Source organism: Pseudomonas sp. HMSC076A11 (genome assembly GCF_001810205.1).
In the GTDB taxonomy this organism is placed as follows: domain Bacteria; phylum Pseudomonadota; class Gammaproteobacteria; order Pseudomonadales; family Pseudomonadaceae; genus Pseudomonas; species Pseudomonas aeruginosa.
Genome location: NZ_KV800309.1, coordinates 88,178 through 131,188, shown reverse-complemented (window position 1 = coordinate 131,188; position 43,011 = coordinate 88,178). Strand labels below are relative to the sequence as shown.

At 66.6% G+C, this 43,011-nt stretch carries 43 protein-coding genes; 31 read left to right on the top strand and 12 right to left on the bottom strand.

Annotated elements, in window-relative coordinates; all coding sequences use genetic code 11:
• Positions 1-46 precede the first annotated feature (46 nt).
• Complete coding sequence (locus tag HMPREF2716_RS15650; protein ID WP_070621952.1) at positions 47-1,867, bottom strand: acyl-CoA dehydrogenase C-terminal domain-containing protein; 1,821 nt, start codon at positions 1,865-1,867, stop codon at positions 47-49.
• Positions 1,868-1,997: 130 nt separating this feature from the next.
• On the opposite strand from HMPREF2716_RS15650, the gene HMPREF2716_RS15645 reads away from it, so the two are divergent.
• The 3 genes from HMPREF2716_RS15645 to HMPREF2716_RS15635 all read left to right on the top strand — a co-directional run bounded on the left by HMPREF2716_RS15645 (position 1,998) and on the right by HMPREF2716_RS15635 (position 4,439).
• Positions 1,998-2,447, top strand: a complete 450-nt coding sequence (locus tag HMPREF2716_RS15645; protein ID WP_003123092.1) for a MarR family winged helix-turn-helix transcriptional regulator — start codon at positions 1,998-2,000, stop codon at positions 2,445-2,447.
• Between the two features lie 73 nt (positions 2,448-2,520).
• Positions 2,521-3,720, top strand: coding sequence for an MFS transporter (locus HMPREF2716_RS15640; protein WP_014603139.1), 1,200 nt, complete (start codon positions 2,521-2,523; stop codon positions 3,718-3,720).
• Positions 3,721-3,884: 164 nt separating this feature from the next.
• Entirely contained in the window at positions 3,885-4,439 is a 555-nt protein-coding gene (locus HMPREF2716_RS15635; RefSeq protein ID WP_003082631.1) for a glutathione peroxidase, read from the top strand.
• A gap of 58 nt (positions 4,440-4,497) precedes the next feature.
• On the opposite strand, the gene HMPREF2716_RS15630 is transcribed toward HMPREF2716_RS15635, so the two are convergent.
• The 3 genes from HMPREF2716_RS15630 to HMPREF2716_RS15620 all read right to left on the bottom strand — a co-directional run bounded on the left by HMPREF2716_RS15630 (position 4,498) and on the right by HMPREF2716_RS15620 (position 7,272).
• The gene (locus HMPREF2716_RS15630) at positions 4,498-5,772 is read right to left on the bottom strand and encodes an outer membrane protein transport protein (protein ID WP_003082638.1); all 1,275 of its coding nucleotides are present in this window, start codon (positions 5,770-5,772) and stop codon (positions 4,498-4,500) included.
• Between the two features lie 205 nt (positions 5,773-5,977).
• Entirely contained in the window at positions 5,978-6,457 is a 480-nt protein-coding gene (locus HMPREF2716_RS15625) for a hypothetical protein (RefSeq protein WP_003082640.1), read from the bottom strand.
• A gap of 221 nt (positions 6,458-6,678) precedes the next feature.
• On the bottom strand, positions 6,679-7,272 hold the full coding sequence (locus HMPREF2716_RS15620; protein ID WP_003082643.1) for a TetR family transcriptional regulator: 594 nt from the start codon (positions 7,270-7,272) through the stop codon (positions 6,679-6,681).
• Between the two features lie 111 nt (positions 7,273-7,383).
• Here HMPREF2716_RS15620 and HMPREF2716_RS15615 point away from each other — a divergent pair, with 111 nt between their 5' ends.
• A complete protein-coding gene (locus HMPREF2716_RS15615; RefSeq protein WP_043494727.1) occupies positions 7,384-8,223 on the top strand; it encodes an alpha/beta hydrolase family protein in 840 nt (279 codons plus the stop codon).
• A gap of 21 nt (positions 8,224-8,244) precedes the next feature.
• Here the strand turns inward: HMPREF2716_RS15615 and HMPREF2716_RS15610 are convergent, their stop codons facing one another.
• Both HMPREF2716_RS15610 and HMPREF2716_RS15605 read right to left on the bottom strand, forming a co-directional pair.
• The gene (locus tag HMPREF2716_RS15610; protein WP_003109274.1) at positions 8,245-9,099 is read right to left on the bottom strand and encodes a sulfurtransferase; all 855 of its coding nucleotides are present in this window, start codon (positions 9,097-9,099) and stop codon (positions 8,245-8,247) included.
• Between the two features lie 300 nt (positions 9,100-9,399).
• Entirely contained in the window at positions 9,400-10,461 is a 1,062-nt protein-coding gene (locus HMPREF2716_RS15605) for an SMP-30/gluconolactonase/LRE family protein (RefSeq protein ID WP_003082649.1), read from the bottom strand.
• A gap of 140 nt (positions 10,462-10,601) precedes the next feature.
• Between HMPREF2716_RS15605 and rnd the strand changes: the two genes are divergently transcribed.
• The 3 genes from rnd (at position 10,602) to HMPREF2716_RS15590 (ending at position 13,203) form a co-directional block, all read left to right on the top strand.
• Positions 10,602-11,726 (top strand): ribonuclease D, encoded by a 1,125-nt coding sequence (gene rnd, locus HMPREF2716_RS15600; protein WP_003145300.1) that lies wholly within the window; start codon positions 10,602-10,604, stop codon positions 11,724-11,726.
• The gene (locus HMPREF2716_RS15595) at positions 11,723-12,016 is read left to right on the top strand and encodes a YcgL domain-containing protein (protein ID WP_003082651.1); all 294 of its coding nucleotides are present in this window, start codon (positions 11,723-11,725) and stop codon (positions 12,014-12,016) included. Before rnd ends, HMPREF2716_RS15595 begins: the two co-directional genes overlap by 4 nt.
• A gap of 254 nt (positions 12,017-12,270) precedes the next feature.
• Positions 12,271-13,203: a D-2-hydroxyacid dehydrogenase gene (locus tag HMPREF2716_RS15590; RefSeq protein ID WP_043492145.1), complete on the top strand. Its 933-nt coding sequence runs from the start codon at positions 12,271-12,273 to the stop codon at positions 13,201-13,203.
• An 11-nt stretch (positions 13,204-13,214) separates the two neighbouring features.
• Here HMPREF2716_RS15590 and aitP read toward each other — a convergent pair whose 3' ends face one another.
• A complete protein-coding gene (aitP, locus tag HMPREF2716_RS15585) occupies positions 13,215-14,183 on the bottom strand; it encodes a CDF family iron/cobalt efflux transporter AitP (RefSeq protein ID WP_019725985.1) in 969 nt (322 codons plus the stop codon).
• A gap of 67 nt (positions 14,184-14,250) precedes the next feature.
• On the opposite strand from aitP, the gene HMPREF2716_RS15580 reads away from it, so the two are divergent.
• The 5 genes from HMPREF2716_RS15580 to hxuC all read left to right on the top strand — a co-directional run bounded on the left by HMPREF2716_RS15580 (position 14,251) and on the right by hxuC (position 19,392).
• Positions 14,251-14,526: a metal/formaldehyde-sensitive transcriptional repressor gene (locus HMPREF2716_RS15580; RefSeq protein WP_003082658.1), complete on the top strand. Its 276-nt coding sequence runs from the start codon at positions 14,251-14,253 to the stop codon at positions 14,524-14,526.
• A gap of 76 nt (positions 14,527-14,602) precedes the next feature.
• Positions 14,603-15,052 carry a YcgN family cysteine cluster protein gene (locus tag HMPREF2716_RS15575; protein WP_003082662.1) on the top strand — a complete coding sequence of 150 codons (450 nt, stop codon included), beginning with the start codon at positions 14,603-14,605 and terminating at the stop codon, positions 15,050-15,052.
• Positions 15,053-15,200: 148 nt separating this feature from the next.
• Positions 15,201-15,728, top strand: a complete 528-nt coding sequence (locus tag HMPREF2716_RS15570; RefSeq protein ID WP_003082669.1) for an RNA polymerase sigma factor — start codon at positions 15,201-15,203, stop codon at positions 15,726-15,728.
• Positions 15,725-16,708 (top strand): FecR family protein, encoded by a 984-nt coding sequence (locus HMPREF2716_RS15565; RefSeq protein ID WP_023081863.1) that lies wholly within the window; start codon positions 15,725-15,727, stop codon positions 16,706-16,708. Before HMPREF2716_RS15570 ends, HMPREF2716_RS15565 begins: the two co-directional genes overlap by 4 nt.
• A 128-nt stretch (positions 16,709-16,836) precedes the next feature.
• Entirely contained in the window at positions 16,837-19,392 is a 2,556-nt protein-coding gene (gene hxuC / locus HMPREF2716_RS15560) for a heme receptor HxuC (RefSeq protein WP_003112363.1), read from the top strand.
• A 6-nt stretch (positions 19,393-19,398) separates the two neighbouring features.
• Here the strand turns inward: hxuC and lepB are convergent, their stop codons facing one another.
• Both lepB and HMPREF2716_RS15550 read right to left on the bottom strand, forming a co-directional pair.
• The gene (gene lepB / locus HMPREF2716_RS15555) at positions 19,399-19,938 is read right to left on the bottom strand and encodes a signal peptidase I (protein ID WP_003082673.1); all 540 of its coding nucleotides are present in this window, start codon (positions 19,936-19,938) and stop codon (positions 19,399-19,401) included.
• A 76-nt stretch (positions 19,939-20,014) separates the two neighbouring features.
• On the bottom strand, positions 20,015-22,066 hold the full coding sequence (locus tag HMPREF2716_RS15550; RefSeq protein ID WP_003112365.1) for a S9 family peptidase: 2,052 nt from the start codon (positions 22,064-22,066) through the stop codon (positions 20,015-20,017).
• 148 nt (positions 22,067-22,214) lie between these two features.
• Here HMPREF2716_RS15550 and HMPREF2716_RS15545 point away from each other — a divergent pair, with 148 nt between their 5' ends.
• The 4 genes from HMPREF2716_RS15545 to HMPREF2716_RS15530 all read left to right on the top strand — a co-directional run bounded on the left by HMPREF2716_RS15545 (position 22,215) and on the right by HMPREF2716_RS15530 (position 24,541).
• Entirely contained in the window at positions 22,215-22,688 is a 474-nt protein-coding gene (locus HMPREF2716_RS15545) for a hypothetical protein (protein WP_003086834.1), read from the top strand.
• 63 nt (positions 22,689-22,751) lie between these two features.
• Positions 22,752-23,213, top strand: coding sequence for an HIT family protein (locus tag HMPREF2716_RS15540; RefSeq protein ID WP_003082677.1), 462 nt, complete (start codon positions 22,752-22,754; stop codon positions 23,211-23,213).
• Positions 23,214-23,216: 3 nt separating this feature from the next.
• Positions 23,217-23,990, top strand: a complete 774-nt coding sequence (locus HMPREF2716_RS15535; protein ID WP_003082680.1) for a class II glutamine amidotransferase — start codon at positions 23,217-23,219, stop codon at positions 23,988-23,990.
• 26 nt (positions 23,991-24,016) lie between these two features.
• A complete protein-coding gene (locus tag HMPREF2716_RS15530) occupies positions 24,017-24,541 on the top strand; it encodes a DUF2937 family protein (protein WP_003082681.1) in 525 nt (174 codons plus the stop codon).
• Between the two features lie 8 nt (positions 24,542-24,549).
• Here the strand turns inward: HMPREF2716_RS15530 and HMPREF2716_RS15525 are convergent, their stop codons facing one another.
• On the bottom strand, positions 24,550-25,410 hold the full coding sequence (locus HMPREF2716_RS15525) for a LysR substrate-binding domain-containing protein (protein WP_003082684.1): 861 nt from the start codon (positions 25,408-25,410) through the stop codon (positions 24,550-24,552).
• A gap of 167 nt (positions 25,411-25,577) precedes the next feature.
• On the opposite strand from HMPREF2716_RS15525, the gene phnW reads away from it, so the two are divergent.
• The gene (phnW, locus tag HMPREF2716_RS15520; protein ID WP_003086851.1) at positions 25,578-26,693 is read left to right on the top strand and encodes a 2-aminoethylphosphonate--pyruvate transaminase; all 1,116 of its coding nucleotides are present in this window, start codon (positions 25,578-25,580) and stop codon (positions 26,691-26,693) included.
• A gap of 35 nt (positions 26,694-26,728) precedes the next feature.
• A complete protein-coding gene (gene phnX, locus HMPREF2716_RS15515) occupies positions 26,729-27,556 on the top strand; it encodes a phosphonoacetaldehyde hydrolase (RefSeq protein WP_003100114.1) in 828 nt (275 codons plus the stop codon).
• Between the two features lie 50 nt (positions 27,557-27,606).
• On the opposite strand, the gene HMPREF2716_RS15510 is transcribed toward phnX, so the two are convergent.
• Positions 27,607-28,518 carry a LysR family transcriptional regulator gene (locus tag HMPREF2716_RS15510; RefSeq protein ID WP_070621951.1) on the bottom strand — a complete coding sequence of 304 codons (912 nt, stop codon included), beginning with the start codon at positions 28,516-28,518 and terminating at the stop codon, positions 27,607-27,609.
• A 107-nt stretch (positions 28,519-28,625) separates the two neighbouring features.
• On the opposite strand from HMPREF2716_RS15510, the gene HMPREF2716_RS15505 reads away from it, so the two are divergent.
• Positions 28,626-29,984, top strand: a complete 1,359-nt coding sequence (locus HMPREF2716_RS15505; RefSeq protein WP_003082692.1) for an MDR family MFS transporter — start codon at positions 28,626-28,628, stop codon at positions 29,982-29,984.
• A 13-nt stretch (positions 29,985-29,997) separates the two neighbouring features.
• The gene (locus HMPREF2716_RS15500; protein WP_003082694.1) at positions 29,998-30,384 is read left to right on the top strand and encodes a DUF4440 domain-containing protein; all 387 of its coding nucleotides are present in this window, start codon (positions 29,998-30,000) and stop codon (positions 30,382-30,384) included.
• Between the two features lie 7 nt (positions 30,385-30,391).
• Here the strand turns inward: HMPREF2716_RS15500 and HMPREF2716_RS15495 are convergent, their stop codons facing one another.
• Positions 30,392-31,006, bottom strand: a complete 615-nt coding sequence (locus tag HMPREF2716_RS15495; RefSeq protein ID WP_003082696.1) for a TetR/AcrR family transcriptional regulator — start codon at positions 31,004-31,006, stop codon at positions 30,392-30,394.
• A gap of 157 nt (positions 31,007-31,163) precedes the next feature.
• On the opposite strand from HMPREF2716_RS15495, the gene HMPREF2716_RS15490 reads away from it, so the two are divergent.
• The 11 genes from HMPREF2716_RS15490 to HMPREF2716_RS15440 all read left to right on the top strand — a co-directional run.
• Entirely contained in the window at positions 31,164-32,705 is a 1,542-nt protein-coding gene (locus tag HMPREF2716_RS15490) for an MFS transporter (protein WP_003082699.1), read from the top strand.
• Between the two features lie 626 nt (positions 32,706-33,331).
• On the top strand, positions 33,332-34,327 hold the full coding sequence (gene cyoA, locus HMPREF2716_RS15485) for a ubiquinol oxidase subunit II (RefSeq protein ID WP_003082702.1): 996 nt from the start codon (positions 33,332-33,334) through the stop codon (positions 34,325-34,327).
• A 6-nt stretch (positions 34,328-34,333) separates the two neighbouring features.
• Positions 34,334-36,310: a cytochrome o ubiquinol oxidase subunit I gene (gene cyoB, locus HMPREF2716_RS15480; RefSeq protein WP_003082705.1), complete on the top strand. Its 1,977-nt coding sequence runs from the start codon at positions 34,334-34,336 to the stop codon at positions 36,308-36,310.
• A gap of 3 nt (positions 36,311-36,313) precedes the next feature.
• Positions 36,314-36,943 (top strand): cytochrome o ubiquinol oxidase subunit III, encoded by a 630-nt coding sequence (cyoC, locus tag HMPREF2716_RS15475; RefSeq protein WP_003086858.1) that lies wholly within the window; start codon positions 36,314-36,316, stop codon positions 36,941-36,943.
• On the top strand, positions 36,943-37,278 hold the full coding sequence (gene cyoD, locus HMPREF2716_RS15470; protein WP_003109258.1) for a cytochrome o ubiquinol oxidase subunit IV: 336 nt from the start codon (positions 36,943-36,945) through the stop codon (positions 37,276-37,278). The genes cyoC and cyoD overlap by 1 nt, the downstream gene beginning before the upstream one ends.
• Before the next feature lie 10 nt (positions 37,279-37,288).
• Positions 37,289-38,179, top strand: a complete 891-nt coding sequence (gene cyoE, locus HMPREF2716_RS15465) for a heme o synthase (RefSeq protein ID WP_003082726.1) — start codon at positions 37,289-37,291, stop codon at positions 38,177-38,179.
• Positions 38,180-38,418: 239 nt separating this feature from the next.
• On the top strand, positions 38,419-40,617 hold the full coding sequence (locus HMPREF2716_RS15460; RefSeq protein ID WP_070621950.1) for a TonB-dependent receptor: 2,199 nt from the start codon (positions 38,419-38,421) through the stop codon (positions 40,615-40,617).
• Between the two features lie 128 nt (positions 40,618-40,745).
• Positions 40,746-41,078, top strand: coding sequence for an ElaB/YgaM/YqjD family protein (locus tag HMPREF2716_RS15455; protein WP_003082731.1), 333 nt, complete (start codon positions 40,746-40,748; stop codon positions 41,076-41,078).
• Positions 41,079-41,137: 59 nt separating this feature from the next.
• Complete coding sequence (locus HMPREF2716_RS15450; protein ID WP_003123080.1) at positions 41,138-41,650, top strand: hypothetical protein; 513 nt, start codon at positions 41,138-41,140, stop codon at positions 41,648-41,650.
• A 266-nt stretch (positions 41,651-41,916) separates the two neighbouring features.
• Positions 41,917-42,324, top strand: a complete 408-nt coding sequence (locus tag HMPREF2716_RS15445; RefSeq protein ID WP_003082737.1) for a YybH family protein — start codon at positions 41,917-41,919, stop codon at positions 42,322-42,324.
• Positions 42,321-43,011, top strand: a 691-nt coding sequence (locus HMPREF2716_RS15440) for a pyridoxal-phosphate dependent enzyme (RefSeq protein WP_141762313.1), incomplete at its 3' end; no start/stop codon positions are given. The genes HMPREF2716_RS15445 and HMPREF2716_RS15440, both read left to right, overlap by 4 nt.

The window sequence follows — 43,011 nt, the reverse complement described above, 5'->3', positions numbered from 1 at the left end:
CGCCAGCGGAGACTGAGGCTCCGCTGGCGCGCTGCGGGTGGTCGCCTCAGTCGAAGGCGAAGTGCTCGCTCTTCAGGTCCATGATCGAACCCGTCGGCTTCGCCATTGCCGCCGCGTGGCCCTTGGCGCGCGGAAGCAGGCGGGCGAAGTAGAACTCGCTGGTGGCGATCTTGGCCTTGTAGAAGTCCGCCGACTCGCTGCCGCCCTGGCGCAGTCGCCGGCGCGCAGCGGCTTCCTGGAGGGCCCAGGAATAGGCCAGCGTGGCGTAGCCGGAGAACATCAGATAGTCGTGGCTGGCGGTGCTCACCAGATCGCGTTGCTTGCGCGCGGTGAGGGCAATGCGCAGGGTCAGCAGGTTCCATTGGGCGCAGAGCTTGAGCAGCACCAGGGCGCGGCCGCGCATGCGCGGCTCGTTCTTCAGCAGGTCGACGGCGAACCGGGCCACGCCCCTGGTGAAGTCGCGCACGGCCTTGCCCTGGGTCATCAGCAGGACCTTGCGGCCTAGCAGGTCGAGGGCCTGGATGCCGGTGGTGCCTTCGTAGAGGGTGGCGATCCGCGCGTCGCGGACGATCTGCTCCATGCCGTGTTCGCGGATATAGCCGTGGCCGCCGAACACCTGCATGCCGAGGTTGGCGCTTTCCAGGCCGAGTTCGGTCAGGCAGCCCTTGAGGATCGGCGTGAGGAAGCCGAGCTTGTCGTCCCAGCGTTCGTATTCGGCGTCGTCGTTGCTGAGGATGCCCTGGATCATCCGGTCGGCGTACTGGGTGGCCAGGTAGACCAGCGCCCGGCCGCCTTCGGCGATGGCTTTCTGGGTCAGCAGCATGCGCCGCACGTCACCGTGGTGCATCAGGCTGTCGGCGACCTGGTCGGGTTCCTTGGTCCCGGAGAGCGCGCGCATGGAGCGGCGTTCGCGGGCGTAGGCGAGGGCGCCCTGGTAGGCCAGCTCGGCGGTGGCCACGCCCTGGATGGCGGTGCCGATGCGGGCGCTGTTCATGAAGGTGAACATGCATTCCAGGCCCTTGTTCGGCGGTCCGATGAGGAAGCCGGTGGCGCCGTCGAAGTTCATCACGCAGGGGGCCGAGGCCTTGATCCCCATCTTCTTCTCCAGCGCGCCGCAACTCACGCCGTTGCGCGGGCCGAGCGCGCCGCCTTCGCCGGGAAGGAACTTGGGCACGATGAACAGGGAAATGCCGCGGGTGCCCTTCGGTGCGTCCGGCAGGCGGGCGAGGACGATGTGGACGATGTTCTCGGTCAGGTCGTGTTCGCCGGAAGAGATGAATATCTTCGTCCCGCTGATGGCGTAGCTACCGTCGGGGTTGGCCTCGGCGCGGGTCTTCACCTGGCCGAGATCGGTGCCGCACTGCGGCTCGGTGAGGCACATGGTGCCGCCCCAGCGGCCCTCGGTGAGCGGAACCAGGTAGGTCTGCTTCTGTTCCTCGGTGCCGTGCTGCATCAGGGTGTTCATCGCGCCGAGGGAGAGGCCGGGATACATGGAGAACGGCCAGTTGGCGGTGCCCATCATCTCCTGCTTGAGCGCGCCGAGGCTCATCGGCAGGCCCTGGCCACCGTACTCCACCGGGTGCGAGAGGCCCTGCCAGCCGCCGGCGACATAGGCCTCGTAGGCTTCCTTGTAGCCCTTCGGCGTCCGTACTTCGCCGTTCTCCAGGTGGCAGCCTTCCTCGTCGCCGCTGTGGTAGAGCGGGGCGATCACTTCCTCGCAGAGCTTCGCGCATTCGCCGAGGATCGCATCGACCATGTCCGGCGTGGCTTCGGCTCCGTTGACCAGGTTGCGGTAATGCTCGGGGAAATCGAAGACTTCGTTGAGCAGGAAGCGCGTGTCGCGCAGCGGGGCTTTGTAAACGGGCATGGCTACCTCGGCGATGGATGGAGGGCGCCGGGTGCTCCCGGTCGCCGCTGACAGCGCGAGTTATAGGCCAGCGCCCGGCGTCCGGCCTTGGCAGGGGCAACAGACGGCGTTGGCAGTTCGGACAATCCGCTTGACCGTCGAGAAGTACGGGTATATACACGCATCCATGCTACCGACCCAATGCCTCTGTACCAAACTGCGTCGCGCCGCCCGCAGCGTTTCCCGCTTCTACGACGAGGCGCTGGCCGATACCGGCCTCAAGGTGGCGCAGTTTTCCCTGCTGCGGCACCTGCGGCGCCTGGACCGGCCGAGCATTTCCGAACTCGCCGAAGCCATGGGACTCGACCGCAGCACCCTCGGTCGCAACCTGCGGGTGCTGGAAGGCGACGGCCTGCTGCGCCTGACCGGTGGCGAGGACCAGCGCAACCGCCTGGTCGAGCTGACGCCTGCCGGGCTGGATGCCCTGGAGCGCGGAACGCCGGCCTGGGAAGATGCGCAGCGGCGTCTCGCCGGGCGCCTTGGCGAGGAGCGCAGCGGCGCCTTGGCGGCGTTGCTGGCGGAACTGGAGCGACTGGACTGACAACCGACGAAGCCTCTCGCCGAGGCGCTTCGTTCACGATAAAGCGGGTATATACCCGTAGATGGAGCGACCCATGCCGCGTGCCGCCTTCTGGATCCTGCTGTCCGGAGCCCTGATCCTCGCCCTGTCCCTCGGCGTGCGACATGGCTTCGGCCTGTTCCTCGCGCCGATGAGCGCCGACTTCGGCTGGGGCCGCGAAGTCTTCGCCTTCGCCATCGCCTTGCAGAACCTGGTCTGGGGCCTGGCCCAGCCGTTCACCGGGGCGCTCGCCGACCGCTACGGCGCGGCGCGGGCGGTGCTGGTGGGGGGCCTGCTGTACGCCCTCGGTCTGGTCCTGATGGGACTCTCGCAGTCGGCCACCGGGCTGTCGCTGAGCGCCGGCCTGCTGATCGGCCTGGGCCTTTCCGGCACCTCGTTCTCGGTGATCCTCGGCGCCGTCGGCCGCGCAGTGCCGGCGGAGCAGCGCAGCATGGCGATGGGTATCTCCAGCGCGGCCGGCTCCTTCGGCCAGTTCGCCATGCTGCCCGGTACCCTCGGCCTGATCGGCTGGCTGGGCTGGTCCTCGGCCCTGCTCGCCCTGGGCCTGCTGGTGGCGCTGATCGTGCCGCTGGCCGGGCTGATGAAGGATCGCCCGTTGCCGCTGCAGGGCCACGAACAGAGCCTCGGCGAAGCGCTGCGCGAGGCCTGCGCGCATTCCGGGTTCTGGCTGCTGGCGCTGGGCTTCTTCGTCTGCGGCTTCCAGGTGGTGTTCATCGGCGTACACCTGCCGGCCTACCTGGTCGACCAGCACCTGCCGGCGCAGGTCGGCACCACGGTGCTGGCGCTGGTCGGGCTGTTCAACGTGTTCGGCACCTACATCGCCGGCTGGCTCGGCGGGCGCTGGTCGAAGCCGCGCCTGCTGACCGCGCTGTACCTGGTGCGCGGGGTAGTGATCGTGCTGTTCCTCTGGCTGCCGCTGAGCGTCTACAGCGCCTACGCCTTCGGCGTGGCCATGGGGCTGCTGTGGCTGTCCACGGTGCCCCTGACCAACGGCACCGTGGCGACCCTGTTCGGCGTGCGCAACCTGTCGATGCTCGGCGGCATCGTGTTCCTCTTCCACCAGTTGGGCGCCTTCCTCGGCGGCTGGCTGGGCGGGGTGGTCTACGACCGCACCGGCAGCTACGACCTGGTCTGGCAGTTGTCGATCCTGCTAAGCCTGCTCGCGGCGCTGCTCAACTGGCCGGTGCGCGAGCGTCCGGTGGCGCGCCTGCAGGTGGCCGGAGGCGCGGCGTGAAACTGGCCTGGCTGCTCGCCGCCGGGGCGCTGCTGGGACTCGCCTGGTGGGGCTGGCAGCGTGGCGGACTGGCGCTGCTGGAACTGGGCATGGGCGCATGCTGATAGGTGGCGATAGGCGCGGGGAAGGGTAAGCTGGGACATTCGTCGCCAAGGAGCCATTCCATGAAACCTCGCGTGCTGTTGTCCGTCCTGGCGCTCGCCGGGCTGCCGCTGAGCGGCTGGGCCGCCGATTGCCCGGAACTGTTGCAGGGCCAGTTGACCAAGCTGCGTTCCAAGGAAAGCATCGATCTTTGCCAGCGTTACGCCGGCAAGCCGCTGGTGGTGGTCAACACTGCCAGCCACTGTGGCTTCACCCCGCAGTTCAAGGGGCTCGAGGCGCTCTACCAGCGTTACAAGGGGCAGGGCCTGGAAGTGCTCGGGGTACCTTCCGACGACTTCAAGCAGGAAGCCGCGGATACCGCCGAGACCGCGAAGATCTGCTATGGCAACTACGGCGTGACCTTCGCCATGACCCAGCCGCAGCACGTGCGCGGCGACGAGGCGATCCCGCTGTTCCGCCAGTTGGCCGAGCAGAGCGGCCAGGCGCCGCGCTGGAATTTCTACAAGTACGTGGTGGATCGCCAGGGCAGGGTGGTCGCGCAGTTCTCCAGCAAGACCACCCCGGACGATCCGCAGCTCCAGGCCGCCATCGAGAAGGCCATCGCCAGCCAGCCCTGAGGGGCGGCCAGGCATGAAAAAGCCGGGCATTGCCCGGCTTCTTCGTTGGCGCGTGCGATCAGAAACGATAGGTGACCTGGGCGGTCAGGCCATGCGCGCTGTTGTCGTACTTGGCGCTGTAGGCCGGCTGCAGGGCGCTGCCTTCCTGGTTGACGCCGGCGGTGGTTTCCCACAGGTAGGCGTAGGCCACGTCGACGGTCAGGTCCTGGTTCGGCGACCAGCCGGCACCGACGGTGAAGACCTTGCGGTCGCCCACCGGGATGCGTACGTTGCGGTCCTCGTTGGAGGTCGGCGACGGCTCGTAGGCAAAGCCGGTGCGCAGCACCCACTCCGGGGTGGCCTGGTAGGAGGTACCTACCGAGAAGGACCAGGTGTCGCGCCAGTTCAGGTCTTCGCCGATGGTGTTGAAGCCCAGGGCCTGGCCGAGCGCCGGTACGCCGCTGTTGCGCACCTCGATCTTCTCCAGGCGGCTCCAGCGGGTCCAGACGGCGCCCAGGTAGCCCGTCCACTTGTCGTCGAACTTGTGGGTGATGGAGGTATCCACCGATTCCGGCAGGGTGATGTCCAGCTTGGCATCGTACTTGCCGTTCAGGCCCAGGGCACCCGGAGCGTTCTTCACTTCGGTGTTGCCGCCCAGGTGGTACTTGACCTTGGAGTGGTAGGTCAGGCCCCAGGTGGTGTCGTCGGTCAGGTCGACCATCACGCCGACGTTGTAGCCGATGGCGGTGTCGTCGCCCTTGATGTTGATCTTGGTATCGCCGTTGCTGCCGAGCAGGCCATTGGTGGCCAGGGTGTTCTTCAACTGGCCGTCGATGCGGTTGAAGGTCGGACCGAAGCCGACGGAAACCTTGTCGTTGATCTTCCAGGCGATGGTCGGCTGCACGGTGATCACCTGCACCTTGCTATAGGAGCCGTGGGAGCTGCCCATGAAGCCGTTTTCGTAATCGTTGATGATGCCGTAGGGCACGTAGATGCCCAGGCCGAAAGTGAAATCTTCGTTGATCGGCGTGGAGAAGTAGCCGAACGGTACGGCGGCCAGCGGTACCGAGTCGCCCTTGTTGCTGCCCTGGGCGGTGCTGTGGGCCTGGCTGATGTCGTCCTTGGCCTTGACGATGGCCAGACCGCCGCTGACTTCGGTGCGTTTCAGCTTGGACAGGCCGGCCGGGTTGCCGTAGATGGTGCTGGCATCGAGCGCGGACGAGGCGCGGCCGGCGTAGGCGGTGCCGGCGCCGCTGGCGCTCTGTTCGTTGATGGCGATGCCGTTGGCGAGGGTGTAGGTGGAGACAGCGCTAATGGTCAGTGCGAGAGAGGTTTTAAACCATATTGTTTTCATTGTTGGAGCAACTCCTGTGTATAACGGCGCGCAAACTACCAAGATTCCCAGACCGGCGCCAGTGTTCCGAAGTTCCGCAGGGTGCGGAACAGAGCGGTTGGCTCCGGTGCCAGTGAAGCGAAGGTAGCGCAACCGTTCGTGTCTGTATGTAAAAAATTTTCTGACCGGTTGGTCTGTTTCGGACGCGAGATTTTTCCATTCGCCGTCAGGCGACCTGGCTGAGGCTGCCGATGCAGCGTTGCCAGGCGTCGATGAACTCGTGCAGGCGACCGTGCGGCTGGAATACCTGGCGCCACACGCGAGCCTGGGCGAGGTGGTCGTGCTGGTCGGGCAGTGGCAGTCGCGCGGCTTCCACCAGCGACCAGGCGATGGCCGTGCTGTAGCGCAGGTTCACCGTCAGTTCCAGGTGCGGCGCGGCGAGGAAGGCATGCTGGCTGGCCAGGCCGCGGACCCGGCTGGCGCGCTCCGGGTCCAGCGCCAGGTACTGGTCCCAGAGCTGCTGGTGGCGTTCGCTGGCGATCCGGTACAGGCCGTGGCCACGGCGGTCGTCGAGGGCGCTCCCCAGCGCCGACTGGCAGGCCGCCGCGCCCAGCAGCAGCGCTTCGGCGGCGGGGCTGTGGCAGGACAGGTAGTCCAGGGTCGGGCGTATCACGTGCTGGCAAAGATCGTTGGCGGAAATACCCATGACGGCCTCGCGCAAGGTGGATCGGCGGGGCCGGGCAGTTTGGCAGCTTCTATTCCGATGGCCCCGCCGATAGCGGACTTAGCCGCTTGATTTGAAGTGTAGTGAAACAAATCGGCTGTAAAGGACTGTTTTTAAATTGTTTCCAGCTTTAGAGAACGACTGATATGCCTGCTGGAAATTAAACCGGCGCGTCCTTGCTTCGCTTGTGCTGGGCGGCATTCTCAGCCCCTGCGCAGGCTGTAGAGGAAGTCGCGGATGATGGCTTTCACTTCATTGGCCGCTTGCCGCTTGTTGCGTGCATCGCGAAGACTCATCGCGGCCTGGGTAAGGAAGCCGTAGAGCTGGCCGACCAGGGTTTCCCGGCGGTAGTCCTTGAGTTCGCCACTGGCCGCCAGTTCGTCCACCAGGCGCCCGACGTAGCGCAGCGTGTGGCGCGAGTCGATGCGTTTCCATCGCTCCCAGCCGACGACCGTGATCACCTCCTGCAGCGACAGTTGCCGCTTGCCGCGCGCCATCACGCTGTCGATGAAGGCCTCGGCCAGTGCGGCGGCCTCCGCCCACTTGTCGACATGCGCCGGCACCCTGTCCAGGTCCTCGGCGATCGTCCGTACCTGGCGTTCGTAGCATTCGGCGAGCAGTTCCTGCTTGCTGCCGAAGTGGTGGTAGAACGCGCCCTTGGTCACGCGCGCCTCGCGGGCGATGGCGTCGATGGAGACGCCGCCATAGCCATGTTCGATGAAGGCGGAGAGGGCGCTTTCCAGCAGCGCCTCGCGGGTCGCCTCGGCATTTTCCTGCTGCCTGCTCTTGACATTCATACTGTTGCCTTCTTACATACCGTCGGTATGTTCATGCTAGCACGCCTGGCGATCCGTCGAGCATTGCGTCCGTCCCGGCTGCTCGAACCCGCACGGCAAAGGAGGGAGCGAATGAGTACCGCAGTGGAGATCGCCTGCCGTGACGGTGTGCGCCTGGCCGGCGACCACTTCCCGGCCGTCGGCGATGCGCAGGGGAGCATCGTGGTGGCCTGCGCGCTCGGCGTCAGGCGCGCCTTCTACCAGCGCTTCGCCGTCCTGGCCGCGGCTTCCGGCTATGAGGTGCTGTTGTTCAGCTACCGCGGCAGCGAAGGCGACGACCCTGCCGTGGCTAGCTATCGCCTGGCCGACTGGGGACGCGAGGACATCGATGCGGCGCTGGCCTGGTGCCGAGCGCGCGCGCCGGAGCTACCGCGCTATTTCGTCGGCCACAGCATCGGCGCGCAGTTGCTCGGTCTGGCTGGTCAGGCCAGCGGATTGAGCGGCGCCGCGTTCGTCGCCGGTTCGTTTCCGTACTGGAGGCGCTGGCGAGGCAGGCAACGCTGGCAGATGTTCGGCCTGTTCTGCGTGGCGGTGCCGCTACTGACCGGACTGCTCCGACGCTTTCCCAGTCGTTTCTTCGGCCTCGGCAGCCTGGATATGCCGAGTCATTTCATGCGCGACTGGGCGCGCTGGGTGCGGCAGCCGGACTACCTCCTGGCACCGCGCTTCGGATTGCAGCGGCAGGGTTACGAGGCGCTGGACATCCCCGTCGCCAGCTTCCTGTTCGAGGACGACGACTACGTGCCGTGGACTGCGGCGGAAAAGCTTCACCAGGTCTATGCCGCGGCGCACCTGGAGTTGCGTCGCAAGGGACGGGCCGAGGGGGCAGTCGGGCATTTCGGGCTGTTCCGCAACGAGGCGTTGCAGAAGGAGTTGCTCGACTACTTCAGGAAGCTGCCCGACGCGGCGTAAGCCGCGTCCGAGCGTATGGCGTCAGTCGCCGGTGGCGACCGGGCGGCGCGGGTCGGTGATCCACTCGCTCCACGAGCCGGCGTAGAGGCGCGGAAGCGGGAAGCCGGCGAGGCTCAGGGCGAACAGGTTGTGGCAGGCGGTGACGCCGGAGCCGCAGTAGGCAACCAGCTCGTCCACCGGGCGACCGCGCAACAGGGCGGAGAACCGCTGGTGCAATTGTTCCGGCGGAAGGAAGCGGCCGTCGCTGCCAAGGTTGTCGGTGAAGGCGGCGCACTGGGCACCGGGAATGTGCCCGGCGACCGGATCTATGGGCTCGACTTCGCCACGGAAGCGCGGCTGCGCGCGAGCATCGAGCAGCGCCAGTCCGGGTTGGCCCAGTTGGGCCTGGAGGGTGGCGGCGTCGATCAGCAGCGAGGCATCGGGCTGGCCCTGGAAATCGCCGGGTCGAAGACTGCTTTCGCCATTGGTCAGTGCCAGCCCCGCAGCCTTCCAGGCCGCCAGGCCGCCATCGAGGAGGTAGACCCCATCGCGCTTGCCCAGCCAATGCAACAGCCACCAGGCGCGGGCGGCGAATGCGCCGGGGCCGTCGTCGTAGAGCACCACCTGGCTATCCTGGCGCAGGCCCCAGGCTTGTAGCTTGAGCGCTAGCTCGGCGGGATCCGGCAGCGGATGGCGACCGGTCACGCCCTTGCGCACGGGAGCGGAAAGATCCCGTTCGAGGTCGGCGAAATGCGCGCCGGGAATGTGGTTCTCCTGATAGACGCGGGCACCGTAGGACGGGTCTTCGAGGGCGAAACGGCAGTCGAGGACCAGCAGGTCGGGTTCGCTGAGGCGGGCGGCCAGTTGTTGCGCGGTCAGCAGTTGGGCGGACGACATCGCGGACTCCTTGGGTCGGGAAGCAAAGCCGGTGGCGAATGGGTGGATCATGCCCCTTGGACCGCGTCGCGTCATCCCGGCGTCGCGCGGCGAGGCGGAGAAATGGCGAAAGGAAAGGGCTGGCTCCAGGCGAGGAAGATTCCTACTCGGTCATCAGCCTCGCCCGGCAGCGGGGGATTTGTCCAGACATGCAGAATCGGCTCGTTCCGAGATACCCGCTCCTGTGTTCTATCCCTCGGGACGCTTGTCCGATTGGCTTGGCCCGACGCTTGCGCCGGGCTTTTTTTCGCCTCGGCCTTTTCAGGGGATCGCCAGGCGGCCGATCCGGTCGTTTTCCAGGCTGCCGAAGTAGAGCTGGTCGCCCACCGGCTTCGCCGAGGTGATCATGCGCAGGTGGTGGCCGCTGGTGTCGTGCAGGCTGCGGACGATCCTGCCCTGTTCGTCGATGGCGATGACCAGCCCGTAGGCGGTCGGCTTGGGCAGGAACATGCGCGGCAGCTTGGCCAGCTGCGCCTTCAGCCAGGGATGCCGGTGGAGGAAGTCGGCGTCGGCCTTGCGCGGGGTCGGCAGGGCCACCCAGAAGGTACCCTTGCGGTCGCCCTGGAGGTTGTCCGGCAAGCCCGGCAGGTTGTCGATGAACACCTCGTGCTGGCCAGCCTTCTCGCCTTTCAGCCAGTAGCGGGTGATGCGATAGCGGTAGGTCTCGTTGACCAGTACGAAGTCCTCGTTTGCCGAGAGTGCCACGCCATTGGCGAAGTACAGGTCCTTGAGCAGCACCTCGGTCTTGCCGGTGGACGGGTCGTAGCGCAGCAGGCGGCCGTGCGGTCGGGCCTCGAGCAGGTCGAGGATGTAGTCGGGCTGGTGGAACTTGCTGGAAGCGTCGCTGAAGTAGATGCGGCCGTCGCTGGCGATGTCGAGGTCGTCGGTGAAGGCGAAGGGGACACCGTCGGCCTCGGTGGCGAGGGTTTCCACCTTGCCCTGCGGATCGATGCGCAGCAGGCCTTTCCAGGCGTCGGCGAGGATCAGGTTGCCGGCGGCATCGAAGTCCATGCCCAGCGGGCGGCCGCCGGTGTCGACGAAGGTCTCGACCTTGCCGCTGGCGTCCAGGCGTACCACGCGGCCGTCGGCGAGACCGGCATAGACGCGGCCCTGGCTGTCCACGGCGGTGTCCTCGGGGCCGTGCAACTGGCCCTGGCCAAGCAGCTCGGCCTTCATCAGGGTGTCGTTGGGTTCGAGGACCCCGGTCATCTGCGGAGCGGCCGGAGCATCCCAGGCGAGCGGGTCGATCGGGCTGGTCTTCAGGGCCAGGTAAAGAGCCGCGCCAGCCAGCAGGAGGACGATTATTCCGCTGAGCTTCTTCATGCAGTTCCCTTGTTCGGATTGTCGGACAAAGGGCGGAGTATGGACATTCGCTACGCTCATCGGCAAGCGCGGTGCCGAGCGGAATGCTCGCATGGCGCCAGGCTCTATATAATGCGCCGCACTTGACCAAGGAGATGTTCGTGACCGCGCCCGAAATCCAGTGGATCCGCGATGATGCCAGCCTGGCGCAGCAATGCCGGGAATGGCGCACACAGCCGTACCTCGCGCTCGATACCGAGTTCATGCGCGTCGATACCTTCTATCCCGCGGCCGGTCTGGTGCAGGTGGGCGATGGCCGGCAGGAGTGGCTGATCGATCCGCTGCTGATCCAGGACTGGAGCCCCTTCGCCGAGCTGCTCGAAGACGAGCGGGTGGTGAAGGTGCTGCATGCCTGCAGCGAAGACCTCGAGGTGTTCCTGCGCCTCACCGGCAGCCTGCCGGTGCCGCTGTTCGATACGCAGTTGGCCGCCGCCTATCTCGGCATGGCCCATTCGATGGGCTACTCGAAGCTGGTGAAGGAGGTGCTGGACATCGACCTGCCCAAGGACGAGACCCGTTCCGACTGGTTGCAACGGCCGCTCACCGAGATGCAGATGCGCTACGCCGCCGACGACGTCCAGCACCTCGCCCAGGTCTACCTGGCCCTGGATGCGCGGCTGAGCGAGGAGAAACGCGCCTGGCTGCTGGAGGACGGCGCCGAACTGGTCGCCAACCTCTGCCGCGAGAGTGATCCGCGCGAGGCCTACCGCGAGGTCAAGCTGGGTTGGCGGCTGCGTCCGCAGCAACTGGCGGTGCTCCGCGAACTCTGCGCCTGGCGCGAGGAGCAGGCACGCCTGCGCAACCGGCCGCGCAACCACGTGCTGCGCGAACGTACCCTGTGGCCGCTGGCGCGCCTGCTGCCGAAGAACAAGACCGACCTGGCGGCGATCGAAGACATGCATCCGCGCACCGTGCGCCAGGACGGCGACTTCCTCATCGAACTGATCGCCCAGGCTTCGCGCCTGCCGCAGAGCGAATGGCCCGAGGCGCTGCCCGAGCCGCTGCCGCCGGAGGTCACCCCGCTGCTCAAGAGCCTGCGCGCCATCGGCCAGCGCGAAGCGGAGACCCTGGGCATGGCGCCTGAGCTGATGCTGCGCAAGAAGATCCTCGAGGCACTGCTCAAGAGCGGCTATCCCGACGGTCCCTACGAACTGCCCGATTCCCTCCGCGGCTGGCGCCGCGAACGCATGGGCCAGGCCCTGCTGGACGCCCTGGAGAGCGCATGAAACGAATCTGTTCCGTCTACAAGAGCCCGCGCAAGAACGAGATGTACCTCTACGTCGACAAGCGCGAGGCGTTGAGCCGCGTACCCGAGGCCCTGCTGGTGCCGTTCGGCGCGCCGCAACATGTCTTCGACCTGCTGCTCACCCCCGAGCGCCAACTGGCCCGCGAGGATGTCGCCAAGGTCCTGGAGAACATCGAGAAGCAGGGCTTCCACTTGCAGATGCCGCCGGGCGAAGAAGAGTACATCGAGCATCTCCCGGAAGAGTTGCTGCGCATGAACGACCCGCTCTGACGCGAGCCGTACCCCGCTGGCGCCGGCTTCCCGGCGCCACTTTCACGACGTGAAACCCGCTCTGTGCAAGGCTGCGCCTTCGGTGCATGATGTCCGCAAGATGTCGCACGATAGCGGAACCCCTGGCAGCGACCGTGGTCTACCAGCGCCAAACCTGCTGCTCTCGAGGGCTTCCCTCCAGGAGCCGTGATGCATGAAAGAACAATATTCTCCGGCCTGATCGCCAGCCCTTGTCCGGCTTGGCAGTGTGACCCATGCGCTTGCTGATTCTCGAACGTGACCACGCTCTCTATGCCGCGCTGCTGATGGCGGCCGACCCCAGCCTGAAGGTGGTGGCGGGGGACGATCCCCTGCAGCTCATCGACGCCGCCAGCGAGTGCTCGATCTGGCTCGGCCAGCCCGACCTGGTGGCGCAGATGCTGCGCCAGGGCGTGCATCCGGTCTGGGTGCAGTCGACCTGGGCGGGCATCACGCCGCTGCTGGCCGCCGACCTGCCGAAGGACTACAGCCTGACACGCGCGGTAGGCATCTTCGGCCAGGTGATGAGCGAATACCTGCTGACCTACATGCTCGCCCACGAGCGCCAGTTCCTCGGTCGCCTGGCCAGCCAGGTCGGTTCGCAATGGGATAGCCGCACGCCTGGCGGGTTGCGTGGCCGGCAGGTGGTGATCGTGGGCACCGGGGAGATCGGCCAGGCGGTGGCGCATACCCTGTCCGGCTTCGGCATGGACCTGACCGGGGTGGCGAAGAATCCGCGTTCGCTGGTGCCGTTCAACCGCATGGGGTCGCTCGACGACCTCGGTCGCCTGGTGGAGACGGCCGACTACCTGATCAACCTGCTGCCCGACACCCCCGATACCCACGACATCTACGACCGTGCGCTGTTCGCCCGGCTCAAGCCCTCGGCGCTGTTTATCAATGCCGGGCGTGGTGTCGCGGTGGTGGACGCCGACCTGGTGGCGGCACTGGAGAACAACCAACTGGCCGGCGCGGTGATCGACGTCTGCCGCGAAGAGCCGCTGCCGGCCAACCACCTGTTCTGGCATACCCCGCGCCTCTTGCTGACCGGGCACACCGCCGCGCCGACCCTGCCGGGGACGATGGTCGAACTGTTCCGCGACAACCTCGCGCGCTTCTGGGCGGGTACCGCCATGCGCGGCGAGGTGGACTTCGCTCGCGGCTACTGAGCCGCGTTCCCTCAGGCGGCGAGCGGGAGCAGCGGGTTCACCTCGACGGTGATGTGCACCAGTTCCTCATGCTCGGCCAGGCGGCGCTTGAAATAGTCGGCGCTGCCTTCCTCGGTGGTCAGCAGACTCAGCAGGCAGGCGTACTTGCCCTGGCCGACCTGCCACAGGTGCAGGTCGAGCAGTTCCGCCGGCAGCGGGCTGCTGGCGATCGCCGCGCGGATTTCCGCAGCCACCGGCGCGTCCATCTGCGCATCCAGCAATACCCGGCTGCTCTGCCGGATCAGGCCGCATGCCCAGACACTGACCAGTACCGCGCCGACGATACCCATCAGCGGGTCCAGCCAGGCCGCGTTCCACAGCAGGCCGCCGGCCAGCGCGACGATCGCCAGCAGCGAGGTGGCGGCATCCGCCAGCACGTGCAGGTAGGCGGCGCGCAGATTCAGATCGTGCCGGTGGGCATGATGGTCGTGGTGGTGGTGGTGGTGGTGGTGGTGGTGCGAGTGGCCGTGCCCGTGGTGGGCATGGCCGTCGCGCAGCAGCCAGGCGCAGGCGAGATTGACCAGCAGGCCGAGCGCGGCGACCAGCATCGCCTGCTGGTAGTGGATCGGGCTGGGGTCGAGCAGGCGTTCGACCGATTGGTAGAGCATCAGCCCGGCCACCAGCAGAAGCAGCAGGGCGCTGGTGTAGCTGCCGAGCACCTCGATCTTCCACGTACCGAAGCTGAAGCGCGGGTCGTTGGCATAGCGCCGCGCGGCGCCGTAGGCGAGTACCGCAAGACCCAGGGCCAGGGCATGGGAGCTCATGTGCCAGCCGTCGGCGAGCAGGGCCATGGAGTTGAACAGCCAGCCGCCGGCGATTTCCGCGACCATCATGCAGGCGGTGAGCAATACCGCCCAGCGCGTGTTGCGCTCGGCCAGCGGGTTGCCCTGGTCGAACCGATGGGAATGGCGCAGGGGCTGGGTAGTCGGGGTGCCGGGCATTTGCTACTGTCCTGTCGAGACGTCGAAAATATACTATACCCCAGTATATTACCTTGAGGAGAGAGCGGTGGCCCATACCATCCATGGGAAGAAGAAGCTCCTGGCGCGGGTGCGCCGCATCGCCGGGCAGACCCGGGCGCTGGAGCAGGCGCTGGAAGAGGGCAGCGAATGCGCGGCGGTGCTGCAACAGATCGCGGCGATCCGCGGTGCGGTGAACGGCCTGATGAACGAAGTGCTGGAGGGGCACATCCGCGAACACCTCGGCGCCGAGCAGGCGAGCGCGGAGCAGCGTCGCGAAGACCTGGAACTGGTGGTGACCGCGCTGCGTTCCTACCTGAAGTAGCCATGTGCCGGCCGGTGCTTGGCCTGGAGGGGGCGGGGGACTAGACTATCGCGCCTTTTCACCAGCCCCCGATGCCATGGCCGCCAAAGTCGAACCCTTCTGGAAACGCAAGACCCTCGCCCAACTCGACCAGGACGAGTGGGAGTCGCTGTGCGACGGTTGCGGCCTGTGCTGCCTGCAGAAGCTCGAGGACGAGGACGACGGCAGCGTCTACTACACGCGTATCGCCTGCAAGCTGCTCGACCTGCAAAGCTGCCGCTGCACCAACTACGCCGAGCGCATCCGTTTCGTCCCCGACTGTATCCAGCTCACCCCGGCGCAGGCCGACGAGTTCCAGTGGTTGCCGCCGACCTGCGGCTATCGCCTGGTTGCCGAAGGCAAGGACCTGCCGCTCTGGCACCACCTGGTCTGCGGCGACCCGGAGCGGGTCCACAAGGAACGCATTTCCCAGTCCGGGCGCATGCTCAGCGAGACCCAGGTGGCCGAGGACGACTGGGAGGACTACCTGATCTTCCGCGCCGGCTGAGCTCGCGTCCGTCGCACTTCCTTACCTTGTGAAATGATATGTATTATCATTCGCATATTTGCAAGGGACTTCCGTATCCGACGGAAGCGGGGAGGCGAGGTGTTGCAGCGGGTCAACGGCGCGGGGGGCGCCGCCGGAGGATGCACGGATGGATGAGCGCTTCCGTGGTTCCGTCTCGCATGCCTATCAGGCGTTCCATGGCGAGTTGCTGCGCTTCCTGCGCAAGCACCTGGGCAGTTCGGCGGACGCCGCCGACCTCGCCCAGGATACTTTCGCCCAGTGGCTGAAATGGCCGGGCCGGCAATCGGTCGAGCAGCCGCGCGCATTTCTTTTCCAGATCGCCCGCAACCTGTTGCGCGACCATTGGCGCCGGCAGCAGAGCCGCGGCCAGGATCTCGACCGGCCGGCGGCGAACGACGAACCCGCCGCGCTGGAAGGCGAGGCGGCCGGGCCGGGCGAGCGTTTCGAACAGCAGCAGCGTCTCAGCCACCTGGCGGCCGCGCTGGCCGAGCTGCCGCCGCGGCGGCGCGAAGCGTTCGTCCTGCACAAGTTCGACGGCCTGTCCCAGGTCGAAGTGGCCGAGCGCATGGGAATCTCCCTGAGCATGGTGGAAAAGCACATCGCCAGCGCCTTGCTGCACTGCAAGCGGCGGCTTGGCCAGGGAGGCGAAGGATGAAGCCGCTGGAACGACTGGAACCGCTGTTCGCAGACAAAACCGAAGAGGACATCGATCACCGCGCCGCCTACTGGTTCAGCCGGCGTCGTTCCGGGCATTTCAGCGCTGCCTGCCGGGCCGAGCTGGAGGATTGGCTACGCGCCGATCCGCGCCATCGCGAAGCGCTCGAGGGCATGGAGCGGCTCTGGCGCGAATTCGACGGCCTGCCGCGCCCGGCGCTGGACGATATTCCCGAGCCGGTGCCGGCCTGGCGCCTGCCCCGGGCGCTGGCGGCGGCGTTCTTCGTGTTCTGCGCGCTGCTCGTCGCCACCCTGTTCTGGCGCGACCAGTCGCTCGGACCGAACCTCGCCTACGGCACGGCACCTGGCGAGCAGCGCGAGGTGGTCCTGGCGGACGGATCGAAGCTGTTCCTCGACGTCGATACCCAGGTGCAGGTGCGTTACGCCGAGCGCACCCGCGACGTGCTGTTGAAGAAAGGCGAGGTGTTCTTCGTGGTCAGCCACGATCCGGCCCGGCCTTTCCGGGTCGGCAGCGGCGACAGCCGGGTCACCGTACTCGGTACCCAGTTCAGCGTCCGGCGCAACGCGCAGGCCCTCGCCGTGGCGGTGAAACAGGGGCGCGTGGCGTTGCAGCCGTCCCTGGAGAAGGATGCCGAACATGTGCTGCTGGCTGGCGACAGCGCGCGCCTGGACCTCGCCGAGCAGCGCCTGGAACTCGGCCATGTGGCGCCGGAGCAGGTCGCCAGTTGGCGCGATGGGCAACTGGTGTTCCGCGACAAGCCGCTGGGCGAACTGGTGGAGGAACTGTCGCGCTATCGCGCCGCGCCGATCCGCCTGGGAGATCCCCGGCTTGCCGGCAAGCGGGTCTCCGGTACGGTGCGGATCGCCCGCCCCGACGATTTTCTCCTCGCCCTGCCGGCGCTATTGCCGGTGCGGGTGCAGCCGCAGGCTGGTGGCGAGGTGCTGATCCTGGCGCGCTGAGGCGCGTCGTCAGCATTAATGAAAATATTTTTCATTCGCATATGTGGGTTTTTCTCCCTGCTGCGTCTTCTCTGCTGTCCGTCGCCGCTGCCGGCGACATCCAGCAGTCACTTGGGGAGAGTTCCAGCATGACCTTGCCTTTCACCCGCGCCGCCTGGCGCCCGCTGTGTTCCGCCGCCGTGCTCGGCGCCGCGTTGTGGGCCGCCGGCGCCAGCGCTGCCGAACGACGCTTCGACCTGCCGGCGCAGCCGCTGGCCGCCTCGCTGTCGCGCCTGGCGCAGCAGGCGCAGGTCCAGGTGCTGTTCGACGAGTCGCTCCTGCGGGGCCTGCGCGCTCCGGCGCTGAGCGGCAGCTACGGGGTGCGCGAGGCGCTGGAGCGGTTGCTGGTCGGTTCCGAGCTGGAGCTGGTGGAGGCGGGCGGCGGCTACGTGGTGCGCCGGCGCCAGGTCGACGCCTACAGCGACAACGCGCTGCAACTGGACGCGCAGACCATCGTCGGCAACGGTCGCGAAGTGGACGCCAGCAACGTCGGCCGTTCGACCCTGACCCGGCGGGATATCGAACGCCAGCAGGCGGACAACATCCCCAGCCTGCTGCAGACCCTGCCCGGAGTGACCATGGGCGGCTCGCCCAAGCCGGGCGGACAGACCACCAACATCTGGGGCCTGGGCGACGCCGAGGACGTGCCCTATACCCTGGACGGCGCGCAGAAGAGCGGCTTCGAGCGCTACCAGCAGGGCACCGTGTTCATCGAACCGGAAATGATCAAGCGCATCGAGGTGGAGAAGGGACCGCACTCGGTGTTCACCGGCAATGGCGGCTTCGGCGGCACCGTGCACATGGAGACCAAGGACGCGCCGGACCTGCTGCGCGAAGGCCGCGACGTCGGCGCCATGCTCAAGTACGGCTATCACTCCAACGACCAGCAGAAGATCTACTCCGGCGCCGTGTTCGGTCGCAGCGAAGACCGCCGCGTCGATGCCCTGCTCTATCTCAACGGCCGCGACGGCCGCGACATGAAGCTGGCCGACAACCTGCCGCTGTCGCCCACCGACTACCCGATCAACCCCAAGCGCCTGCCCAACAGCGCCCAGGACGAGAAGACCGGTCTGTTCAAGCTCAACCTGCACCCCACCGAGGAGCACGACCTGGGTTTCACCTACCTGCGCTCGAAAAGCTCGCGCTGGACGCCGTTCTCCGCCAGCAGCTACCCGACCCCGCCGAGCCAGTGGACCATCGACCGCTACGGCTACGAGCTGGGCCTGACCCGCCTGCTGGCCCACCGCGATACCACCGACACCACCTGGACCGGCAAGTACAACTACCATCCGCTGGACAACCCCTGGATCGACCTGCAACTGAGCTATTCCGACGCCCGCACCGAGCAACTCGACCGTCGCGAGGACACCGCCTTCTACCAGCTCGCCACCGGTGGCAAACGGATGCGTACCGAGTACCAGGACAAGGTCCTGGAGCTGCGCAACACCAGCCGTTTCGATACCGGAGCGCTACAGCACGAGCTGACCCTGGGCGCGGCGCTGCACAAGCACAAGCGCGACATCCTCATGCACATGCCGGGCAAGACCTACGAGACCCCGCGCTACAACTACGGCTGGCTGCAACCGGCATTCATGCCGGCCGGCAAGCAGGACACGCAGAGCTTCTACATCCAGGACGCGATCACCTACGGCAGCCTGACCGTCACCCCATCGATGCGCTTCGACAGCGTGCGCAACGACGGCCAGGCCAACCTGGCGCCGATCTACGACAATCCCAAGCTCGGCCATGACTATCGCGCCCAGACCTACTCCGGCTGGTCGCCGCGGCTGTCGGTGTTCTGGACCGCGACGCCGAACCTGGCGTTCTTCGCCGACTACACCGAGACCTGGCGAGCGCCGGTGATCGACGAGCAGTACGAAGTGCAGAACAGTTCGACCATCGGTGGCAGCAGCCGCGACCTGGACGCCGAGCGCATCCATGCGATCCGTGGCGGCAGCGTGATCAACCTGCCGGACCTGCTGGTCGCCGGCGACAGCCTGCAGATCCGCACCACGTTGTTCCAGAACCGCATCAAGGACGAGATATTCCGCACCCGCAGCGTCGGCTGCCGCCAGCAGTCGATCGACAACGGCAGTATCGGTGGTAGCTGCGGCGACATGCTGCCGCTGAGCAACTACCGCAACTTGCCGGGCCTGACCATCAAGGGCTTCGAGATCGAGAGCTTCTACGACAGCCAGCGGCTGTTCGGCAGCCTGTCCTACTCGTGGATGACCGGCAAGCACGATGGGGCCTACAGCAATCCCTGGGGACCGAACGTGTGGGCGCGCGACATCCCGCCGCCGAAGTGGGTGGCCATGCTCGGCCTGAAGGTTCCGGAATGGGATGCCAAGCTCGGCTGGCAGGGCGAGTTCGTGCGCAAGACCGACCGCCTGCCCAGCGATCGCTACAGCGGCGGGATGGGTACCGGTTCCGGCGATATCTACTGGGATCACGCGGCCAACGACAGCTACGACACTCATCGGCTGTTCGCCGAGTGGGTCCCGGCCAAGCTGGGCCTGAAGGACACCCGCATCGACTTCACCGTGGACAACCTGTTCAACCGCTCCTATCGCCAGCCGCTGGGCGGCGACCTGGTCTACAGCCAGGGACGCAACGCCAAGATCAGCGTCACCCAGTTCTTCTGAGGGGCGTCAGCGCACCGAACCGATGCGCCGGGTGTCCTCGGCATACCAGACGGCGAACACCCGGCCGACCAGGTCGGCGCGCGGTACGTAGCCCCAGTAGCGGCTGTCGTTGGAGTTGTCGCGGTTGTCGCCGAGCATGAAGTATTGGCCGGCGGGGACGGTCCGCTCGGCCATGCGCAGGGAGTCCGGCTGGCGCAGCGCCTGTTGCGCCAGGTAGGGCTCCGTCACCGGGCGCTCATTGACGTAGAGCCGGCCGCCATCGATCCGCACGCGATCGCCGGGTATCCCGGCGATGCGCTTCACATAGGCGATGCTGCGCTGCGGCGGGAAGCGGAACACCACCAGGTCGCCGACCTGCGGGTCGGCGAAGGCGTAGCGCGCGGCGTTGGCGAGGATGAAGTCGCCCTGTTGCAAGGTCGGTTCCATCGAGCGCGAAGGGATCTTGTACAGCGCCACGCCGAGGAGCCGTGCGCGCGGGTCGAGACTGGCGGTGCCGAACGGATTCGCCAGGTAGACGGCCAGCATGATCGCGGCGAGCAGGCCCATGGCGGGCCAGAAGCGTCGTTTCACGAAGGTTCCCTTTTTCGTGGCGGAAGGCCGGCGTCGCCGGCCCCCGCGGTGGTCATACCAGGCCGAGGACCTTGAGCAGGAAGGCGTATTCCAGCGCCACGTCCTTCAGCCCCTGGTAGCGGCCGCTCATGCCGCCGTGGCCGGCGCCGAGGTCGGTCTTGAGCAGCAGCAGGTTGGCGTCGGTCCTGGTCGCCCGCAGTTTCGCCACCCACTTGGCGGCTTCCCAGTACTGCACGCGGCTGTCGTTGTAGCCGGCGACCACCAGCAGGTGCGGGTAGTCCTGGGCCCTGACGTTCTCGTAGGGCGCGTAGGCGGCGATCCGCGCATGCACCTCGGGCTCCTGCGGGTTGCCCCACTCATCGTATTCGGTGACGGTCAGCGGCAGGTCCGGATTGAGCATGCTGTTCAGCACGTCGACGAAAGGCACCTCGGCGATGGCCGCGCCGAACAGTTGCGGGCGCTGGTTGAGCACCGCGCCGATCAACAGCCCGCCGGCGCTGCCGCCGCTGATGGCGAGACCCTCGGGACGGCAGTAGCCCTCGGCGAGCAGGTGCTCGGCGCAGGCGATGAAGTCGTCGAAGCTGTTCTGCTTGTGTTCCAGCTTGCCGGCCCGGTACCAGGCTTCGCCCAGTTCGCCGCCGCCACGGACATGGGCGATGGCGAAGACGAAGCCGCGTTCGAGCAGGCTCAGGCGGGCGTGGGAGAACCAGGGATCGAGGCTATGCCCGTAGGCGCCGTAGCCATAGAGATAGAGCGGCGCGGGGCGCCCGGCGGCGATGCCGTCGAGGACTTCCTTGCGCGCCACCAGGCTGACCGGCACCTGCGTGCCGTCGCCGCTGCTGGCCCAGATGCGCCGGCTGGCGTAGGCGTCGGCGTCGAATGGGCCTTCCACCGGGGTCTGCTTGAGGACGGTCTGCGTGCCATCGGCGAGGTTCAGCTGGCGTACCTGCGCCGGACGGTTCAGGGCCTCGTAGCGCAGTCGCACGCAGGGGCTGTCGAATTCCAGGCTGTCCTGCACGTAGAGGCTGTAGGCGGCGTCCGGCAACTGCACGCGGTAGGCCGGCAGGCCCTGCGGTTGCACCTCGATAACCGGCAGGCCGCCGTCGCGCAGGCCGAGGATCACCGCCTCGGCGTTCAGGCTGACATCTTCCAGGGTCCGCTGCGGGTCGTGGGCCACGCGCAGTTGCCAGTGCTCGCGAGTCGGCCGCGACTCCTCGGCCTGGTAGAGGGCGAAGTTGATCCCCGCCTGGTTGCTGCGGATCAGCCACAGGCCCCGGCCGTCGAGGCGACCGTGGTCGGGGTAGTACTCGTGGCCTTCCTCGCGCGGCGCCAGGCAACGGAACGTTCCCTGCGGCTGGTCGGCGTCGAGCACCCAGGCCTCGCTGGTGGTCTTGCTGTTGAGCAGGAGGATCAGCTGGCGTTCCGAGCTGGAGCGGTAGCAGTGCAGGAAGAAGCGCCCGTCGCCTTCCTCGAACACCAGCTCGGCGCCGGCCTCGCCCAGGCGGTGGCGATAGAGCTTGTGCGGGCGGTGGGTGTCGTCCAGTTCGCCGAAGAACAGCGTGCGGTTGTCGTTGGCCCAGGTCAGGCTGCCGTCGCAGTCGTCGAAGGGCAGGGCCTGCACCGCGCCGCTGGCGAGGTCCTTGACGAACAGGCGGTAGATCTCGTCGCCGCTGGTGTCCAGGCTGTAGGCCAGCAGGCTCTGGTCGGGGCTGATGCTGAAGGCGCCGAGGGAGAGGAAGCCGCCGTCGGCCAACTGGTTGGGATCGAGCAACAGTTGCTCGGCGCCTTCGTCGACCGCCAGGCTGCCGTCCGCCGGACGCGGGCAGCGGTAGTGGCGCGGGTATTCGTCGCCGGCGGTGGTGCGCTGGTAGTACAGCCACGGACCCCACGGACTGGGCAACGACAGGTCGGTCTCGCGGATGCGTCCCCTGATCTCCTCGAACAGGGTCTCGCGCAACCCGGCCTGGTCGGCCAGTTCGCTATCCAGGTAGGCGTTCTCGGCCTTCAGGTAGTCGAGCACCTCCGGGGCGTCGCGCTCCTCCAGCCAGGCGTAGGGGTCGCTTCCGGCGTCGCGGCGGGCGATGGGGGGCTGCGGATGGGGCATCGGGAATCCTCGTCGATCCGGCCATGCGCGAGGCCGGGAAATCTGAATAAAACTGGCGGCGCGGCGCCCGCCATCGGTGGGTAGGCGCGTCGGCATGCAAAAGCGGCTATCATAAGCCCCCCATCACCGCTATCGCCACGCACGCCGCATGAATGAACAAGACTATCTGATCGCCTGGGGCGCCTACGCCATCGCCGGACTCGGCCTGATGCTGGTGTTCTGGCTGATGACCGGCTGGATGTGGCGCTGGCTGCGCGAACCCCTGCGGCTGATCGTCTTCATCCTGCTGTTCACGCCGACTCCGGTGGACCCGCAGAACGACCTCTACGCCCCGGCCATCGCCATCACCGCGCTGGATGTCGTGTTCAAGGTCGGCAACAACGCCTGGCGCGCGGTCTCTGACCTGGCCCTGGTGGCGCTGCTCGGTTTCGGCCTGTACCTGCTGATCGCCGCCATCCGCTGGCCGCTGGAGCGGGCCTGGAAGAATCGTCGGCATCCGTCGCAGGACGCCGAGGACGAGCCGACCCTGCGGCAGATGATGCAGCCCGAGTTGATGCCGGACGTCGACACCCGCACCGACGAGCACGGCGACCGGCGCATGCGCATCGAGCCGCGCCTGTAGCCTTTCGCGACGAAATCCATTCTTGCGCTACGCCCGGCAGGCGTTCAGCATGAGGCGAGGCCTATGTCGGGATTTCCCATGGATTGCGTGTTCTGCGCCATAGCGGGTGGCCGCGAGCCGGCGCACAGACTCTTCGAGGACGAGCATTTCATCGTCCTGCTGGACATCTTTCCGCTGCGACCGGCGCACGTGCTGATCGTAGCCCGCGAGCACGCCCCGCACCTGAGCGATCTTTCCGCCGCCGCCCGCGACGCCCTCCTGGCGCTCGCCGAGCGTATCGGTCGCGCATTGCGCCGGGCCGGTTTCGGCGTGGAAGGCATCAACCTGTTGCTCAACGATGGCGTGGCGGCCAACCAGCACGTGGCGCACCTGCATCTGCACCTGATTCCCCGGCGTCGCGGCGACCTGCCGCGACTGCTCTGGCGCGCCCTGACCCGTTTCCTGCCGGTCGGTCGCGCGAGCCTGCAGGCGCGTCTGCAGCGGGAACGAGAACTACTACGTACAGCCTTGCTCAGGGAGGTTTGAGCCATGTGTGAACTATTGGGCATGAGCGCCAACGTCCCGACGGACATCGTCTTCAGCTTCACCGGACTGATGCAGCGCGGCGGCGGTACCGGCCCGCACCGCGACGGTTGGGGCATCGCCTTCTACGAAGGACGCGGCGTGCGGCTGTTCCAGGACCCGCTGGCGAGCGTCGATTCGGAGGTGGCGCGGCTGGTGCAGCGCTTCCCGATCAAGAGCGAGACGGTCATCGGGCACATCCGCCAGGCCAACGTCGGCAAGGTCGGGCTGAGCAACACCCACCCCTTCATCCGCGAACTCGGTGGGCGCTACTGGACCTTCGCGCACAATGGCCAACTGGCCGACTTCCAGCCCAAGCCCGGTTTCTACCGCCCGGTCGGCGAGACCGACAGCGAGGCGGCCTTCTGCGACCTGCTGAACCGCGTGCGCCGGGCTTTCCCCGAGCCGGTGCCGGTGGAGGTGCTGTTGCCGGTGCTGATCTCGGCCTGTGACGAATATCGCAAGAAAGGTGTGTTCAATGCCCTGATCAGCGACGGCGACTGGCTGTTCACCTTCTGCTCCAGCAAACTCGCCTACATTACCCGCCGTGCGCCATTCGGCCCGGCGCGGTTGAAGGATGCCGACCTGACCGTGGACTTCCATGCGGAAACCACGCCGGACGATGTGGTCACGGTGATCGCCACCGAGCCGCTCACCGACAACGAGAACTGGACCTTGCAGCAGAGCGGCGAGTGGGTCCTCTGGTGGGGCGGCGAGGTGTTGGCCAAGGGGCGGGTCTGAATCGCCGCCGTGAACGAGGAGAGCGCATGTTCCGCAGTTACCTGAGACTGCTGCTGTTCACCCTGGGCCTGCTGCTCGGGGTGCAGGTGCCCGGTTTCATCGACGACTACGCCAAGCGCGTCGACGCCCATCGCCTGGAGGCCGCGCAGAACATCCAGGGCTTCCAGCAGACCGCCGGGCAGTTCTTCAACGGTAGCCTGGAGGAACTGGTCAGGCATTACCGCAGCAACAGCGATCCGGTGTTCCAGCGCGACGGCGAGAACCTCGACCGCCTGATGCGTCGCGCGCGCATGCTCGACGCTGAGTGGCAGGCCATGCAGGGTCCCTGGTACGCCCGCGCCTGGCACATGCTGCGCGCACCGAACCATGAGTTGCTGATGGAAACCTATGCCAGCTACAGCTACCAGGTCCTGCTCAAGCCCGAGGTGATCGCCTGGGGCCTGGGCTGCGCCTTGCTGGTCGCCTGGATCGCCGAGCTGATCGTGTATTCGCTGGCCTCGCTGTTCGGCTTCGGCGAAGACCGCCGCACCCGCGAGCGTCACTGGAGCTGAGGCGCGACTCAGGCCGCCGCCAGTTCCAGGAATGCCCTGATCACCCGTAGGCCGCGGCGCTTCTCCAGGCAGCCGATCAGGTGGCGGTTGGTCAGCTCGGGACCGACCAGCGGCACCGCGCGAACCCGCGGATCGTTGCCGACCTCCAGGGAAGACACCACGCCGACGCCCAGTTCGGCGGCCACCGCTTCGGTCACCGCTTCCCGGCTGTCCAGCTCCAGCAGTACCCGCGGCTGCACGCCCTGCTCGGCACAGGCGCGGTCGAAGGTGCGGCGGGTGATCGAACCGGGTTCGCGCAGCACCATGATCTGCTGGTCGAGCTCTTCCAGCGGTACGCCTTCGTTGCGTTCGCACCAGGGATGCTGGCGAGGCAACAGGGCGCAGATGCGCGAATTCACCAACTCCTCCAGGAACAGCCCGGGACGCGCCTCGACCTCGGTCAGCACGGCGACGTCGACGTGTTCGCTGAGCAGCGCCGCGAGGGTCTCCTGGGCGTTGCCCAGACGCAGGTTGACGGTGATTCCCGGATAGCTCGCGCGCAGCCGGGCGAGCATCGGCATCACCAGGTGCGGGCCGTCGGCGGCGACTTCGAGGCGGCCGGAGACCAATTGTCGATTGGCGTCGAGCAGGGCCTCGGCTTCTTCCTCCAGGGCGAACAGGGTGCGCGTGATCGCCACCAGGCGCGAGCCCTCCTCGGTCAGTTCGATGCGCCGGGCGGTGCGCCGGAACAGGGTGACCTGGTAGTGCTCCTCGAGTGCCTTGACGTGTCCGGTCACCGCCGGCTGGCTGATGCACAGGCGCTCGGCGGCGCGGGTGAAACTGCCTTCGCGGGCGACGGCGTCGAAGGCGCGGAGCTGGAAGAGATTCATGGTATCGGCCTGGCTTATGGCTGGCATCGGAACAAACAATTTGAACGATAGTAGCGCGGCGCTCACCTTATGTCTCCAGGCTTCCCTGGAACGCCGGCGCGGAACGACCGCCCGGACCGCGAAGCCCGATCCGGTTTCTTTGGCCGATTCCCGCAGAGGAAATGAGCATGAGCACTGCCGAACGCGCACCCATCCTGCTGACCCCCGGTCCGCTGACCACCTCCTACCGTACCCGTCGGGCGATGATGGTCGACTGGGGCTCCTGGGACAGCGATTTCAACGAACTCACCGCCAGCGTCTGCCAGCGCCTGCTGAAGATCGTAGGCGGCGAAGGCAGCCACACCTGCGTACCGTTGCAGGGCAGCGGCACCTTCGCCGTGGAAGCGGCGATCGGCACCCTGGTGCCGCGCGACGGCAAGGTCCTGGTGTTGATCAACGGTGCCTACGGCAAGCGCCTGGCGAAGATCTGCGAGGTTCTGCAACGGCCCTTCAGCACCTTCGAGACCGAAGAGAACGTGCCGACCACCGCCGCTGACGTCGAGCGTCTGCTGGCCGCCGATCCGGCGATCAGCCATGTGGCGCTGATCCACTGCGAGACCAGCACCGGCATCCTCAATCCGCTCGAGGCCATCGCCAAGGTCGTCGAGCGTCACGGCAAGCGCCTGATCGTCGATGCCATGAGCTCCTTCGGGGCGATCGGGATCGATGCCCGGAAAGTTCCGTTCGATGCCTTGATCGCCGCCTCCGGCAAGTGCCTGGAGGGCGTCCCCGGGATGGGCTTCGTCTTCGCCCGCAGCGCCGCCCTGGAAGCCAGCGCCGGCAACTGCCACTCCCTGGCCATGGACCTGCAGGACCAGCACGCCTATATGCGCAAGACCGGGCAGTGGCGCTTCACCCCGCCGACCCATGTGGTCGCCGCCCTGCACGAAGCGCTCAGCCAGTACGAAGAGGAGGGCGGCCTGCCGGCGCGTCAGCGGCGCTACGCGAGCAATTGCGAAACGCTGCTCGGCGAGATGGCCCGGCTCGGTTTCCGCAGCTTCCTGCCGGCGGAAATCCAGGCGCCGATCATCGTTACCTTCCACGCGCCGCGCGATCCGCGCTACCGCTTCGCCGACTTCTACCAACGCGTGCGGGAGAAGGGCTTCATCCTCTATCCGGGCAAGTTGACCCAGGTGGAAACCTTCCGCGTCGGCTGCATCGGCCACGTCGACGCCGCGGAGATGCGGCAGGCGGTCGCCGCCATCGGCGAGGCGCTGCGCGAACTGGAAGTCCTCGAGATCTGAACTGAACGACAACGAGCAGAAAAGGGTTCACGACAATGAATTACAACCAGCCAGCCACCCTCCAGGCCGCCATCCTCGACTGGGCGGGAACCGTGGTCGATTTCGGCTCCTTCGCGCCGACCCAGATCTTCGTCGAGGCTTTCGCCGAATTCGGCGTCCAGGTCAGCCTGGAGGAAGCGCGCGGTCCGATGGGAATGGGCAAGTGGGACCACATCCGCACCCTCTGCGACATCCCGGCGATCGCCGAGCGCTACCGCGCCGTCTTCGGCCGCCTGCCCAGCGACGACGATGTCACCGCCATCTACGAGCGCTTCATGCCGCTGCAGATCGAAAAGATCGCCGAACATTCGGCGCTGATCCCCGGCGCCCTGCAGGCGATCGCCGAACTCCGCGGGATGGGCCTGAAGATCGGTTCCTGTTCCGGTTACCCGGCGGTGGTGATGGAGAAGGTGGTAGCCCTGGCCGAGACCAACGGTTACGTCGCCGACCACGTGGTGGCCACCGACGAAGTGCCCAACGGCCGGCCATGGCCGGCCCAGGCGCTGGCCAACGTGATCGCCCTGGGGATCGACGATGTGGCGGCCTGCGTGAAGGTCGACGACACCTGGCCGGGTATCCTCGAAGGGCGCCGCGCCGGGATGTGGACGGTGGCGCTGACCTGCTCGGGCAATGCCCTGGGCCTCACCTACGAGCAGTACAAGGCGCTGCCGGCGGCCGAACTGGAGCGCGAGCGGACGCGTATCGAACAGATGTTCGAAGGTTCGCGTCCGCACTACCTGATCGAGACCATCGCCGAGCTGCCGGCGGTGGTCCGCGACATCAATGCGCGCCTGGCGCGCGGCGAGATGCCGCAGGGTAACTGAGCCACGTCTGTGCCGAGGCCGCCGCGGGCAATCGCGGCGGCCTCGGTTTTCTAACCGGCGTCCGGGTGCCCCAGGCGAGTCTTGAGGAAGTCGATGAACGCGCGGACCTTCGACGGCAGGTGGCGGGTCGGCGGATAAACGGCATGCACGCCCTGGAGCGGAAACCCGTGGTCCGCCAGCAGGCGTTGCAGCGCGCCGCAGCGCAAGTCGGCCTGCACCAGCCAGTCCGGCAGCACGGCGATACCCAGGCCGTCGAGGGCAAAGGCGCGCAGGGCCGCGGCGTTGTCGGCCAGCAGCATGGGATGGCACGGTCCGCGGTAGCTGCGCAGGGCGCCGTCGGGGGCGCGTACTTGCCAGGGCAGGGAGTCCGCCAGCCGGCTGTGACCGAGATTCTGCAGGCGCTCCAGACTCTCCAGGTCGGTCGGCGGCGGTTCGCCGAGCGCCGCCAGGCAGGCCGGGCTGGCCACCGCCAGGACCTCGAAGCTGGCCAGTTGCACCGCATGGTGGGTGGAGTCCTCCAGGCGCCCCAGGCGGATGGCGACGTCGAAGCGTTCGCCAATCAGGTCGGCATGCAGCGATGAGGTCGACAATTGTACCTGCAACGCCGGGTGCAGCCGGGCGAATGCCTGCAGGGCCGGCACCAGTTGGCGCAGGCCGTATTCCTGGGTGGTGGTGACGCGCAAGCTGCCACGCAGTTCGCCATGCTCGGCGCGGGCGTCGTCGATGGCCAGGCGCGCCTCGTCGAGCACCTTCACGCAGCGCTGGTAGAAGCGTTCGCCAGCATCGGTCAGGGCCATCCGCCGGGTGCTGCGGCTGAGCAGAGAAACGCCCAGTTCGGCCTCCAGCCGCTTGAGGTTGAAGCTGACTACCGCACGCGTCTGGCCGAGGGTGTCGGCGGCGGCGCTGAGGGAACCGCAGTCGACCACGGCGCGAAAGGTTTCGAAGCGGTCGAGGCTGACCATGGAAAGCGTCCCTATTGTCAAATTCGATTTGACAGTCTATGCGCGATTAGCCTCTCCAGATAGCGCGAGCGCCTCGCTATGCTCCCCGGCAAACCTCCGGAGCGCCCATGAATCAACCGTCCCGCCTGGCCACTTTGTACCTGCTGGGGTTCGCCCTGGACCTGGTGAACATCTTCATCGCCAGCGTCGCCTACCCGGACATCGGGCGTTCCCTTGGCGCTTCGGTGGCGACCCTGGCGTGGATCGGCAACACCTACCTGCTCGGCTTGACCCTGGTGATTCCGTTGAGCGTCTGGCTCGCTTCGCGCCTGGGAGAACGGCGACTGATGCTGCTGGCACTGGCCGGTTTCGCCAGCGCTTCGCTGGGTTGCGGCCTGGCTGGATCGGCGGCGACGTTGATCGTCTGGCGCCTGTGCCAGGGGTTGGCCGGCGGGTTACTGATCCCCCTCGGCCAGGCCATGGCCTATCGGAATGTCCCGGCGTCGGCACGGGCCGGCCTGACCGCACGGGTGATGCTGGTGGCGCTGATCGTTCCCGCCGTGGCGCCTGCCCTCGGCGGCTGGCTGGTGGACAGCCTGTCCTGGCGTGGGATCTTCTTCGCCAGCGTGGCGCCGGCGCTGCTGGTGCTGGCCCTGGCGATGCGCTGGCTGCCCAGGCACAAGCATGCGGCGCAGCGCCTGGACCTGCGCGGCCTGCTGCTCGGCTCGGCGGCGCTGGCCACGCTGCTGGTGGCGCTCGCCTGGCTGGGATCGCCCGGCGGCGGCGGGCGTGGCCTGCTCCTGGCGCTGCTGGCCTGCGTGCTGGGCTGCTGCTACTGGCGTGACGGGCGCGCTCGTACCGACGCGCTGCTCGACCTTGGCTTGCTGGAGGCGCCATTGCTGCGTACGGCGATGCTGGTCTATCTCTGCGTGCCGGGAGCCTTCATGGGCGCCAACCTGGTCGCCATGCTCTATCTGCAAGGCCCCCTCGGCCTCAGCGCGAGCCGTGCCGGTGCGCTGATGCTGCCCTGGGCGCTGGCGGCCGGCCTGGCCATCGGCCTGACCCGGCGACGCTTCAATCGCTGGGGGCCGAAATCCTTGCTGCTGGCGGGCATGGCGATACAGGCCGGCGGCCTGCTGTGGCTGGCTCGAAGCGGGGAGGGGAGCGGCTTCTGGCAACTGGCGGGGGCCTACGCGACCATGGGATTCGGCGGCAGCCTGTGTAGCAGCGCGGCACAGGGCATGGCTTTGCTCGACGTCCCGGCGGCGCGCATGGGCCATGCCAGCGCCTTGTGGAACATCAATCGGCAACTGGCGTTCTGCCTGGGCATGGCCGTGCTCGGTGGGTTGCTCAACCTGTTGCAGGCGCGGGCCGACCCCGCGGCCTTCGTCCACTGCTTCCTGTTCGCCGCCGCTTTCACGCTATTGCCTCTGCCGTGGGTGAGGCGTATCGATTCCGCCGGGGTTCGCGCCCTGGTCCAGACCTGAAAGGAGCTACACCATGACTTGTGCCTACCGCCGGGAAATCCACCATGCCCACGTGGCGATCCGCGACTGGCTGGCCGGCGACTCACGGGCTGACGCGCTGGATGCGTTGATGGCGCGTTTCGCCGAGGACTTCTCGATGGTCACGCCGCATGGCGTGGTCCTGGACAAGACTGCTCTGGGCGAGCTGTTCCGCAGCAAGGGCGGCACCCGTCCTGGGCTGCGCATCGAGATCGACGGCGAGAGTCTGCTGGCTTCAGGCGTGGATGGCGCGACCCTGGCCTATCGGGAAATCCAGTCCGACGCGGCGGGTCGCAGCGAGCGCCTGTCCACCGTAGTCCTGCACCGTGACGACGAAGGGCGGCTGTACTGGCGCCACCTGCAGGAAACCTTCTGCGGCTGAGCCTGCCTCAGTCGCTGGCACCGAGCAGGCGCAGGAAGGCATCGGCGAGTTCGCCGGCCAGCGGCTGGGTATCCAGGCGGCCGCCGGCGATGGCGTCGTCGGCGGCGCCATGCAGCCCGGAGTAGAGCAGCAGGGCGTTCAGCCGTGGGTTGCGCAGCGGCCAGGCGCCGGCCGCCGCGCCGTTCTCCAGTAGCTCCGCCAATTGCTCCAGCACGCGGTCGCGCTCTTGGTTGCCGCGCTGGTGGTGATGGTGCTCGCTGTAGACCACATCGTGCAGCCGGTAGCCCTCCAGGTAGCCCGCCAGGCCGCTCTCGGTCCAGGCGCGCAGGCGGCCGGGATGGTCGTTCGCCGGACAGGCCTCGACGGCATTCGCGATGCGCTGCTGGAAAGCCTGGGTGAAGCGCTCGCGCAGGGCCAGGAGGATGTCGGTCTTGGCTTGGAAGTAGTGATAGAAGGTACCCTTGGCGACCCCCGCGGCAGCGACGATGTCGCTGATGGTGGTGGCGTCCACACCCTTGTCTAGGAACAGTTGCTGCGCCGCCGCCATCAGTTCCTCGAGACGAACCTCCGCAGGCTTGGTGCGCGGTTGGCGGGCAGGCTGTTCGGCGTGGCGATCGGGCATGGAGCGCGGGTCCGGTGGTTGGGTTGGCCGCAGTGTAAAAGAGCGTGGAGGGGAAGACGAGGCATGACAGGAAGATGAGAATGTTTCGCGATATTTATTGACTGACCGTCGGTCAATGGATTATTCCTGGGCCAGCGCCCTCTCATCGGAGTACTCCATGAACCCTTCGCGTCGTGTCGCCCTGGTCGCCGCCATTTACCTGGGAACCTTCATCGCCTCGCTCGACATCAGCATCGTCAACCTCGCCCTGCCGACGCTGCAGTACGCCCTGGATACCGACCTGGCCGGCCTGCAGTGGGTGGTCGACGCCTATGCGCTGTGCCTGAGCGCCTTCATGCTGTCTTCCGGACCGCTGAGCGACCGCTACGGTCGCAAGCTCACCTGGCTGCTCGGGGTCGGCCTGTTCAGCTTCGGTTCGCTGCTCTGCGCGCTGGCCACCTCGCTGCCGCTGCTGCTGTTCGGACGCGCGGTCCAGGGCATCGCCGGGGCGCTGTTGATACCCGGCGCGCTGTCGATCCTTACCCAGGCTTTCCACGATCCCGGCCAGCGCGCCCAGGTGATCGGCGGCTGGACCTCCTTCAGCGCGCTGTCGCTGATCCTCGGCCCGCTGCTCGGCGGCCTGCTGGTGGAGCACGCCGGCTGGCAGAGCATCTTCCTGATCAATCTGCCGCTCGGCCTGCTGGCGCTCGCCCTGGGCCTGTGGGGCATCGAGGAAACCGCGCACCCCGAGCACGCCGCCTTCGATCCCCTGGGGCAGTTGCTCAGCGTGGTCTGGCTGGGAGCGTTGACCTACGCCCTGATCGCCGCGGGAGAGGGCGGCTGGTTGTCTCCCACGGCCTGGCCGGCGCTGCTCCTGGCCGGGGTCGGCCTGCTTGGCTTCCTCTTCGTCGAGCGGCGGACCGCCCGACCGCTGCTGCCCCTGGGGTTGTTCCGCCAGGCCGGGTTCGCCGTCTGCAACCTGGCCTCGTTCGTCCTCGGTTTTTCCGGCTACGCCAGCCTGTTCTTCCTCTCCCTGTTCTTCCAGCAGGTGCAGGGTGCCTCGGCGCAGCAGGCCGGCTTCTACCTGGCGCCGCAGTTCCTCGCCATGGGCGCACTGTCCATGCTGTTCGGCCGGTTGCAGCGGCACGTACCGCTGCGACGCCTGCTGGTGCTGGGCTACCTGGTGATCGGCCTGGCCATGCTGGCGCTGGCCGCTTGCGGTACGGGAACCGCGTATCCCTGGGTCGGCCTGTTGCTGGTGGCGCTCGGCCTGGGCATGGGCCTGGCCGTTCCCGGCACCGGTCTGGCGGTCATGGCGAGCGTGGCCCGCGAGCGTTCCGGGATGGCCTCGGCGACCATGAATACCCTGCGCCAGGCCGGCATGGCCGTCGGCATCGCGTTGCTGGGAGCGCTGCTGAGCGGGCGGGCGATCGTCGTCCTGGGCGATCGGCTGGAGGAGCTGGGGATTGCCGATGCGCAACGGCTCGCCACCCAGGCGATCACGGCCCATCGCTTGCCTGGTTCCCTGGCGGGGCTCGACGCCGAGCTGCCGGCCGCGCTGGCCGAGGGCTTCCGTCTGGCTATGCTGGTGGCCGGAGCCAGCGCCCTGCTGGCCGCCGCGCTGCTCTGGCGCCTGCGCGTTAGCGCCGGCCCGGCGGCGGATACAGTTGGCGCATCTGGACGAACGGCAGGGGTACAGTTGCAGGCCGATAGACGCTGACTCTCGGGTCACGATGCTGGCGCGGGGGCGATTTCCTTGCGTTATGCTGCTCGAAGCGAAGAATATTCGCGTATTCCAACTGTTGTGCTAGGGTATGGCCTGCGACAACCTGTCGCAGGCAGGTAAAAGCCCTACTTTATCTATGTTTGAGAAAGTCTATTGCAAGATGTGTCATAGGCTCCTCAGCTGAAATGAATTGTAATAACTGACGCTCAGTTTCGGTCCAACGAGCGTCGCGCGAGTCTCTGCTCCGCATCGCGATAAATGGGTTCCTGCCTTGCCTGTTGCACAACAAATAGCCGACCGATAACTGCGACCTGATCACCCGGCGGGAAGGGCAATCCTTCTCGCCCAGGCATGCACGTGCCTTGGCCGCCCTTGGCCTCTTCCGGCACAGCTTCGAAAACGCTGTTCATCAAGGAACGACTCAGCGCGTGGAACGAGTCCGCCACCGGAATCGGGAAAGGTATCCGCTTGCCTTCTCCCGTGGCCGGGCAATGGCCGTTCCGTACCCCGGCGGCGACTGCATGTCTGGAACTGGCTGAAGCCAGCGGTCTCCGCCACAAGCCTTGCAAGGAGACATCCATGAGCGACCACTCGCTCCTTCCATCGATTAAGGCCGGAAGATGACCAAAGCAAACCCGTTTGCCGCATTGAAATGGCTTTCCCTGGCGCCCGCGCTGCTGCTCGGCGGCTGCGACATGACCCTGTTCAACCCGAAAGGGCAGGTGGGCATGGACGAGCGCACCCTGATCATTACCGCGACCCTGCTGATGCTGATCGTGGTCATCCCGGTGATCGTGATGACCCTGGCGTTCGCCTGGAAGTACCGCGCCTCGAACACCCAGGCCGAGTACAAGCCGGACTGGCACCACTCCAACCGCATCGAGGCGGTGGTCTGGCTGGTGCCCTGCGTGATCATCGCGATCCTCGGCTGGATCACCTGGGAAAGCACCCACAAGCTCGACCCGTACCGTCCGCTGGACTCCGAGGTCAAGCCGGTCACCATCCAGGCCGTTTCGCTGGACTGGAAGTGGTTGTTCATCTACCCGGAGCAGGGTATCGCCACGGTCAACGAGATCGCCTTCCCGAAAGACACCCCGGTGAATTTCCAGATCACCTCGGATTCGGTGATGAACTCGTTCTTCATCCCGCAGCTGGGCAGCCAGATCTACTCGATGGCCGGGATGATGACCAAGCTGCACCTGATCGCCAACGAAGAAGGCGTGTTCGACGGTATCTCCGCGAACTACAGCGGCGGCGGTTTCTCCGGCATGCGCTTCAAGGCCATCGCCACCTCCGAGCAGGGCTTCCAGGACTGGGTCGCCAAGGTCAAGGCGGCACCGGCCAGCCTGTCGATCGGCACCTATCCGGAACTGGTCAAGCCGAGCGAGAACGTTCCGCCGACCTACTTCTCTTCGGTCAGCCCGGAACTGTTTGGCCACATCCTCACCAAGTACGAGCACCACGGCGACGCCAAGGGTGCCGCGCACGGCGAGCACGCCGGGGCTGAGCACGAAGCCGCCATGACCGGTCACGACATGCAGGACATGGACATGCAAGCCATGCAGGGCATGAAAGACATGAAGGACATGCACATGCAACCGAGTACCCAGGAGTAAGCGCAGATGTTCGGGAAACTGACACTCTCGGCCGTGCCTTACCACGAGCCCATCGTCATGGTCACACTGGCCGTCGTCGCCCTGCTGGGCCTCGGCGTGGTCGGTGCGATCACCTACTACCGCAAGTGGACCTACCTGTGGACCGAGTGGCTGACCTCGGTCGACCACAAGAAGATCGGCGTGATGTACATCGTCGTCGCCCTGGTCATGCTGGTCCGCGGCTTCGCCGACGCGATCATGATGCGCGGCCAGCTGGCCCTGGCCGAAGGCGCCAACCACGGCTACCTGCCGCCGGAGCACTACGACCAGATCTTCACCGCGCATGGCGTGATCATGATCATCTTCATGGCCATGCCGTTCATGACCGGCCTGATGAACCTGGCCGTGCCGCTGCAGATCGGCGCGCGCGACGTGGCGTTCCCCTTCCTCAACTCGCTGAGCTTCTGGCTGCTCGTGGTCAGCGCCATGCTGGTCAACGTGTCGCTGGGCCTGGGCGAATTCGCCCGTACCGGCTGGGTGGCCTATCCGCCGCTGTCGGAGCTGGCCTATAGCCCCGGGGTAGGGGTGGACTACTACATCTGGGCGCTACAGATATCCGGGATGGGCACGTTGCTCACGGGGATCAACTTCCTGGTCACCGTGTTCAAGATGCGTGCCCCGGGCATGAAGCTGATGCAGATGCCGATCTTCACCTGGACCTGCACCTTCGCCAACATCCTGATCGTCGCCTCGTTCCCGATCCTCACCGCTGCGCTGGGCCTGCTGTCGCTCGACCGCTACCTGGACATGCACTTCTTCACCAACGAGCTCGGCGGCAACGCCATGATGTACATCAACCTCTTCTGGGCCTGGGGCCATCCCGAGGTGTACATCCTGATCCTGCCGGCCTTCGGTATCTTCTCCGAGGTCACCGCGACCTTCGCCGGCAAGCGCATGTTCGGCTACAAGTCGATGGTCTGGGCCAGCGCCGCGATCACCTTCCTCGGCTTCACCGTGTGGCTGCACCACTTCTTCACCATGGGTTCGGGCGGTGACGTCAACGGCTTCTTCGGCGTGGCCACCATGCTGATCTCGATCCCCACCGGGGTGAAGCTGTTCAACTGGCTGTTCACCATCTACAAGGGCCGCCTGCGCTTCAGCACGCCGATCCTGTGGACCCTGGGCTTCATGGTGACCTTCACCATCGGCGGCATGACCGGCGTCCTGCTGGCCATCCCGGGCGCGGACTTCCTGCTGCACAACAGCCTGTTCCTGATCGCCCACTTCCACAACACCATCATCGGCGGCGCGGTATTCGGCTACCTGGCCGGCTTCGCCTTCTGGTTCCCGAAAGCGTTCGGCTTCACCCTCGACGAGAAGTGGGGCAAGCGTTCCTTCTGGTGCTGGCTGGTGGGCTTCTACATGGCCTTCATGCCGCTCTACATCCTCGGCTTCATGGGCATGACCCGTCGCCTGAACCACTACGACAACCCGCTGTGGAAGCCCTACCTGGTGGTCGCGTTCTTCGGCGCCGTGCTGATCTTCTGCGGCATCGCCTGCCAACTGATCCAGCTGTTCGTCTCGGTCCGCAACCGCAAGCAACTGGCCGACGTCAATGGCGACCCGTGGGAAGGCCGCACCCTGGAATGGGCCACTTCCTCGCCGCCGCCGTTCTACAACTTCGCCGAGCTGCCGAAGGTACAGGACGTGGATGCCTTCCACGACATGAAGAAGGCCGGCACCGCCTACCGCAAGCTGCCGGCCTACCAGCCGATCCACATGCCGAAGAACACCGCCGCGGGCTTCTCCATCGCCGTGTTCGCCTTCGTCTTCGGCTTCGCCGCCATCTGGCATATCTGGTGGCTCATGGCGGTCGGCTTCGTCGGCATGATCGGCTCCTTCATCGTGCGCAGCTACAACCAGGACGTCGACTACTACGTCCAGCCCGAAGAGATCGAGAAGATCGAAAGCGCCCGTTTCCAGCAACTCGCCAAGCAGGTCTGAACCATGTCGACGGCAGTATTGAACAAGCATCTGGCCGACGCCCACGAAGTGGGCCACGACCACGATCATGCACACGATAGCGGCGGCAACACCGTATTCGGTTTCTGGCTCTACCTGATGACCGACTGCGTGCTGTTCGCCAGCGTCTTCGCCACCTACGCGGTGCTGGTTCACCACACCGCCGGCGGCCCCAGCGGCAAGGACATCTTCGAGCTGCCCTACGTGCTGGTGGAAACCGCCATCCTGCTGGTTTCCAGCTGCACCTACGGCCTGGCCATGCTCTCTGCGCACAAGGGCGCCAAGGGCCAGGCGATCGCCTGGCTCGGGGTCACCTTCCTGCTCGGCGCCGCGTTCATCGGGATGGAGATCAACGAGTTCCACCACCTGATCGCCGAAGGTTTCGGCCCGAGCCGCAGCGCCTTCCTGTCGTCCTTCTTCACCCTGGTCGGCATGCACGGCCTGCACGTCAGCGCCGGTCTGCTGTGGATGCTGGTGCTGATGGCGCAGATCTGGACCCGCGGCCTCACCGCGCAGAACAACACCCGGATGATGTGCCTGAGCCTGTTCTGGCACTTCCTCGACATCGTCTGGATCTGCGTCTTCACCGTCGTCTACCTGATGGGGGCCCTGTAATGAGCAGCGCTGCACACGACAACCACGGCGCCGGCCACGGCAGCCTGGGTTCCTACGCGATCGGCTTCGTGCTCTCGGTGATCCTCACCGCGATCCCGTTCTACATGGTCATGGACGGCGGCTTCTCGCGCCACGCGACCATCCTCACCATGGTCGTCCTCGGCCTGGTGCAGGTGGTGGTGCACCTGATCTGCTTCCTGCACATGAACATGTCGTCGGAAGGGCGCTGGAACGTGATGGCGTTCATCTTCACGGTGATCGTCATCCTGCTGGTGGTCGGTCTCTCGCTGTGGATCATCTTCAGCGCCGACATGCTGATGATGCCGATGCCCTGAGGGCCATGACGTGAAGCTGAAACGCTATCTCCTGGTGGCCAAGCCGGGAATCATCTTCGGCAACCTGATCGCGGTGGCGGGGGGATACTTCCTCGCCGCCCGCGGCAGCGTCGAGCCGATGCTGTTGCTGGCCACGGTCATCGGCCTGTCGCTGGTGGTCGCCAGTGGGTGCGTGCTGAACAACTGCATCGACCGCGACATCGACCGGCACATGGAGCGGACCCGCGGGCGGGTCACCGTGACCGGGCAGATCTCGCTGAAGGCTGCCCTGGCCCACGGCCTGGTCCTCGGGGTCGCCGGCTTCGGCCTGCTGTGGTGGCGGACCAACCCGCTGACCACCGCGCTGGCCGGCTTCGGCTACTTCGTCTACGTCGGCCTGTACAGCCTGTGGTTCAAGCGTCGTTCGCAGTACGGCACGCTGGTCGGCAGCCTCTCCGGGGCGATGCCGCCGGTGGTCGGCTACTGCGCGGTGAGCGGCCAGTTCGACGCCGGCGCCGCCTCGCTGCTGGCGATCTTCTGCCTGTGGCAGATGCCGCACTCCTATGCCATCGCCATCTTCCGCCTGAAGGACTACGAGGCGGCCGGCATCCCGGTGCTGCCGGTGGCGCGCGGCATCGCGGTGACCAAGATCCACATCGTGCTCTACATCCTCGCCTTCATGGCGGCGACCCTCGCCTTGTGCCTGGGCGGCTACGCCGGCTACGGCTACCTGCTGGTGGCGGTGGCGGTGAGTCTGTGGTGGCTGGCCATCGCCCTGACCGGCTACTGGACCGCCGACGACCGGGTCTGGGCGCGCAAGCTGTTCGCCTTCTCCATCGTCGCCATCACCGCGCTGAGCGTGATGATGTCCATCGACTTCCAGGTGGCGCCCGCCACCCATCTGGTCGCCTCGCTGTTCTGAGGCGACACGCTTTAGGGAAAGCCCCGCCGGTCGATTGGCGGGGCTTTTTTTTTGTCTGCGCGATGGCAGGGATGCGGTCGCCGCCTGGCAGAAAGGCCGCGCGGCGAGCGCTCTGTTCCGGGACTCTGCCGTTGGTTATCAGATTTTTCCGGGAGCTTTTTCGGAGCTGTCCGGCTTGTGGAAAAAACCCTCCATCAATCAAATGCCAATGATTCTCAATAACCAAGATGGAGTACTTCATGGATCGTCGCAACGAGCCGTCCCCCTTGCCCACCAAACGCCCGCTGGCGCCGCTGATGCTGTTGATGGCCGCCTGCTCCTCGCCGGCCCTGGCCGAGGACGCGGCGCGCAAGGACGATCCCCTGGAACTGGGAGCCGACACGGTCACCGGCGAGCAGGCGTCGTCCAGGGTCGAACGCTCGGCCTCGGCCAAGTACGCCGTGCCGCTGCTGGATACCCCGCAGACCGTCACGGTGGTGCCGCAAAAGGTGATCCAGGAGCAGAACGCCCTGAGCCTGCGTCAGGTGCTGTCCAACGTCTCCGGCATCACCTTCAACGCCGGCGAGGGCGGCGGCGGTTCCGGCGACAGCATCAACATCCGCGGCTTCAGCGCCAACGCCAACATGCAGGTGGACGGGCTGCGCGACAGCGCCCAGACCAGCCGCAGCGACCTGTTCAACCTGGAGGCGGTGGAAGTGATCAAGGGACCGAACTCGGTGTTCGGCGGCGCCGGCACCAGCGGCGGCAGCATCAACATGGTCAGCAAGCAGCCCAAGGCCGAAGCCTTCACCCACCTGGGCGCCGGGCTGGGCACGGACCGCTACCGGCGCCTGACCCTGGACACCAACCAGCCGCTGGAAGGGCTTGGCGAATCGACCGCCTTCCGCCTCAACCTCATGGCCCACCACAACGACGTCGCCGGGCGCGAACAGATCGACAAGCAGCGCTGGGGCATCGCGCCATCCCTGATCTTCGGCCTGGACACCCCGACCCGCCTGACCCTGAGCTACTTCCACCAGCGCGACGACAACCTTCCCGACTATGGCGTGCCGGCGCTGAACGGGCGCAAGCTGGACGGCGTCAGCCGCCACGATTATTTCGGCTGGCGCAACCTGGACGAGGAACGGATCGACAACGACGTCGCCACCCTCAAGCTCGAACACGATTTCAGCGACGACTTCCAGTTGCAGAACCTCATCCGCTATTCCCACCTGCATCGGGACACGGTGATCTCCGCCTCCCACGTCAACCAGAAGGGCCTGCCGCCGGGTCGCTACCTGCCGGCGGGACCGCAAGCCTACGGGCGCGATTCGAAGACGCGGATGTGGATCAACCAGACCAACCTCACCGGCCGCTTCGATACCTTCGGCCTGGCGCATACGCTGATCGGCGGCTTCGAGCTGTCCCGCGAGACCTACGACCGCACCACCTACTCCTACAACCTGGGCAAGTTCTACCCGGCCAACGGCTTCGACCTGCACAACCCGCCGGGCTACTGGAACGGCCCCACCGACAAGCGCGACAGCGCGCGCAACCGGACCGAACTGGAGGTCAAGGCGCTGTACGCCTTCGACACCATCGCCCTGGACGAGCGCTGGGACCTCAGCCTGGGCCTGCGCTACGACTGGATCGACGGCACCTCGCGGAGCACGCCCTCAGGCAAGCCGACGGTGCGCGCCGACAGTTCCGACGGCAAGCTGAGCACACGGGCGGGGCTGGTATTCAAGCCGCTGGAGAACGGGCGGGTGTACTTCTCCTACGGCACCTCCTTCAACCCCTCGGCGGAACACCTGGTCACCACCGGCTCGGGCGTGACCGAGGCGACCGGAGGCCTGGCGCCGGAGAAGAACAGCACCTACGAGCTGGGCACCAAGTGGGAGTTCCTCGGACGGCGCCTGGAGCTGGACGCGGCGCTGTTCCAGGTGAAGAAAAAGGACGCTCGCGAACGCCTGGCCGACGGCAGCTACGTGCTTGCCGGCGAACAGCGCGTGCGTGGCCTGGAGCTGAGCGCCAGCGGCAAGCTGAACGAGCACTGGGACCTCTTCGCCACCTACACCTACCTCGACAGCGAAACCCTGAAATCCAGCAACCCGCAGCGTGAGGGACAGGCCCTGGGCAATACCCCGCCGCGCTCGTTGAGCCTCTGGAGCACCTACGAACTGCCCGAGGGCGTGACCCTGGGCTATGGCGCACGCTACGTCAGCCAGCGCAACGTCACCTCGGTGGACAACGGCAAGCTGGATGCCTACTGGGTGCACAACATGATGCTCGGCTACCAGGCGACGCGCGACCTGAAACTGCAACTCAACCTCGACAACCTGTTCGACAAGGCCTACGTCGAGCGGGTGCGCCAGGTGTACGGCAACCAGTCGCGCTCCTCGGCCATCGAGTACGGCGACGGTCGCACGGCGATTCTTTCGGCGATCTACGCGTTCTGACGGCAGGCAGGCCACGGAAGCCGGCGCCCACTGCCTGGGCGTCGGTTCTTCCCGGCGATTTCCTCTGAACTTTTTCACTGCGGCGCCTATCAACTCCTTTGCAAGTCATTTTTCAGGGAGCCTCTTCGATGGCACGCAAGAACGCAGTGAAAGACAACCTCGAGCAGATCCAGCACCAGAGCTACAGCGAGCTGCAGGAACTGCTCTCCGAAGCCAACAGCATGCTCGCCGACAGCGCCGCCTTCGCCGGCGACAAGGCCGATAGCGCCCGTGCGCGGATCGGCGCGCTGCTGGAGAAGGCCAACGATGCCCTCGGCAAGGGCGGTAGCGCCGTGGCCGAACGCAGCCGCCACGCGGTGGATGCGACGGAAAGCTATATCGGCGCCAATCCCTGGCAGACCGTGGCCATCACCACCGCGGTGGGCCTGCTCGCCGGCTTCCTGCTCGGGCGTCGCTCCTGAGCACGCGGTCGGTGCCGCACAACGGACTCGTTACCTTCGCTTGAAAAAAGGAATTGCCCATGCTTTCGATCAAGAAGAACCTCGGCCTCCTGGCCATGACCGCGGCCCTGGCGGCCTGCGCCTCCAACCCCAACGACCTGCCGGATTTCCCGGAGCATGAATACGCGGCGACCCAGCAGGTGGGCGAGGGCGTGATCAACGGCGACCTGTACCTGACCAGTGCGTCGGGTGCGATCCAGAAGGGGACCAACACCAAGGTCACCCTGGAGCCTGCGACCAGCTACATGAAGGCCTACTACGCGAAGTTCGGCAACCTCGATGCCGCCAAGCGCGATCCCGACGTGCAACCGCCGGTGCTCGACCCGCGACGCGCCACCTACGTGCGCGAGGCGACCACCGACCAGAACGGTCGCTTCGACTTCGACCACATCCCCAACGGCACCTACTACATTTCCAGCGAACTGACCTGGAGCGCCCAGAGCGATGGCAAGACCATCACCGAGGGCGGCACCGTCACCAAGCTGGTCACCGTGAGCGGCTCGCAGCCGCAGAAGGTGCTGCTGACCCGCTGATCTCTGGCGGCGCTCGGCCAAAAACGGCAAGCCCCTGCCATCGCGGCAGGGGCTTTTTCCTGCCGGCGCGGCCGGACCGCTTGACAGCCAACGGGCCTGCGCCGTAGTTTCGATACCCATGACCTTCGCGACCCTGCTTACCCGCCGCAGCATTATTACCGCCATTCCAGCTATGGCGGGTTAGCCAGCGTCCACTCCGAACCCGCCCTCGAGGCGGGTTCTTCGTTCTGTCTCCTGGGCCAAAACCACCGAACCGGGAGAACAGCATGCAGCACCAGACCCTCCAGAACCTCGTTGGCCGGGCCGACGCCCTGATCAATGCCGGGCAGTTCGATGCCCTGATGGATTTCTATTGCGACGACGCCACCCTGGTGGTCAAGCCGGGCCTCAACGCCTGCGGCAAGGCGCAGATCCGCCAGGCGTTCGACGCCATCGCCCGGCACTTCGAGCACAGCCTGCGAGTGCGCCAGCACGACCTGCGGGTGATCGAGGCGGGAGATACGGCGCTGGTCATGGCCGAGGCGGTGATCGAGTCGAAGGCCGGACGCCTGCAACGTCGGGCCACCTACGTGTTCCGCCAGGAGGCCGATGGCCAGTGGCGCTGCGCGGTGGACAACTCCTACGGCACCGACCTGCTGGCCTCGGTGGCGGCGAGCGCGGAGGCCAGCCGATGAGCGCCTCGACCCTCAGCGCAAGCAAACCCCTGCTGGCCGGCTACGTGGAAAGCATCCTGGCCGCGCCGGTGTACGACGTCGCCGTGGAAACCCCCTTGCAGGTCGCGCCGCAGTTGTCCCAGCGCCTGGGCAACCGGGTGCTGCTCAAGCGCGAGGACCTGCAGCCGGTGTTCTCCTTCAAGATCCGCGGCGCCTACACCCGTGTCGCGCGCCTGAGCGACGAGCAGAAGGCCCGCGGGGTGATCACCGCCTCCGCCGGCAACCATGCCCAGGGCCTGGCCCTGGCGGCGCAGCGCCTGGGCGTGCGGGCGGTGATCGTGATGCCGCGCACCACTCCCGAACTCAAGGTCAAGGGCGTGCTGGCACGCGGCGGCGAGGCGTTGCTGCACGGCGACGCCTTCCCCGATGCGCTGGCCCATGCCCTGCAACTGGCCGAGCGCGAAGGCATGACCTTCGTCCCACCCTACGACGATCCGGACGTGATCGCCGGACAGGGCACGGTGGCGATGGAGATCCTCCGCCAGCACAGCGGCCGCCTCGACGCGATCTTCGTGCCGGTCGGCGGCGGCAGCCTGATCGCCGGGATCGCCGCCTACGTCAAGCACCTGCGTCCGGATATTCGCGTGATCGGCGTCGAGCCGGAGGATTCCAACTGCCTGCAGGCGGCGCTGGCCGCCGGCGAACGGG

Bases quoted from the DNA above. Each gene is read 5' to 3' on its own strand.
- HMPREF2716_RS15650 (WP_070621952.1), bottom strand. From the start codon at position 1,867: ATGCCCGTTTACAAAGCCCCGCTGCGCGACACGCGCTTCCTGCTCAAC.
- HMPREF2716_RS15640 (WP_014603139.1), top strand. From the start codon at position 2,521: ATGCCGCGTGCCGCCTTCTGGATCCTGCTGTCCGGAGCCCTGATCCTC.
- HMPREF2716_RS15635 (WP_003082631.1), top strand. From the start codon at position 3,885: ATGAAACCTCGCGTGCTGTTGTCCGTCCTGGCGCTCGCCGGGCTGCCG.
- HMPREF2716_RS15630 (WP_003082638.1), bottom strand. From the start codon at position 5,772: ATGAAAACAATATGGTTTAAAACCTCTCTCGCACTGACCATTAGCGCT.
- HMPREF2716_RS15625 (WP_003082640.1), bottom strand. From the start codon at position 6,457: ATGGGTATTTCCGCCAACGATCTTTGCCAGCACGTGATACGCCCGACC.
- HMPREF2716_RS15620 (WP_003082643.1), bottom strand. From the start codon at position 7,272: ATGAATGTCAAGAGCAGGCAGCAGGAAAATGCCGAGGCGACCCGCGAG.
- HMPREF2716_RS15615 (WP_043494727.1), top strand. From the start codon at position 7,384: ATGAGTACCGCAGTGGAGATCGCCTGCCGTGACGGTGTGCGCCTGGCC.
- HMPREF2716_RS15610 (WP_003109274.1), bottom strand. From the start codon at position 9,099: ATGTCGTCCGCCCAACTGCTGACCGCGCAACAACTGGCCGCCCGCCTC.
- HMPREF2716_RS15605 (WP_003082649.1), bottom strand. From the start codon at position 10,461: ATGAAGAAGCTCAGCGGAATAATCGTCCTCCTGCTGGCTGGCGCGGCT.
- HMPREF2716_RS15595 (WP_003082651.1), top strand. From the start codon at position 11,723: ATGAAACGAATCTGTTCCGTCTACAAGAGCCCGCGCAAGAACGAGATG.
- HMPREF2716_RS15590 (WP_043492145.1), top strand. From the start codon at position 12,271: ATGCGCTTGCTGATTCTCGAACGTGACCACGCTCTCTATGCCGCGCTG.
- aitP (WP_019725985.1), bottom strand. From the start codon at position 14,183: ATGCCCGGCACCCCGACTACCCAGCCCCTGCGCCATTCCCATCGGTTC.
- HMPREF2716_RS15575 (WP_003082662.1), top strand. From the start codon at position 14,603: ATGGCCGCCAAAGTCGAACCCTTCTGGAAACGCAAGACCCTCGCCCAA.
- HMPREF2716_RS15570 (WP_003082669.1), top strand. From the start codon at position 15,201: ATGGATGAGCGCTTCCGTGGTTCCGTCTCGCATGCCTATCAGGCGTTC.
- HMPREF2716_RS15565 (WP_023081863.1), top strand. From the start codon at position 15,725: ATGAAGCCGCTGGAACGACTGGAACCGCTGTTCGCAGACAAAACCGAA.
- hxuC (WP_003112363.1), top strand. From the start codon at position 16,837: ATGACCTTGCCTTTCACCCGCGCCGCCTGGCGCCCGCTGTGTTCCGCC.
- lepB (WP_003082673.1), bottom strand. From the start codon at position 19,938: ATGGGCCTGCTCGCCGCGATCATGCTGGCCGTCTACCTGGCGAATCCG.
- HMPREF2716_RS15550 (WP_003112365.1), bottom strand. From the start codon at position 22,066: ATGCCCCATCCGCAGCCCCCCATCGCCCGCCGCGACGCCGGAAGCGAC.
- HMPREF2716_RS15545 (WP_003086834.1), top strand. From the start codon at position 22,215: ATGAATGAACAAGACTATCTGATCGCCTGGGGCGCCTACGCCATCGCC.
- HMPREF2716_RS15540 (WP_003082677.1), top strand. From the start codon at position 22,752: ATGTCGGGATTTCCCATGGATTGCGTGTTCTGCGCCATAGCGGGTGGC.
- HMPREF2716_RS15535 (WP_003082680.1), top strand. From the start codon at position 23,217: ATGTGTGAACTATTGGGCATGAGCGCCAACGTCCCGACGGACATCGTC.
- HMPREF2716_RS15530 (WP_003082681.1), top strand. From the start codon at position 24,017: ATGTTCCGCAGTTACCTGAGACTGCTGCTGTTCACCCTGGGCCTGCTG.
- HMPREF2716_RS15525 (WP_003082684.1), bottom strand. From the start codon at position 25,410: ATGAATCTCTTCCAGCTCCGCGCCTTCGACGCCGTCGCCCGCGAAGGC.
- phnW (WP_003086851.1), top strand. From the start codon at position 25,578: ATGAGCACTGCCGAACGCGCACCCATCCTGCTGACCCCCGGTCCGCTG.
- phnX (WP_003100114.1), top strand. From the start codon at position 26,729: ATGAATTACAACCAGCCAGCCACCCTCCAGGCCGCCATCCTCGACTGG.
- HMPREF2716_RS15510 (WP_070621951.1), bottom strand. From the start codon at position 28,518: ATGGTCAGCCTCGACCGCTTCGAAACCTTTCGCGCCGTGGTCGACTGC.
- HMPREF2716_RS15505 (WP_003082692.1), top strand. From the start codon at position 28,626: ATGAATCAACCGTCCCGCCTGGCCACTTTGTACCTGCTGGGGTTCGCC.
- HMPREF2716_RS15500 (WP_003082694.1), top strand. From the start codon at position 29,998: ATGACTTGTGCCTACCGCCGGGAAATCCACCATGCCCACGTGGCGATC.
- HMPREF2716_RS15495 (WP_003082696.1), bottom strand. From the start codon at position 31,006: ATGCCCGATCGCCACGCCGAACAGCCTGCCCGCCAACCGCGCACCAAG.
- HMPREF2716_RS15490 (WP_003082699.1), top strand. From the start codon at position 31,164: ATGAACCCTTCGCGTCGTGTCGCCCTGGTCGCCGCCATTTACCTGGGA.
- cyoA (WP_003082702.1), top strand. From the start codon at position 33,332: ATGACCAAAGCAAACCCGTTTGCCGCATTGAAATGGCTTTCCCTGGCG.
- cyoB (WP_003082705.1), top strand. From the start codon at position 34,334: ATGTTCGGGAAACTGACACTCTCGGCCGTGCCTTACCACGAGCCCATC.
- cyoC (WP_003086858.1), top strand. From the start codon at position 36,314: ATGTCGACGGCAGTATTGAACAAGCATCTGGCCGACGCCCACGAAGTG.
- cyoD (WP_003109258.1), top strand. From the start codon at position 36,943: ATGAGCAGCGCTGCACACGACAACCACGGCGCCGGCCACGGCAGCCTG.
- HMPREF2716_RS15460 (WP_070621950.1), top strand. From the start codon at position 38,419: ATGGATCGTCGCAACGAGCCGTCCCCCTTGCCCACCAAACGCCCGCTG.
- HMPREF2716_RS15455 (WP_003082731.1), top strand. From the start codon at position 40,746: ATGGCACGCAAGAACGCAGTGAAAGACAACCTCGAGCAGATCCAGCAC.
- HMPREF2716_RS15450 (WP_003123080.1), top strand. From the start codon at position 41,138: ATGCTTTCGATCAAGAAGAACCTCGGCCTCCTGGCCATGACCGCGGCC.
- HMPREF2716_RS15445 (WP_003082737.1), top strand. From the start codon at position 41,917: ATGCAGCACCAGACCCTCCAGAACCTCGTTGGCCGGGCCGACGCCCTG.